59 protein-coding genes, 1 pseudogene and 1 riboswitch (2 of these 61 cut by a window edge) are annotated in these 53607 nt (G+C 67.2%); of the genes and pseudogenes, 26 read left to right on the forward strand and 34 right to left on the reverse strand.

All coding sequences use genetic code 11. From position 1 onward, the window contains the following. Positions 1-31: the 5' portion of a DNA polymerase IV gene (locus QFZ61_RS11080; protein ID WP_307038136.1), read on the reverse strand. The gene continues 1025 nt to the left of window position 1, outside the view; 31 of the gene's 1056 nt are visible here — the first part of the coding sequence; the start codon lies at positions 29-31; the stop codon falls past the left edge of the window. A gap of 121 nt (positions 32-152) precedes the next feature. Here QFZ61_RS11080 and QFZ61_RS11085 point away from each other — a divergent pair, with 121 nt between their 5' ends. Then, positions 153-362, forward strand: coding sequence for a hypothetical protein (locus tag QFZ61_RS11085; RefSeq protein ID WP_307035979.1), 210 nt, complete (start codon positions 153-155; stop codon positions 360-362). A gap of 145 nt (positions 363-507) precedes the next feature. On the opposite strand, the gene QFZ61_RS11090 is transcribed toward QFZ61_RS11085, so the two are convergent. The 6 genes from QFZ61_RS11090 to QFZ61_RS11115 all read right to left on the reverse strand — a co-directional run bounded on the left by QFZ61_RS11090 (position 508) and on the right by QFZ61_RS11115 (position 8110). Then, positions 508-3015 (reverse strand): PEP/pyruvate-binding domain-containing protein, encoded by a 2508-nt coding sequence (locus QFZ61_RS11090; protein ID WP_307035981.1) that lies wholly within the window; start codon positions 3013-3015, stop codon positions 508-510. Between the two features lie 78 nt (positions 3016-3093). Then, on the reverse strand, positions 3094-3432 hold the full coding sequence (locus QFZ61_RS11095; protein ID WP_307035983.1) for a hypothetical protein: 339 nt from the start codon (positions 3430-3432) through the stop codon (positions 3094-3096). A gap of 107 nt (positions 3433-3539) precedes the next feature. Next, the gene (locus QFZ61_RS11100) at positions 3540-4319 is read right to left on the reverse strand and encodes a hypothetical protein (protein WP_307035985.1); all 780 of its coding nucleotides are present in this window, start codon (positions 4317-4319) and stop codon (positions 3540-3542) included. Positions 4320-4457: 138 nt separating this feature from the next. Then, positions 4458-4814 (reverse strand): VOC family protein, encoded by a 357-nt coding sequence (locus QFZ61_RS11105; protein WP_307035987.1) that lies wholly within the window; start codon positions 4812-4814, stop codon positions 4458-4460. Beyond that, entirely contained in the window at positions 4796-5593 is a 798-nt protein-coding gene (locus tag QFZ61_RS11110; RefSeq protein WP_307035988.1) for a hypothetical protein, read from the reverse strand. Before QFZ61_RS11110 ends, QFZ61_RS11105 begins: the two co-directional genes overlap by 19 nt. Positions 5594-5698: 105 nt before the next feature. Further along, positions 5699-8110, reverse strand: a complete 2412-nt coding sequence (locus QFZ61_RS11115) for an alpha/beta fold hydrolase (RefSeq protein WP_307035990.1) — start codon at positions 8108-8110, stop codon at positions 5699-5701. A 69-nt stretch (positions 8111-8179) separates the two neighbouring features. Between QFZ61_RS11115 and QFZ61_RS11120 the strand changes: the two genes are divergently transcribed. Beyond that, positions 8180-8812, forward strand: coding sequence for a TetR/AcrR family transcriptional regulator (locus tag QFZ61_RS11120; RefSeq protein ID WP_307035992.1), 633 nt, complete (start codon positions 8180-8182; stop codon positions 8810-8812). Positions 8813-8840: 28 nt separating this feature from the next. After that, positions 8841-9698, forward strand: coding sequence for a 3-hydroxyacyl-CoA dehydrogenase (locus QFZ61_RS11125; RefSeq protein ID WP_307035994.1), 858 nt, complete (start codon positions 8841-8843; stop codon positions 9696-9698). A gap of 48 nt (positions 9699-9746) precedes the next feature. Here the strand turns inward: QFZ61_RS11125 and QFZ61_RS11130 are convergent, their stop codons facing one another. From QFZ61_RS11130 to QFZ61_RS11140, 3 genes and pseudogenes are all read right to left on the reverse strand, one after another. Beyond that, the gene (locus tag QFZ61_RS11130; RefSeq protein WP_307035996.1) at positions 9747-10145 is read right to left on the reverse strand and encodes a VOC family protein; all 399 of its coding nucleotides are present in this window, start codon (positions 10143-10145) and stop codon (positions 9747-9749) included. A gap of 66 nt (positions 10146-10211) precedes the next feature. Further along, the gene (locus QFZ61_RS11135) at positions 10212-10649 is read right to left on the reverse strand and encodes a universal stress protein (RefSeq protein ID WP_307035998.1); all 438 of its coding nucleotides are present in this window, start codon (positions 10647-10649) and stop codon (positions 10212-10214) included. Between the two features lie 15 nt (positions 10650-10664). After that, positions 10665-12813, reverse strand: a pseudogene (locus tag QFZ61_RS11140) (transglycosylase domain-containing protein). A 208-nt stretch (positions 12814-13021) separates the two neighbouring features. On the opposite strand from QFZ61_RS11140, the gene QFZ61_RS11145 reads away from it, so the two are divergent. Together QFZ61_RS11145 and QFZ61_RS11150 are read left to right on the forward strand one after the other, a co-directional pair. Beyond that, entirely contained in the window at positions 13022-13960 is a 939-nt protein-coding gene (locus QFZ61_RS11145) for a 5'-3' exonuclease (protein ID WP_307036001.1), read from the forward strand. An 87-nt stretch (positions 13961-14047) separates the two neighbouring features. Further along, positions 14048-14488, forward strand: a complete 441-nt coding sequence (locus tag QFZ61_RS11150; RefSeq protein WP_307036003.1) for a hypothetical protein — start codon at positions 14048-14050, stop codon at positions 14486-14488. Between the two features lie 27 nt (positions 14489-14515). Here the strand turns inward: QFZ61_RS11150 and QFZ61_RS11155 are convergent, their stop codons facing one another. Beyond that, positions 14516-15745: an amidohydrolase gene (locus QFZ61_RS11155; protein WP_307036005.1), complete on the reverse strand. Its 1230-nt coding sequence runs from the start codon at positions 15743-15745 to the stop codon at positions 14516-14518. 181 nt (positions 15746-15926) lie between these two features. On the opposite strand from QFZ61_RS11155, the gene QFZ61_RS11160 reads away from it, so the two are divergent. From QFZ61_RS11160 to QFZ61_RS11170, 3 genes are read left to right on the forward strand one after another with little or no spacing between them, the layout of a single operon-like run. Beyond that, positions 15927-16139: a dienelactone hydrolase family protein gene (locus tag QFZ61_RS11160; RefSeq protein WP_307036007.1), complete on the forward strand. Its 213-nt coding sequence runs from the start codon at positions 15927-15929 to the stop codon at positions 16137-16139. Further along, on the forward strand, positions 16121-16639 hold the full coding sequence (locus QFZ61_RS11165; RefSeq protein ID WP_307036009.1) for a dienelactone hydrolase family protein: 519 nt from the start codon (positions 16121-16123) through the stop codon (positions 16637-16639). Before QFZ61_RS11160 ends, QFZ61_RS11165 begins: the two co-directional genes overlap by 19 nt. Beyond that, complete coding sequence (locus tag QFZ61_RS11170; protein WP_307036011.1) at positions 16636-16776, forward strand: hypothetical protein; 141 nt, start codon at positions 16636-16638, stop codon at positions 16774-16776. Before QFZ61_RS11165 ends, QFZ61_RS11170 begins: the two co-directional genes overlap by 4 nt. 102 nt (positions 16777-16878) lie before the next feature. Here QFZ61_RS11170 and QFZ61_RS11175 read toward each other — a convergent pair whose 3' ends face one another. The 3 genes from QFZ61_RS11175 to trxA form a co-directional block, all read right to left on the reverse strand. Next, complete coding sequence (locus QFZ61_RS11175) at positions 16879-18306, reverse strand: ATP-binding protein (RefSeq protein ID WP_307036013.1); 1428 nt, start codon at positions 18304-18306, stop codon at positions 16879-16881. A gap of 51 nt (positions 18307-18357) precedes the next feature. Continuing rightward, complete coding sequence (locus QFZ61_RS11180) at positions 18358-19404, reverse strand: Gfo/Idh/MocA family protein (protein ID WP_307036015.1); 1047 nt, start codon at positions 19402-19404, stop codon at positions 18358-18360. Positions 19405-19697: 293 nt separating this feature from the next. Beyond that, the gene (gene trxA, locus QFZ61_RS11185; protein ID WP_307036017.1) at positions 19698-20063 is read right to left on the reverse strand and encodes a thioredoxin; all 366 of its coding nucleotides are present in this window, start codon (positions 20061-20063) and stop codon (positions 19698-19700) included. A 144-nt stretch (positions 20064-20207) separates the two neighbouring features. Here trxA and QFZ61_RS11190 point away from each other — a divergent pair, with 144 nt between their 5' ends. The 5 genes from QFZ61_RS11190 to QFZ61_RS11210 all read left to right on the forward strand — a co-directional run bounded on the left by QFZ61_RS11190 (position 20208) and on the right by QFZ61_RS11210 (position 23172). Next, positions 20208-20510 (forward strand): rhodanese-like domain-containing protein, encoded by a 303-nt coding sequence (locus tag QFZ61_RS11190; RefSeq protein WP_307036019.1) that lies wholly within the window; start codon positions 20208-20210, stop codon positions 20508-20510. A 157-nt stretch (positions 20511-20667) separates the two neighbouring features. After that, positions 20668-21276, forward strand: a complete 609-nt coding sequence (locus QFZ61_RS11195; protein ID WP_307036021.1) for a rhodanese-like domain-containing protein — start codon at positions 20668-20670, stop codon at positions 21274-21276. Continuing rightward, the gene (locus QFZ61_RS11200) at positions 21273-22037 is read left to right on the forward strand and encodes a sulfite exporter TauE/SafE family protein (protein ID WP_307036024.1); all 765 of its coding nucleotides are present in this window, start codon (positions 21273-21275) and stop codon (positions 22035-22037) included. The genes QFZ61_RS11195 and QFZ61_RS11200 overlap by 4 nt, the downstream gene beginning before the upstream one ends. Positions 22038-22155: 118 nt before the next feature. Beyond that, positions 22156-22566, forward strand: coding sequence for a universal stress protein (locus tag QFZ61_RS11205; protein ID WP_373427149.1), 411 nt, complete (start codon positions 22156-22158; stop codon positions 22564-22566). 144 nt (positions 22567-22710) lie between these two features. Further along, positions 22711-23172 (forward strand): STAS/SEC14 domain-containing protein, encoded by a 462-nt coding sequence (locus QFZ61_RS11210; RefSeq protein ID WP_307036026.1) that lies wholly within the window; start codon positions 22711-22713, stop codon positions 23170-23172. On the opposite strand, the gene QFZ61_RS11215 is transcribed toward QFZ61_RS11210, so the two are convergent. From QFZ61_RS11215 to QFZ61_RS11225, 3 genes are all read right to left on the reverse strand, one after another. Next, positions 23116-24315 (reverse strand): MFS transporter, encoded by a 1200-nt coding sequence (locus QFZ61_RS11215; protein ID WP_307038140.1) that lies wholly within the window; start codon positions 24313-24315, stop codon positions 23116-23118. The genes QFZ61_RS11210 and QFZ61_RS11215 overlap by 57 nt on opposite strands. A gap of 198 nt (positions 24316-24513) precedes the next feature. Continuing rightward, entirely contained in the window at positions 24514-25923 is a 1410-nt protein-coding gene (locus QFZ61_RS11220) for an MBL fold metallo-hydrolase (RefSeq protein WP_307036027.1), read from the reverse strand. A gap of 130 nt (positions 25924-26053) precedes the next feature. Further along, positions 26054-26731, reverse strand: coding sequence for a glycoside hydrolase family 16 protein (locus QFZ61_RS11225; RefSeq protein WP_307036029.1), 678 nt, complete (start codon positions 26729-26731; stop codon positions 26054-26056). Between the two features lie 100 nt (positions 26732-26831). Between QFZ61_RS11225 and QFZ61_RS11230 the strand changes: the two genes are divergently transcribed. The 5 genes from QFZ61_RS11230 to QFZ61_RS11250 all read left to right on the forward strand — a co-directional run bounded on the left by QFZ61_RS11230 (position 26832) and on the right by QFZ61_RS11250 (position 30279). Then, complete coding sequence (locus QFZ61_RS11230) at positions 26832-27014, forward strand: hypothetical protein (RefSeq protein ID WP_307036031.1); 183 nt, start codon at positions 26832-26834, stop codon at positions 27012-27014. Positions 27015-27357: 343 nt separating this feature from the next. Beyond that, complete coding sequence (locus QFZ61_RS11235) at positions 27358-28062, forward strand: DUF4397 domain-containing protein (RefSeq protein WP_373427150.1); 705 nt, start codon at positions 27358-27360, stop codon at positions 28060-28062. A gap of 118 nt (positions 28063-28180) precedes the next feature. Further along, positions 28181-28792 carry an RNA polymerase sigma factor gene (locus tag QFZ61_RS11240; protein ID WP_373427151.1) on the forward strand — a complete coding sequence of 204 codons (612 nt, stop codon included), beginning with the start codon at positions 28181-28183 and terminating at the stop codon, positions 28790-28792. Next, on the forward strand, positions 28779-29564 hold the full coding sequence (locus QFZ61_RS11245; RefSeq protein WP_307036035.1) for an anti-sigma factor: 786 nt from the start codon (positions 28779-28781) through the stop codon (positions 29562-29564). The genes QFZ61_RS11240 and QFZ61_RS11245 overlap by 14 nt, the downstream gene beginning before the upstream one ends. 55 nt (positions 29565-29619) lie before the next feature. Beyond that, positions 29620-30279, forward strand: coding sequence for a DNA alkylation repair protein (locus tag QFZ61_RS11250; protein ID WP_307036038.1), 660 nt, complete (start codon positions 29620-29622; stop codon positions 30277-30279). 46 nt (positions 30280-30325) lie between these two features. On the opposite strand, the gene QFZ61_RS11255 is transcribed toward QFZ61_RS11250, so the two are convergent. Beyond that, complete coding sequence (locus tag QFZ61_RS11255; protein WP_307036040.1) at positions 30326-30574, reverse strand: hypothetical protein; 249 nt, start codon at positions 30572-30574, stop codon at positions 30326-30328. Positions 30575-30763: 189 nt separating this feature from the next. Next, a riboswitch (cyclic di-AMP (ydaO/yuaA leader) is annotated at positions 30764-30957 on the forward strand. Positions 30958-30960: 3 nt separating this feature from the next. Between QFZ61_RS11255 and QFZ61_RS11260 the strand changes: the two genes are divergently transcribed. Beyond that, complete coding sequence (locus QFZ61_RS11260) at positions 30961-31782, forward strand: hypothetical protein (RefSeq protein ID WP_307036041.1); 822 nt, start codon at positions 30961-30963, stop codon at positions 31780-31782. Between the two features lie 44 nt (positions 31783-31826). On the opposite strand, the gene QFZ61_RS11265 is transcribed toward QFZ61_RS11260, so the two are convergent. After that, on the reverse strand, positions 31827-32411 hold the full coding sequence (locus QFZ61_RS11265; RefSeq protein WP_307036043.1) for a dihydrofolate reductase family protein: 585 nt from the start codon (positions 32409-32411) through the stop codon (positions 31827-31829). A gap of 251 nt (positions 32412-32662) precedes the next feature. On the opposite strand from QFZ61_RS11265, the gene QFZ61_RS11270 reads away from it, so the two are divergent. Together QFZ61_RS11270 and QFZ61_RS11275 are read left to right on the forward strand one after the other, a co-directional pair. Next, positions 32663-32860, forward strand: a complete 198-nt coding sequence (locus tag QFZ61_RS11270; protein WP_307036044.1) for a helix-turn-helix transcriptional regulator — start codon at positions 32663-32665, stop codon at positions 32858-32860. After that, complete coding sequence (locus tag QFZ61_RS11275) at positions 32860-34053, forward strand: type II toxin-antitoxin system HipA family toxin (RefSeq protein WP_307036047.1); 1194 nt, start codon at positions 32860-32862, stop codon at positions 34051-34053. Before QFZ61_RS11270 ends, QFZ61_RS11275 begins: the two co-directional genes overlap by 1 nt. Before the next feature lies 1 nt (position 34054). Here the strand turns inward: QFZ61_RS11275 and QFZ61_RS11280 are convergent, their stop codons facing one another. Both QFZ61_RS11280 and QFZ61_RS11285 read right to left on the reverse strand, forming a co-directional pair. Continuing rightward, positions 34055-34432 carry a cupin domain-containing protein gene (locus QFZ61_RS11280; RefSeq protein WP_307036049.1) on the reverse strand — a complete coding sequence of 126 codons (378 nt, stop codon included), beginning with the start codon at positions 34430-34432 and terminating at the stop codon, positions 34055-34057. An 84-nt stretch (positions 34433-34516) separates the two neighbouring features. Beyond that, the gene (locus QFZ61_RS11285) at positions 34517-35986 is read right to left on the reverse strand and encodes a DUF5129 domain-containing protein (RefSeq protein ID WP_307036050.1); all 1470 of its coding nucleotides are present in this window, start codon (positions 35984-35986) and stop codon (positions 34517-34519) included. 111 nt (positions 35987-36097) lie between these two features. Between QFZ61_RS11285 and QFZ61_RS11290 the strand changes: the two genes are divergently transcribed. Then, complete coding sequence (locus QFZ61_RS11290; RefSeq protein ID WP_307036052.1) at positions 36098-36688, forward strand: hypothetical protein; 591 nt, start codon at positions 36098-36100, stop codon at positions 36686-36688. 5 nt (positions 36689-36693) lie between these two features. After that, entirely contained in the window at positions 36694-38436 is a 1743-nt protein-coding gene (locus QFZ61_RS11295) for a DUF5671 domain-containing protein (protein ID WP_307036054.1), read from the forward strand. A gap of 53 nt (positions 38437-38489) precedes the next feature. Here QFZ61_RS11295 and QFZ61_RS11300 read toward each other — a convergent pair whose 3' ends face one another. The 4 genes from QFZ61_RS11300 to QFZ61_RS11315 are packed head-to-tail and all read right to left on the reverse strand — an operon-like array spanning position 38490 to position 41682. Beyond that, positions 38490-39497 (reverse strand): HAMP domain-containing sensor histidine kinase, encoded by a 1008-nt coding sequence (locus tag QFZ61_RS11300; protein ID WP_307036056.1) that lies wholly within the window; start codon positions 39495-39497, stop codon positions 38490-38492. After that, the gene (locus QFZ61_RS11305; protein ID WP_307036058.1) at positions 39490-40164 is read right to left on the reverse strand and encodes a response regulator transcription factor; all 675 of its coding nucleotides are present in this window, start codon (positions 40162-40164) and stop codon (positions 39490-39492) included. The genes QFZ61_RS11300 and QFZ61_RS11305 overlap by 8 nt, the downstream gene beginning before the upstream one ends. A 5-nt stretch (positions 40165-40169) precedes the next feature. Next, positions 40170-40898 (reverse strand): DedA family protein, encoded by a 729-nt coding sequence (locus QFZ61_RS11310; RefSeq protein ID WP_307036060.1) that lies wholly within the window; start codon positions 40896-40898, stop codon positions 40170-40172. A gap of 10 nt (positions 40899-40908) precedes the next feature. After that, positions 40909-41682, reverse strand: coding sequence for a phosphatase PAP2 family protein (locus QFZ61_RS11315; protein WP_307036062.1), 774 nt, complete (start codon positions 41680-41682; stop codon positions 40909-40911). A gap of 413 nt (positions 41683-42095) precedes the next feature. On the opposite strand from QFZ61_RS11315, the gene QFZ61_RS11320 reads away from it, so the two are divergent. Continuing rightward, positions 42096-42500, forward strand: a complete 405-nt coding sequence (locus tag QFZ61_RS11320; protein ID WP_307036064.1) for a hemerythrin domain-containing protein — start codon at positions 42096-42098, stop codon at positions 42498-42500. Here QFZ61_RS11320 and QFZ61_RS11325 read toward each other — a convergent pair. Further along, positions 42497-43189: an endonuclease/exonuclease/phosphatase family protein gene (locus QFZ61_RS11325; protein ID WP_307038146.1), complete on the reverse strand. Its 693-nt coding sequence runs from the start codon at positions 43187-43189 to the stop codon at positions 42497-42499. The two genes, QFZ61_RS11320 and QFZ61_RS11325, sit on opposite strands and share 4 nt — an antisense overlap. Before the next feature lie 158 nt (positions 43190-43347). On the opposite strand from QFZ61_RS11325, the gene QFZ61_RS11330 reads away from it, so the two are divergent. Next, complete coding sequence (locus QFZ61_RS11330) at positions 43348-44151, forward strand: thioesterase family protein (RefSeq protein WP_307036066.1); 804 nt, start codon at positions 43348-43350, stop codon at positions 44149-44151. A 51-nt stretch (positions 44152-44202) separates the two neighbouring features. On the opposite strand, the gene QFZ61_RS11335 is transcribed toward QFZ61_RS11330, so the two are convergent. Continuing rightward, positions 44203-44586: a DUF2177 family protein gene (locus QFZ61_RS11335; RefSeq protein WP_307036068.1), complete on the reverse strand. Its 384-nt coding sequence runs from the start codon at positions 44584-44586 to the stop codon at positions 44203-44205. Between the two features lie 16 nt (positions 44587-44602). Here QFZ61_RS11335 and QFZ61_RS11340 point away from each other — a divergent pair, with 16 nt between their 5' ends. Beyond that, positions 44603-45352 (forward strand): lipoate--protein ligase family protein, encoded by a 750-nt coding sequence (locus QFZ61_RS11340; RefSeq protein ID WP_307036069.1) that lies wholly within the window; start codon positions 44603-44605, stop codon positions 45350-45352. A gap of 21 nt (positions 45353-45373) precedes the next feature. On the opposite strand, the gene QFZ61_RS11345 is transcribed toward QFZ61_RS11340, so the two are convergent. From QFZ61_RS11345 to gcvP, 7 genes are all read right to left on the reverse strand, one after another. Continuing rightward, the gene (locus QFZ61_RS11345; RefSeq protein ID WP_307036072.1) at positions 45374-45880 is read right to left on the reverse strand and encodes a DinB family protein; all 507 of its coding nucleotides are present in this window, start codon (positions 45878-45880) and stop codon (positions 45374-45376) included. A 45-nt stretch (positions 45881-45925) separates the two neighbouring features. Continuing rightward, positions 45926-46930, reverse strand: a complete 1005-nt coding sequence (gene lipA / locus QFZ61_RS11350; RefSeq protein ID WP_307036074.1) for a lipoyl synthase — start codon at positions 46928-46930, stop codon at positions 45926-45928. Between the two features lie 13 nt (positions 46931-46943). Next, positions 46944-48356 carry an L-serine ammonia-lyase gene (locus QFZ61_RS11355; RefSeq protein ID WP_307036076.1) on the reverse strand — a complete coding sequence of 471 codons (1413 nt, stop codon included), beginning with the start codon at positions 48354-48356 and terminating at the stop codon, positions 46944-46946. 87 nt (positions 48357-48443) lie between these two features. Further along, entirely contained in the window at positions 48444-49757 is a 1314-nt protein-coding gene (glyA, locus tag QFZ61_RS11360; RefSeq protein WP_307036077.1) for a serine hydroxymethyltransferase, read from the reverse strand. Next, positions 49754-50137 carry a glycine cleavage system protein GcvH gene (gene gcvH, locus QFZ61_RS11365; RefSeq protein ID WP_307036080.1) on the reverse strand — a complete coding sequence of 128 codons (384 nt, stop codon included), beginning with the start codon at positions 50135-50137 and terminating at the stop codon, positions 49754-49756. The genes glyA and gcvH overlap by 4 nt, the downstream gene beginning before the upstream one ends. Before the next feature lie 152 nt (positions 50138-50289). Further along, positions 50290-51402 (reverse strand): glycine cleavage system aminomethyltransferase GcvT, encoded by a 1113-nt coding sequence (gene gcvT / locus QFZ61_RS11370; RefSeq protein WP_307036081.1) that lies wholly within the window; start codon positions 51400-51402, stop codon positions 50290-50292. Positions 51403-51414: 12 nt separating this feature from the next. Next, positions 51415-53607, reverse strand: partial view of an aminomethyl-transferring glycine dehydrogenase gene (gene gcvP, locus QFZ61_RS11375; RefSeq protein WP_307036083.1) — the 3' portion only. It continues 660 nt past the right edge of the window; the window shows 2193 of its 2853 coding nt (coding positions 661-2853); the start codon falls outside the window, past its right edge — the gene reads right to left on this strand; its stop codon occupies positions 51415-51417.

Below are 53607 nucleotides of genomic sequence, written 5' to 3' on the forward strand. Positions count from 1 at the left end.
CGATGAACTGGTCGAGGTCGACATGCAGCACCCACGGAGTTCCGCTCACGCCCCCAGTCTGCCCTAAACATTCTTGGCAGGCACGGTTCTGGTGTCGACGCCGCGGCGAAATGGGAGGACGATTAAAGGGCAGTCGCCAAAGGAGGTAAGTGATGTGCTACTCATCAAGCAAGGACTTCGGGCGGAGCTACAAGAAGGAATCCGACCGGACGCCTGAACCCCGCAGTGAGACGAAACGGGAGGACCGGGCCGAGCTTCGAACCCGGAAGCAGGGCACGCTGTTCTGGCCCTTCCCGCGCCGTCGCAGCGAGCGCCCTGTCCAGGAGGAACCGGCTGTTGACCGCGTCGAGGAGAAGGTCTGACCAGCGGCTGACCCCGCCGGACGGTGAAAAGAAGGCTCCGCACCGCGGGGCCTTCTGCGCTGCCCGCGGAAGCCGTCCGGTGCGTTCCGCCCGCCGCCTTCTCGCCCGGCGGTTTCTCGCCCGGCGGCTTGCCGGTGCGGCCGTTTCAGGGAGCGGCGGTGACGGCGCCGGTGCTTCCATTGACCGTGACGCGCTGCCCGTTCTTCAACACAGTGGTGGCGTGACCGGTTCCCATCACGGCGGGAACGCCGTACTCCCGCGCCACGATGGCCGCATGCGAGCCGGTTCCGCCGGCGTCGACGACAACCGCTGCGGCGCGTTGGAACAGCGGTGTCCACGACGGGTTCGTGTAGGGGCAGACGAGGATTTCGCCGCTCCGCAGTGCTCCGAATTCGCCGGGTCCGCGGATGAGGCGGACGGTCCCGGTGGCGGTACCGCGGCTGGCCCCCGTCCCGGTGATCAGGGCGCCGGGGACGGCTTTCCGGTTGGCGAAGAGTGCATCCAGGTTCACCACCGCCTGCCCGGTGAGGGCACGCCGTTTGGCGGAGCGGGCGATGACGGTTGAGCGGAGGGAGCCGCGCTCCTGGTCGGCGAGGCTGCCGGGGTCGGTGATGGCGCGGAGTTCCTCGAAGCGGAGGTGCCAGATGTCTCCTGCATCGTCAAGGACTCCCACGGCCCAGAGCCGTTCACCCAGTTCCAGTAGAGCCCGGCGCAAAGGCGGCAGCAGCATGGTGGCGTAGAAGTGGGTATCTTCCCGGAATCCCATCCCCGCTTTGGATCCGGCGACCGCGGCGAAGACCTGCCGGCGCAGCCACGGATTGCGCAGGGCCGGGTGGCTGGCCAGCTCCCGAAGTGCCTGTCCGGTGTGATCGGCGGTGCGGCCTTGTTGGGCCGCGAGGGCTTTCACGATTCCCAGCACGACGTCGGGCCTCTCAGACCAGGTGGGTGAGCTGCTGAGGGCCACGCTGATGCATTCGCGGTGACCGTACTCGGCCAGGAAACCGTCGAGGGCTCTGTTGAACTCAGCGAACTGCGGGACCCCGAGCCGCGGGAGCAGCTCCGGAGCAGGGACGTCGGCGAAGAGCTGCCGGAGGCCTTCACTTGAGCGCACCCTGGCGGCAAGCCGCTCGAGTTGCTCGTTCGCGTCGGTTGTACGTGTGCGGGCGCCGGCAATCAAAGCGGAACCAAGCCGCAGCCTTCCCAGCAGCGCCAGCAGCGGCCAGAGCTTCAGCTGGGCGAGCAGGAGTCCCGGCAGGTAGGACACCCGCAGCGCCGTGATCGGTCCGAGGGCATCGAAGACCCGCTGGACGTGCAGCACGAGGTCCCGCCAGGAAAGCTGCCGCACATCGACGTCGTTGAGGCGGCGGACCTCGGTGAGGAACGCGGCAAGCCGTTTATCGTCCTTCCACCGCGGCAGGGGGAAGCGCCGGGCACGGGCCACGACGGAGGCCGGTGCCGCAAGCATCCTGACCGACGGGCGCGGTACCGGAGGGATAACAGTGAGCACGACCCCGTCTTCCTCAACGAAGATCCGTTCCCGGGCAGGAAACGCGACGCCGACACTGCCGGTCATACCGCGAAGCATGACCAGGAGCGCCTTTTCCAGCCAGCCGGAGACGTCCAGGGGGTAGGGCCGGTCGTTGAACATCTCGGCGAAAAACGGGCCCAGTTTTCGTTGAAAGGCGTTCAGGCGGAGAGGCTCCGGAGGCAGCGCCGTCATGGGCCGCGCCTGGAGCAGGAAAACGTGCCCGCCAGCGACAGCCCACTCCATATCCTGCGGCGTGCCGAAGTGGGCCGCGACCCGGCGGGAGAGACCGGCGAGGGCCGCACGTTGCCGCCTCGTCAGGGAAGGCCGATTTGCGGGCGTGCCCGGCACCTCGACGGTTCCCCCGCCTGGGACCGGCCGGACGAGGGTCTCGTGGCCACCCGGCGTCCATTGCCTCAGGTGGCCCCGGCGGGTGAGCAGGTAGTGTTCCGGCGTGACCCGTCCGGCCACCACCGCTTCACCCAGCCCGGGGCTGGCGTCCACGATGACGGCATCGCGGCGACCGCTGACAGGGTCGGCGCTGAACATCACGCCGGAAACGTCGGCATCAACCATCCTCTGGACAACCACCGCCATGGCAACACCTTCCGGCCCAATGCCCCGCTGGTGCCGATAAGCGATGGCCCTGTCCGTCCAGAGCGACGCCCAGCAGCCCGAGACGGCGTGGAACAGCGCCGCATCGCCCACGATGTTCAGGAACGTGTCCTGCTGGCCCGCGAAAGTGGCGCCTGGAAGGTCCTCAGCGGTGGCACTGGAACGGACAGCCACCGCCCCTTCGCAATGTGAACGGTACGCTTCCCGGACGGCGCCGCGCAGGGGGTCCGGCATCCGCACAGCGGCGATGGCGGCACGGATCGTCGCCCCTGGCGCCCCGGCCGCGAGCAGCCGCGCGAGCGTGGTGTCCAGTCCCGTGTCCTGCAACATGGCGTGATAGGCAGCGGTGGTGATGATGAATCCGGCCGGCACCGGGAACCCGGCCCTGGCCAGTTCACCGAGGTTGGCGCCCTTCCCGCCGGCTGCGGCCGTGTCCGTTGCCCCGAAGTCGCGCAACGGACCGAGGATTGGACCGACGGGGGTTTCCGGGCCCCCGGACGGTCGTCTGCGCATCAACGAGGCACCATCCCCGGCGGGTGGCTGCCGTCCCGCCCGACCGGGAAGGCGTCTGCCATCCCAGGGAACGTCAGCTCAGGAAACGTCGTTCTCGTCCGCCTCGGGGAGGGCCTGGTTGGCAATCAGGTCAACCCGGTCGGCGGCGGTCAGGCGGTCATCGTTCTGGATGGCTGCGATGTCCCCGCCATCCACATTTGTTTCGCCGGCCCTCGGCGTTTCCGACTCGTGCTCGGCCCCCGAATGATGTTCGTGGTCGTGTTCTTTCTTGTGGCGGGCCTCATCAAGGTGATGCTCAAGCTTCTCCTCAGCCGCCCGCCGTCGCTGGCCGACTGTGCGTATCTGTTGCGTTGTTGGCGCTGAATGGGCGTGCAGGCGCCCCTGATCGTGCGCAGGCCCGTCGTTTTTCTCACTCATACAGGCATCGTCTCACTGGACCCGGGGTGCGGGAAGACCCTTTGCGGCGGCCCAGGACAGGCGGTTGGACGGGCGGTCCCCGGAACAGGTGCGGGCTGGCCTGCGGTTCAGAGGTACTTCAGGCTCACCAACAGCGCCTTGAGCTGAACGTATTGCTCGGTTGCCATCCAGGCCTGGGCCGCGTCCTTGTTGGGGAATGCCGGGTCGTTGAAAATGACATGGGTGAACAGTCCGCCGTTGGCCGTGGGGATGAGATTGCACCAGGATGTGACTCCTTCGCCCTGCTTTAGCGACCGGGGATCGGTTAACCCCATGGAGTAGGTGTCGACGTTCCCCACGGATTCGACGGCGAACCCGAAGCTGGGTTTCGTGCCGTCCGGCGCGGTCATCCCGTGAACGGTCATTTGATCGAACACGCGGCGCGACACCGGACCGCCCGCGCAGCCGGCGGTTACGCCGTTGCTGAGGGAGAGCAGGTCGTTGCCCGCACCGTCAGCGACGATCACCTCGACGCCGGGCAGGCCGGCAGGCGGGGGCACGGTCCGCGCCGTCCAGGTCTTCGGATACGCGAAGGAGATGTGGCCATCCGGGAATGTGAAGGTTTTCTGCGAGGAGGTGGCGGGCGATGCCGACGGCTCGGAGGCCTGCGACGCCGGTGCCGCCGTGGACGCCGGTGCCGCCGTGGCAGTGGCAGGGGCCGACGCCGGTGCTGGAGTGGATGCCGGCGGGGCGGTGGGCGCTATCGTGCTGCCGGCGGTGTCTCTCACGGTGATGCTTGGCTGCGCAGCAGGTGCCCCTGGCTGCGGCCCGCAGCCGGCAAGGCCGACACTGACGGCAAAACCCGTAATGGTGATGGCGGTGAAAAATCCGGCACGAGGTGAATTCATGGTGTAACCCCCAAATGTTTGCGACGGCGGGCTGATGTCCCGCTTGTAAGCAAAGTTTCCGGGACCGGGCCAAGAGTTACAGGCCGGCTGGTTTTTTGTTGTGCGCCGGTCGGTTGCTCAGACCATGAATGAGGGACTTCAGTGGCCTTGATGCTGGGCGATGTTCAGCACTGTCCCGTCGGGAGCCCGGACAAAAAACCGGCGGATGCCCCACGGCTCACTGGTCAGTGGATGAACTACCTCGTACCCGCGGCGGCGGGCTTCCGCGTAGGCGTCGTCGACGTCGTCGACTCTGACGGTGAGCAGCGGGTTCTCCGGAGCCGTCGCGTCGCGCGACACGAGCTGAACGTGCTCGCCGGAGCCCGGTACGACGAAACGGGTGACCCAGTTAAGACCCAGGTCTTCCTCGGTGAGCCCGAGGTAGTCCGAGTAGAAGGCTTTGGTCGCCTCGATGTCGGGCACCGCGAGGTCGACCGTTACGCGAATGACGTGCATACTCTTTCCCCGTTGCTGATGTCCGATGCCGGAGAAGCCGTAAGGCGGTCCAGTCTCTCGGCGCGCTGCCGGATTCCGAGAAGCATTTTCCGCTCCATGATGAACCAGCTCGCATCGATCAGCGGCCCCAATAACCAAAGGACCGCCCTCGTGTAGATCCGGATACGTACCCGGCTCACCAACCGGGTGGCGTTCCCGGCCGGATACAGCGCGAAGCACCAGCTGACGCGGCCGTGGACGGGTTCCAGCACCAGGTCCCGTCTGGGGTCGACGAGGGCGACGGGCCAGTCCGGGCCCTTCCCCAGGGGGATGACATCACCTGCCCTGAGCTGCTGGAACTCCGGAAGAACCGTCTCGGCGCTTGGCCCGCTCAGGATGCCGAAGGCACGGTCGAGAAAATCGTAGCTGTAGAGACCGCCGCGCCCGTTCCCCATTTGCACGAGCCAGGGCCAGACGTTGCCGGGTGCAGCCTGCACCGACACAGCCCTCGTCGTCGTCACGAACGGGCACTGCACGAGCTGGTCGCCAGGCATTGAGCGGCCGGCTTCCTCGAGGCTGGCTCCCCAGTGGAGGTGCAGCGGGCGGAGGAAGCGGTGGTAAGCCGCCAGCCCGGCCAGCAGGGCCGCGACCGCGCGGAGCACACTGAGCTGCAAGCCCCGGCCGTCCCGCCTGTGCCCTGAGTTCCCGCCCAGACTCCCGTCCAGGTTCCCGTCCGGGTTCTCGGCCGGGGGTCCGCCCAGGCTCACGCCCGGGCGGACCGCAGCTTCGCCGGCTGCCATGGCTCACCCACTCTTCCGCTGGGACACGTCCTGCTGGCAGGTTCCAACGCCCGGAGGCTCCGCTGCCAGAGGCCAAGGTCCCCGGGCGCCGGCAATGGCTCCGGGCTAAACGCTTGCCGCCCGGCGGTCCGCCAGGGCCCTCGACAGGAAGTCTTCAACCACTGCCGCGAACTCGTCCGGCCGTTCGATCTGCGGCATGTGCCCCGTCTTGTCGAAGGCGTGGGATTCGGCGTGCGGCAGGGCTGCGGCGGCGGCCTCGAGGTGGCTGAAGGGAAGGATGTGGTCGTGATCGCCCCAAAGCACCAGCACCGGAACGTCCGACTGGGCCAGCGCCCCGATGAGGGCCGTCCGCCACTCGGCCCGAACGCCGGAGACCGTTCCGAGGTCGCGCGCCACGTCGAGCAGCGTCCGGCGGTGCGACTCCCGCTGCGACAACGCGAACGCATGGCCGATCCGGGCATCGGTGACCAGGGTCTTGTCGTAGAACAGGGACTGGACGGTCCGGCGCGATGCCTTCTCGTCAGGACGCATCAGCAGGGAAGCGAGCGGGCGGACGGCGAGCAAGCGCAGGACCAGCGCAACTTCCTTGCCGAATCCGGCGCTGTTAGCCAGAACCAGGGCGCAGACGCGGTCCGGGTGGTCCGCGGCAAGCTTCATGGCGACGGCGCCGCCGAGCGAGTTGCCCATCACGGGAAGCGGCGCGGAAACCCCGACAGCGTCGAGGAAGCCGGGCAGGACGGCAGCGAGCTTGCCCAGCGTCGTCGTCCCCGGCAGCCGTTCGGAGTACGCAAAACCGGGCAGGTCCACACTGTAGACGGTGTGCCGTTCAGCGAGCCGTTCGTGCTGTTCGTTCCAGTCCTCCAGGCTCTGGCCGATGCCGTGCAGGAGCAGCACGGGGTCCCCGCTGCCGGTCTTCCGGTAGCGCAGGCGCGTGCCGGCAACAGTAACGTAGGCGGTCCCCGGGAGCTCAAGGGGATCCGGGGCCGCCGTCGGGCTCTGCCGTGCGGGGGCGAGCACCTGCTGCCCGCGCCGGCCGAACCTGACAAGGTCGGTCACCCTGCCAGCCCTGAGCAGGGCGAAGTCGCGGAAATAGTTTTGGTGCAGCCGCCACGGTGAGGCAGCGCCTTGCCGCGGCAGCTGGTCAGCACCGCGGAATATGTAGCCGGCCTGCAGGTCAATCAGTGAGGACAGCGCACCGTTGGCGACGTCCGCCGGCGCCACGGGTGCCACCCATTGCAGGTGCCGGCGGTCGAGCTGCTTCAGCAGCCTGCAAATGTAGCCGGCGACTAGATCCGCTTTGAGCGTCCAGGAGGCATTCGTGTAGCCGATCGTGAGGGCGAAGTTCGGAACGCCTTCAAGCATCATGCCCTTGTAGGTCAGGGTCTTGCCGACATCGACCGGTTCCCCGTCGACGGTGAGCGTCATCCCGCCGATCACCAGCAGGTTCAGTCCCGTCGCGGTGACGATGACGTCGGCCGGGAGCGCGGCGCCGGAGGCCAGCTCAATGCCGTCCGGAGTGATCCGGGCAATCTTGTCGGTCACGATCTCGGCAGTGCCGGCACTGATCGCCCGGTAAAGATCGCCGTTGGGGATCGCACAGACGCGCTGGTCCCAGGGCTGATACGACGGCGCCAGGTGTGTGTCGACCGGGAAGCCCGCCGGCAGCTTCGCGACGGCCGACTTGCGGAGGATCGCCTTCATCGTTTCCGGCCGCCGCCGGCTGAGCTGGTACGTGAACATCGAATAGAGGATGTTTTTCGCCCGGACGACGTCGTACGCCAGTTGCGCGGGCAGCTTGCCGCGGAGCCGGTCGGCCAGGTGGTCCCGGGACGGAACGGGAGCGATGTAAGTGGGGGAGCGCTGCAGCATCGTCACCTTGGCGGCCGATTTCGCCATCGACGGCACCAGCGTCACCGCAGTGGCACCGCTGCCGATGATCACCACCTGCTTGCCTTCGTAGTCCAGATCGGCCGGCCAGTGTTGCGGGTGGACCATCGTCCCTGTGAAGCTGTCGGCCCCTTCGATGGCCGGGGTGAACCCCTCGTCGTAGCGGTAGTACCCGGAGCAGACGGACAGGAACGAGCAGGTGAAGGTGACCGGCTCGGCGGCAGAGGACGCCGGATCGTCGGCCCGGTATTCGCCGTCGGCGGTGCGGACCGCCGTCACCGTCCACAGCGCTGTGTCGCTGGACCACTCGGCGGAGACGACCCGGTGGTTCAGCCGGATTTGGGAGGCGAGACCTTCGTCGGCAACCGTCGCGTCGATGTACTCGCGGATCGAGTCGCCGTCGGCGATCGCCTTGGCACCGGCCCAGGGCCGGAACGAGTAGCCCAAGGTGTACATGTCGCTATCTGAGCGGATGCCGGGGTAGCGGAAAAGATCCCAGGTGCCCCCCACAGCGCTGCGCGACTCCAGAACCGCGAAGGTCTTCCCCGGCAGTTCGCGCTTCAACCGGCTGGCAAAACCAACGCCGCTCAGTCCCGCTCCAACAATTAACACGTCGATGTGCTCGCTCATGAAGCCAAGCTATCGACTCGGTGTTGAGATAGTCAACACTGTGTTGAAAACCCGCGCTAGGATGGGCGCATGGCTGAACGAGGAAGACGCGCCGCGAGGGTCTCAGGCGACGAGCGCCAGGACGCGATCCTGGTCACCGCCGAGGCTCTCCTCACCGAACGGACCTTCGACGACGTGTCCATCGAAGACCTCGCCCGGGGCGCCGGCATCTCCCGGCCCACCTTTTACTTCTACTTCCCGTCCAAAGACGCGGTGCTGCTGGCGCTGTTGGACCGGGTCATCAATGAGGTGGAACACCGCGTGGGGAACCTGCCCCGCGATTTCGCCAGCGACCCCGCGGGGGCGTGGACCCGCTCTATTGGCATGTTCGTCGAGGTCTTCGTGTCCCACCGCGGCGTGTCGACCGCCGCGATCGCTGCGCGGGCCCGAAATGACGAGGTGCGCGCCCTCTGGGCCAAGTCGATGCAGTCGTGGGTCGACTTCTCCAGCGACGTGATCCGGGCCGAGCAGGCCCGGGGGGCGGCGCCGGAGGGTATCGACGCCTCCGACCTGGCCGTAAGCCTGAACCTGATGAACGAACGGGTGATCACCGCGGGCCTCAACAAGGAGAGTCCGGCGATCGCGGAGTCTGACGCCCTGGACGTGCTCTCAACCATCTGGATCCGCAGCATCTACGGATCCACCAACCCGGGCCGGCACTAGCCTGCCGGTCGAAAGGATCAAAACCCACATGGCCCAGATCAAGACGCTCACCGTGCTTGGCACCGGAGTTCTCGGCTCCCAGATCGCATACCAGGCCGCCTTCTCCGGCTTCGAGGTCACGGCGTACGACGTCGACGACCAGGTCCTCGAGCAGGCCAGGGCCCGTTTCGCCCGTCTCGCGGGCATCTACCAGGCGGAAAAGGTATCCGACGCCGCCGAGGGTAAGGCGGAGGCCGCTCTCAAAAACCTGCGCCTCACCGCCGACCTGGCGGACGCAGTTGCGGACGCAGACCTCGTCATCGAAGCCGTTCCCGAACTGCTGGAACTCAAGCGGGACGTCTACCGCAGACTCGGCGAGCTCGCACCCGCCAAGACCGTCTTCGCCACAAACTCCTCGACGCTGCTGCCCAGCGACCTCAAGGACTTCACCGGCCGGCCCGACCGCTTCCTCGCCATCCACTACGCCAACAACATCTGGGTGCAGAACATCGCCGAGGTGATGGGAACAGCCGACACCGATCCTGCCGTGTATGACGCCGTCGTCGAGTTCGCCCGGAACAGCGGGCTGGAGCCGATCGAGATCAAGAAGGAGAAAGCCGGCTACGTGCTGAACTCGCTGCTGGTCCCGCTCCTGAACGCCGCCGCCGGCCTGCTGCTGCAGGGCGTCGCTGATCCGCAGACGATCGACAAGACCTGGCGGATCGCCACCGGAGCGCCCAGCGGCCCCTTCCAGATCTTCGACGTCGTCGGCCTCACAACGGCCTACAACATCGCCTCGGCCTCACCGGACGCCGGGTCCCAGGCGTTCGCCCAGCACTTGAAGGAAAACTACATCGACCAGGGCAAACTCGGCGTCGCGACAGGGGAAGGCTTCTACAAGTACTGAGCCGCGGAAAGCGGGCTGGCCGGCGGCGGGGGTCCCGTTGCCGGCTGCCTACTGCTGCTGCTGGCGGCCCTCTTCCCGCTCGAGGTCCTGGACCGATCGGGACAGCAGGCAAAACTCGTTGCCCTCCGGGTCACCCAGCACCACCCAGCTGACGTCCGGACCTTGACCGACGTCTTTACGCTGCGCGCCGAGCGCGAGCAGCCGCTCCAGCTCCGCGGCGGTGGAAACGCCGTCGGCCCGCAGGTCAAAATGCAGCCGGTTCTTGATGGTTTTGCCCTCGGGTACGGCGATCACATCGATGGACGGCCAGGATGCGTCCGGCGCTGCGATGCTGATGATGCCGGTGTCCTCTTCGACAACCTGCCAGCCGAGGACGGCGCACCAGAAGTCGGCCACTATCCGTGGGTCGATCGCGTCGATGGCAATGGACGCGAGGCGGCTGGACATGGCCCCACGATAGCGCACACGATGCACCGGAGCCCTGCAGTTCCGGGTTCTGCCCGGGGCACGGTTCTACTCGGGGCTGGGTTCGCGGAACACCAGCACCGGGCAGTGCGCATGGTGGACAAGCTGGGCCGACACCGAGCCAAGCAGCATGCCGGTGAATCCGCCGTGCCCCCGCGAACCGACCGCCACCAGATCGGCCTCCCGGGACGCTTCCACGAGCGCCGAGGCTGGGTTGCTCTGCACTGTTCGTCCCGTGACCACTACACCCAGGTTGCCGACGCGGTTGAGCTCGGCCTCCAGGATGGTCTCGGCATCCGACTGGAAGACCCCGTAGTCCCATGCCTGCCCCAGGGCGTCGCTGACATAGGGGAAGTTCCATGCGGCCAGGGCCAGTACGGTGCCTCGGCGTAGCTTCGCTTCCTCGACCGCCCAGTCCAGGGCGGCCTGGGACTGGGGCGAACCGTCCGCGCCCACCAATATCCTGAAGCTCCCGTTGTCAGCCATGAGTTCTCCGTCCGTTCAGGGTTTGGTCATCGACTCGGGCGGGGGAGGGAACGCTGCTGCCGGGTAGAGCCCGGCTACCTGCTGCATATAGTTGGCCCATTGCGGCCCGGCCAGCATGTACCCGTCAATGTTCTTGTAGAACTTGCCGTTGACGGTGATGTTTTGGCCCGGCCGTTTCTGGCCCTCCAGCGTGTCTCCGAAGAAGGAGGCAGTGGCCAGGCCGGTGGGTGTAGCCGACCACCCAGGTGGCGCCGTTGTTGTTGGACGTACCGGTCTTGGCCGCGACCGGGACGCGGTCCTGGACTTTCGGTTGAATGTAAACGCCGGACCCTTTCTTCAGCACGTCCTGGAGCACGGCGTTGACGCCGCGGGCCACCTCGGCCTTGACCGCGCTCCGGCAGTCACTCTTCTGGGCCCGGAGTTCCCGTCCGGCGGCGTCCGTCACGCCGACGACGGCGATCGGGGCGCAGTACTTCCCGTCAGCGGCGAACGTGGCAAACGCGTTGGCCAGATGAAGCGGTGCCACTCCGATGGCGCCCAGCAGGTTCCCGAGCTGGTGCATGTTCACCGGAGCGTTGTCCACGCCGCTGTGGAGGCCCACCGTGTCCACCATCTTTTGGATGCCGCAGAAGTCCAGCTGGGCCGCTTCAGCGAAAGTGGCTGTGTTGATGGAGTTGTAGAGCCCGTAATTGACGGGCATTTTGCGGTAGTAGCCCTCGTCGTTGTTCTGCAGATCGTCGGCGGCGCCGAGTGCCTTCTGCGCCGAATCGTAGGCCCCGAGGACCTTTCCGCAGCTTGACCTCCAGGCGAAGTTCAGCGGGTAGGTACGCCGGGACGCATCCACCTCAGCGACCATGGACTTCCCTTCGTTGAGCCATTCCGCGAAGGTGAAGGGCTTCATCGTCGAGCCGGGCTGGAACCCGCCGGCGCCGTTCAGGTCATGGCCGTTGGCGTCTTTTGCATCGACGTTGAAGTTCAGCTGCGTGTCGAACTTGCCGGGCGCGGGAAGAAACAAGGTGTTCTGGGCCATGGCGAGGATTTCGCCGCTGCCGGGTTTGATGGACACCAGCGACGCACCCCACTTGTCCGGGTTGGGCCCGGCCGTGGCATCGACCTGTGCCTGCGCAGCGGCCTGGAGCCTGCTGTCCAGTGTGGTGGTGATAGTCAGCCCCCCGCGGTAAAGCTTCCTTTCGCGGTCCGTGACGTCGACGCCGTAGGACGGGTCGTTGAGGATCAGGTGGGAGATGTAATCGCAGAAGTACGGTGCCATGTCCGCCGCTGCGCAACCCTGCCTGGCGGGCGCGATCTTCAGCTGAACAGGGCTGGCGACCGCGGCGTCATGGTCCTTCTGGAAAATCTTCCCCTCGCTCAGCATCTTGTCCAGGACCTGGTTGCGCCGCTTGATCGAGTTCTCCGGATGGGTGGCGGGATCGTAAAAGGTGGGACTATTGACCAGCCCTGCGAGCAAGGCGGCCTGAGACAAGGTGAGGTCCTTGGCGGTGGTGCTGAAGAAGTGCCGGGCTGCGGCTTCAATGCCGTACGCGTCCCGGTTGAAGAACACGATGTTGAGGTAGCCCTCAAGGATCTGGTCCTTGGTGTACTTCTTCTCCAGCTCCAGTGCGAGCTTCATCTCACGCACCTTGTCCCCAATGCTCTTCTGGCCGCTAAGAATGACCTGGTCGCTCCGCTCCGCTGACATCAAAGATTCGTTGATCACGTTGGTGACGTACTGCTGGGTCAGGGTCGAGGCGCCCTGCCTGCCGCCGCCGGCCAAGTTGGACGTGAGTGCCCGGAGGATGCCTTGGGGGTCGACGCCGGCGTGCTGGTAAAAGCGGCTGTCCTCGATGTCGACGATCGCTTCCTTGATGTACGGCGACATCTGGTCCAGACCGACCTTCACACGGTTCTCGGCGAAGAAGGTGGCGATCGGCTTTCCGTCGGCGCTCAACACTTTGGTCGACTGCGACGGCGTCTCGACCGCCAGCTGGGAGGGCAGGCCGTTGAAGAATCCGATTGACCTGCTGACCGCAACTCCGGCAGCCGCGACGCCGGGGATCGCCAGGCTGGCAACCAGGACGCCACAAACGGCACTGACTGTAACGAGCCCAAGAACCCTCCAGAGGGCTGCGGCGAGACGGGATCCGATTCGTTTCTCCGGCGTCATCTTCTGTCCAGCTGTCGTGCTCAAAACCTACGCCCAGAATAGGTCGGGACCGTTCCTCCGGGACAGTGCCGGAGGTCCTAGGCTGGCAGCCGGAGCGGTGCAAGGCGGGGCGCTATGAACCGATTTGGCCTGCATATCAACGGTCGGGAGCTCAAAGCGATTTGCCGCGATCTACCCCATGGCCGTGGCCGGGGATAGAGTCGAGGCCATGCCGGACCGTCTCATGCTGCTCGACACTGCATCCTTGTACTTCCGTGCCTACTACGGCATGCCGGACACCATCCGCCGGGCCGACGGAACCCCGGTGAACGCCGTCCGCGGCCTGCTGGACATGATCGCCCGCCTCACGACCGACTTCGGCGCGACGCAGCTCATCGCCTGCTGGGACGATGCCTGGCGGCCGCAATGGCGGGTGGAACGCGTCCCCGGGTACAAGGCACACCGGGTGGCGGAATCGGTGCCGGGAGCCGCCGACGTCGAAGTCGTGCCGGAGGCCCTGACGGCTCAGCTGCCCCTGATCCGGAGGGCGCTCGAACTCGCGGGCATCGCCGTCGTAGGCGCTGCGGACCATGAGGCCGACGACGTCGTCGGCAGTTACGCCAGCCGGGCCGGTATCCCCGTCGACGCGGTCACCGGTGACCGCGACCTCTTCCAGGTCGTGGACGACGCCCGACAGGTGCGGGTGATTTACACGGCACGCGGGATGAAGAACCTGGAAGTGGTAACCGAAGAGGTTCTGACGGGCAAGTACCGGGTGCTGCCGAACCAGTACGCCGATTATGCGACCCTCCGCGGCGATGCCTCGGACGGGTTGCCTGGTGTCACGGGTATCGGCGAGAAAACTGCGGCGTCGTTGCTCGGCGAATACGGCACGCTGGACGGGCTGCTGGCAGCCGCGGCGGATGCCGACAGCGGTCTGTCCGCAGCACTGCGCGCCAAGCTCGGCGCGGCGGCGGACTATCTCGCGGCTGCTCCCGCCGTCGTCAGGGTTGTCCGCGACCTTCCGCTGCCGACGCCGGAGGAGGCGGGCGCGCGCCTGAAGCCTGTCGCCGGCGAGAGGCGCGCCGAACTTGAGGCCCTCGCCACGGAATGGAACCTCGGCGGTTCGGTCCGACGGCTCCTGCAAGCGTTCGACCTGCGGGGCTAAGCGGGCAGGCCAGGGGCTGGCGGGTCGAGGCATTCTGAAACTAGGCTCGTGATAGCTGGGCGCCGACCACTATCTAAGGGGACCGTCATGAGACTGAGTCATATTCCACTTCGTTTAACCACCGGGGCCTTCATCCTGAATTCGGGACTGGGCAAGCGGGGCCTGGATGGGGAAAGTGCCGCCGGAATGCAGGGCATGGCTGCCCGGGTGTTTCCGCCGGTCAGCAAAATGGAGCCCGAGGCGTTCGGGAAGATGCTCAGTTACGCAGAGATGGGCCTGGGTGCGGCACTCCTGGCGCCGTTCGTGCCGAGCCGGTTCGCCGGGCTCTGTCTCGGAGTTTTCTCCGGGTCTCTCCTCACCATGTACCGGAAAACGCCGGGGATGACTATGGAAGACGGTATCCGCCCTACCCAGCAGGGCGTGCCCTTGGCGAAGGACGTTTGGATGCTCGGCATCGCAGCTGCGCTCATCCTGGACCGCAAGCGCGTCCCTGTCCGCGGCGCCAAGACGGCACCGGCGGTTAAGTAGGGCCCGCCGCGTCTGCCGAACCGTGCATTAGCCGTCAGCGAGGTACGACAGGGCGGCGACAACATGGGTCCGGACGCCTACGGACAGCGTCGGGTCCATCAACGGCGCGAAGAACGGGGAGTGGTTCGCCGGGATGTCCTGCGCCACCGTTCCTTGAGCTGCCGCGGCCCGGTACGCGTCGGGGTCCGCCCCGCCGATCAGCCAAAAGGTGTACGGCACGCCGAAGGCGTCCGGAATGCGGCTGAAGTCCTCGGACGCCGTCTGCCGCTTTGCGGCGTGCACCGCGTCCGGACCGAAGTGGGCAGTGAACGCGGCCCGCACACGCGCCGTCACCGACGGATCGTTGCTGGTCAGCGGGAACTGGTCGTAATACTCGAAGTCGGGCTCAAGCGGTGACCCCGCTGCGGCGCACTCGCCCTTGACGATCCGCTCGATCGCGGCGAGCACGCCAAGCCGGATCTGGCTGTCGTAGGTGCGGACATTCAGCAGCAGTGTGGCGCGGTCGGGGATGATGTTCGACGTCGTTCCGGCGTTAAGCGCCCCCACGGTGACGACGGCGAACTCGCCGGGCTTCACCTCCCGCGAAACGACAGTCTGCAGGCGAAGAACGATGGAGGCTGCGAGCACCACCGGGTCCACGGACATGTGCGGCATGGAGCCGTGCGCGCCCTTCCCGTGCACGGTGATTTTGAGTGAATCACCGGCCGAGAGGACCGGCCCTTCCGTCGTGGCCACTGTCCCGGCCGGTAGCGGCATCACGTGCTGGGCGAGGGCGACGTCGGGCCGGGGCACTTTGGTGACCAGGCCGTCGTCGAGCATCGCCTGGGACCCGGCCCCGACCTCCTCGGCCGGTTGGAAGAGCGCGATGTAGGTGCCCGACCAGGCATCGCGTCCGTCCGCCATCAGCTTGGCGGCGCCGAGCAGGGTGGCCACATGCAGGTCGTGTCCGCAGGCATGCATGACGCCGGGAACGGTCGATGCGTAAGGCAGTCCGGTGCCCTCCGTTACAGGAAGCGCGTCCATGTCGGCGCGGGCCAGGACGGTGGGTCCGTCGCCGTTCACGAGCACACCGACGACGCCGGTCCCTCCAATGCGGTGGACCGCACAGCCGAACGCCGCAAGCTTGTCCTGAACGATTTTCGACGTCGCGTGTTCCTGGCGGCTCACTTCAGGGTGCCGGTGCAACTCGGTATAGGCGTCGCGCACCCAGCCGAGTTCTGCGTCGAGGCCGGCGAGAACTGCGTCACTACTGCTCATGCGCTTCTACCTCCCGGAGGTCCACTGCACCCGGCAAAGCGGGCGCTGCTGGCAGACCCAGCTTAGACCCCGGGCCGGGGAGGGTGCCGGGGCCAAGGACTCTTCCTGCCGTTGCTGCGGCACTGGTAGACAGGTTTCCGTCCCAACGGGCCGAACGTCCCGGGAGGCAACCATGACGGACGTGACCATCGAAACCGAACGCGGTCAAATGCCGGCCTACCTGGCGGCGCCGGCCGGAGAGGGGCCCTGGCCCGGCGTCGTCGTCATCCATGACGCGCTCGGCCTGAGCCGCGATACCCGCGCGCAAGCGGACTGGTTGGCAGGCGAGGGCTACCTTGCGGTGGCACCGGACCTGTTCTACTGGGGCAGCAGGCCGTGTGCCTCTGGTCACTGATCCGCGGCTGGCGTCCACTGGGCGACCTGGACCGGTCCCGCGCGTGGCTCGCAGCACGCGGCGAGTGCACCGGCCGGATCGGAGTCATCGGGTTCTGCATGGGCGGCGGCTTCGCCCTGATGCTGGCTCCGGACCATGACTTCGCGGCGGCCAGCGTGAACTACGGCGGACTTGACGACGCGACGGCCCGGGCGATGCCCCGCGCCTGCCCGATCGTCGGGAGTTACGGGGCGGAGGACCGCTGGCCCGGGGTGCGTAAGGTGCCCGGCCGGCTGGAGCCGCTGCTGACCGGTGCAGGGATAGACCACGATCTCAAGGTCTATCCGGGCGCGGGCCACGGTTTCCTCAACCAGCACGGCCCGTCGGATCTGACCTTGGGTGACAAGCTGCTCGCCAAACTCGTGGCCGCGGGGTATCACGAGCCCTCCGCCGCGGACGCCCGACGCCGAATCCTGGCGTTCTTCCGGCAACATCTCAGCCCCGAGGGGGAGCCGCAATGACGCGCAGCGCGCACGTAGTCGGGACCGGTGTTGCCGCAACCGGGTTCGCCAATTTCACCGACTCGCTCTGGGGCTTCGAGCTCAAGGACGCGCCAGGCGGGGGCACCCGCCTGGTCGTCAGCGGGTACTGGGCATGACGGCCAAGCTGGCTTCAGCCCATTCTCAGCGTGCTCATCCTGGAGCCCTCGCACTGGGTCATGCAGTCCCGCCAGTTCTCGAACCTGAAGCGAAGGGCAGAATCAGTAAGCACCTGAGCCGCTGCGGTGGCCCTCAAAGGCCGGTGCGGGTGCGCCGCCGCCGCTTCCGAGCAGGCTGCGGGTCAGCGCCTCGCCGTCGGCCATCAGGTCCGCTACGGCCGACTGCAGATGGCCATCACCGACCGGTGCGTCCGTCAGGGCAGCGGCGACGACGGCGCGGCGGATCAGCTCGCGGGCAAATGACGCTGTCGTTCCTTCGGTTCGGGCTGCCGCCTCCTCAAGCGCGCCAGCGCTGAAACCGATCCCGCGGGAATACAGCTGAAGCAGTGCCACGCGTTCGGTCTGCGCCGGCAGCGGGATCTCCACGGCCAGGTCCACCCGGCCGGGCCGCTGGGCAAGGGCACGTTCCAGCATGTCCACCCGGTTGGTGGTGAGGACGAACGCCACGTCAGCGTCGCTGGCCAGCCCGTCCATCGCGTCGAGCACCTCGAACAGCAACGGCTGCGGTCCGTGCCCGAAGCTGCGGTCCTCGGCGATGAGGTCACAGTCCTCAAGGACGACGATGGAGGGCTGGAGGGCCCGGGCCATCGTTGCTGCCTCGGCGATCCGGGCGAGCGAGCCGCCGGATAACAGAATGGCAGTGGTCCCTTCGCTCCGGCTCAGCAAGTGCCGCACTGTGTGGGTCTTTCCGGTGCCCGGCTGGCCGTACAGCAGGATGCCGCGCTTGAGGTGCTGCCCATACTGGTTGAGGGTGTCCCGGTGTTCGGCGATACCCAGCGCATGGTCGGACACCTTCTGCAGCAGGCCCGCGGGCAGGATGACGTCCGACGCCGCCAGGGCCGGCTTGGCATGGAATGTGACACCGGCCGCGCTCGGGCCGTACTCGCCGATGACCAGGGAGATGATCTGGCCCTTCAGGACGCTGTGGTGCTGCATCCGGCGGCGGAACTCCGCGAGGAAGGCGGCGGCTGTCTCGGTGGTGCCCGCAAGCACTTCCAGGCACGGCGACTGCCGGCCGTACCGGGGGTTGGCGTCCCGTTGCAGCACCGCGACCGGTTTTCCGTCGCGGCGGAACAGCCACAGACCCAGGGCCACCGCCTGCCGCTGTTCCTCAGGTCCGACCGCGAGATTGGCGTAGTCGGGCTGGGCGAGGGGGAACTGCGGAAACAGCTGGGCCTGCTGCAGCATGTCGCTGAGGGATTGGTGGTGGCGCTGGTCGCCGCCGCCGATGCCCACCAGGCGGAACTCGGGATCCTCACCGGCGAGTTCGGCCATCTGGATGTCCGCGTCCACAAACCGGTGCGGCGGGATCTGCTCGATCACCACCGGTACGGATGCTGCCGGCAGGTTGAGGTGCTCGGTGAGCGTCGCCAGCAGTTGGGTGCCCTCCGGCATCCGGTGCTGCGTGCTTTGCGCCAGCTGCACGAGCTGCGCAAAATCGTCGATGAACTTCCCCAGTTTTTCATCCATGCGCAGACCCTACCAGCGCAGCCCCTGCAGGCGTGCCTGAAACGGCAGGAGCTAGCGCTCGTCGCTGGTGTAGCGGAGACCGATCAGGGAGCGTACTGCGTCCAGGGCCTCCATGACCTGGACGCTCTCGCTCGGCGGCAGGATGTCATTCGCGGTTGCGCCGGTCCTCACGAGCCGCTCCAGCTCCCACGCCTGGTACTGCATGCCGCGCCCCGTGACCTGCTGATCGAAGCGCTCGACGACGTTGCCGCCGTCGTCGTAGCGGGTGAAACCTCCGGGGGTGTACCAGACCGGGTCGATCTCGATGCTGCCGCCCGTGCCGATGACCGCAGCCCGGTTGGGCCCGGCCGTGTCCAGCGCGCAGTGCAGCACGGCCTGCTGGCCTTCTGGGTACTCGAAGATCATCGCCGTCTGACGGTCGACGCCGGTGCCGGTCGTGCTTGCCGCCGCCTGGATTCTGGCCGGCGCACCAAAGACGTCGAAGGCGAACGAGACAGGGTAGATTCCCAGGTCCAGGAGGGCCCCGCCACCCAGAGCCGGGTCGTTGACCCGGTGTCCGGGATCCTTGGGCAGGTTCTGGTTGTGGTCTGCGATCACGGTCCGGACCTCGCCGAGTGCACCGGACGCGATCAGCTCCCGGATGCGGACCATGTGCGGGAGATAGCGCGTCCACATGGCCTCCAAGGCGACCAGCCCCTGTGACGCGGCGAGCCCGGTGATTTCCCGGGCCTGCCATGCATTCATGGCGAACGGTTTCTCCACCAGCACGTGCTTGCCGGCATTCAGGGCCAGCAGGGCGTTCTCGTAGTGGAAGGGGTGCGGTGAGGAGATGTAGACAACGTCGACGTCGGGATCCTCCGCCAGCGCTTCGTAGCTGCCGTGGGCCGCGGGCAGGTTGAACCTGGCGGCGAAATCCCGGGCCGTTGCGGGGTTGCGGGAACCGACGGCCAGGACCATAAAGCCGTGCTCCACGAGGTCCGAGGCCTGCAGCCCGGCGATGAAGCCGGTGCCGAGGATGCCCCAACGGAGCCCGCTGCCGGAACTGCCGGGGGAGACCCCTGGGCGTTCGGGGGAGCCGGCGGCGGTGCTGTCGGACATGGCTGGGGGTCCCCTCGGCAGTAGGTCAGGTCGGCGTCGCGCGCCCCAGGGGGCAATGACGCCGTCTGAGCATGCTAGCCCAGGAGGGGGTCCTCAGCGCAGGAGCTTACTTGCAGGTGCAGCGCTGCTCGGCAGGTACGTCGGCCATCACGGACTCGACGTGCTCGCCGCAACCGGCCCAGGTGATTTTTCCACAGCTATTGCAACGGACGGAAGCGCACATAATTATCTCCTTGAGTAGGTACTGCCGGTTGTGGGGTGCCGCAGGTGCGGGGGGTCTCTTACAGTAACGGCTAGGAAGCGGCAGCGGCGGCCAGCTGGGCCCTGACGTCCGTCATGTCGAGTTCCTTGACGGCGGTGATGAGTTCCTCGAGGCCGGTGGCGTTCATGGCGCCCGGCTGGGAGAAGACAAGGATGCCCTCGCGGAAAGCCATCAGGGTGGGGATCGAGGTGATGCGGGCGGCGGCAGAGAGGCCGGGGTCGGCCTCGGTGTCGACCTTGGCGAAGACGACGTCGGGGTGGGCTTCGGATGCCTTGTTGAAGGTGGGGGCAAACATGCGGCACGGACCACACCAGGCGGCCCAGAAGTCCACCAGCACAATGTCGTTGCCGGAGATCGTGTCGTTGAAGGTCTTTTCAGAAATATCGATGGTTGCCATGACTCAACAATATACCCCCCGGGGTATTATCGCAATTGCGGCTATGGCTGGCCGGACGCGGCCGGGCGATTTTTCCTTGAATACCCTAGGGGGTATATTGGACTAGGCATCTGCCCGTGCCGCTACCGATTGAAAGGTGCACCTATGGACATCACCGCCCAGGAACTCAACGAACAACTCAAGAACGGCAGCGACGCGCAGGTTGTGGACGTTCGCGAGGCTGCGGAAGTCGCCGAAGGCATGATCGCCGACGCGCGCCACATCCCGCTCGGGGAACTGCCCGCCCGGCTGGGCGAACTGGACAAGACCCGTGCCGTCGTTGCCGTGTGCCGCAGCGGCCGCCGAAGCGCCGCCGCCGCTGACCAGCTCGCCGCCGCCGGCTTCACGTCCTACACGATGACCGGCGGAATGCTCGACTGGTCAGCTGCGGGACTGCCTGCCGGCTAACGCCTTCTATGACTGCCCGGGCGGCGCTTCCCCAGCGCGCCGTTCCGGGTTCCCGCCTGTCCCGGTCCGGCCCTCACGGGCCGCGGAGCAGGTGGACCGGCGGCCCCTGCCTCTGCGGGCTGCCGCCCGAACTGCCCAAGCTATACCGAAAGAGACTATGACTACCTCAACCACGACCACCACGGTCGAGTCCGCGCCCCAGACCATCGACGCCGCCACGCTCAAGACCTGGCAGGACAACCACGATGACCTGACGGTGATCGACGTACGCAGTGGTGCCGAGTTTGATTCGATGCACATCAAGGGCTCCTACCATGTTCCGCTGCCGATGCTGAGCGAACATACGGAGGAATTCGCCGCCAAGATGGGCACCCGCGTGGTACTGGTGTGCCAGTCCGGAAACCGGGCCGAACAGGCCCGGAAGCATCTGGACGCCGTGGGCCTGGGCAGCGCGAGCGTGCTGACCGGCGGCGTGCCTGCCTATGCTGCTGCCGACGGCGACGTCGTCAAGGGCCGCAACACCTGGGCCCTCGAGCGCCAGGTCCGTATGACGGCTGGCTCCCTGGTGCTGGCCGGTGTGGTGGGCAGCAAGCTCCTGTCCCCGAAGCTGGGGCTCCTGGCCGGGGGCATCGGCGCGGGCCTGACCTTCTCCGCGGCGACGAACAGCTGCGCCATGGGCCAGATGCTCTCCAAGATGCCGTGGAACCGGTCCGCGAACGAGCCCACCGCACACCAGGCCCTGCAGAACCTGGGCGCTAAGGCATGATCTTCGCCGCGGCGGCGTTCGGACTCATCGTCGGCGGCCTGCTCGGCCTGGTCGGGGGCGGCGGGTCCATTCTCGCTGTCCCCGCCCTCGTCTACGGCGTGGGGCTCCCGCTGGCTGCGGCGATCCCGACGTCGCTGGTCGTCGTCGGCGCGTCCTCCGCCGTTGCGGTGCTGCCCCGGCTGCGTGGGGGCGTGAATTGGCGGCTTGCCCTCATCATTGGCGCCGCCGGAACCGCGACCGCGTACCTGGGCGCCTACGTGAACCGGCTGCTGGACCCCAAAGTGCTGCTGCTGGCGTTTGCCGCCATCATGGTCATCGCCGGGATCCGGATGATGCTGCCGTCAAAGGCCGCCGGCGGATCCTGCGCGTTGCCCGGCGGCGGCGTCAACTGGCGCAGCTGCCTGCCCAAGGCCATCGCGACCGGCGCCGTCGTGGGGTTCCTGACAGGCCTGCTGGGCGTTGGCGGCGGTTTCCTGATCGTCCCGGCACTGACCCTGGTCCTGGGCCTTCCGATGGCGGTGACCGTCGGAACCTCGCTGGTCATCATCGTCATCAACTCGATCGCAGGTTTCGCCGCCCACCTCGGTGACCTGCAGATCGACTGGGGCGTCACAGCTGCCTTCGCGGGGACAGCGATGGTCGCCTCCCTCATCGCCGGCCGGCTCGGAACCAAAATCCCGGACAAGGTCTTGAAACGCAGCTTCGGCGTCCTGGTGCTGCTGGTCGCGGTGTATGTAACCGTGCAGGCGCTGCTCTCCTGAGCTAAGCCGTATTGCGAAGCCGGACAAATGAAGCGCCGGAGGACCTGTCCTCCGGCGCTTTCTTGGTGGCGTCGGTCCGAGTCATGGCAACCGCAAACCTTTTCGTATTGTCGTCGGAGTGGACGGGTCGGACTCCTCGCTTGCGGCCCTGGAATGGGCGCTTGAGGAGGGGCGCCTGCGCTCCGGGCAGGTCCACGTCGTAAGCGCCTGGCATTACCCCGCGATCGGGGACGCGGACGGCCGGGCCCCGGACCACGACGCCTTCGGGGATCACACCCGGCAGTCGCACGCCGAGGCGATGGTGCGCTCGGCCGGCGCCGGGGTGGCCGTCACCGGGGAGGTGGCGGAAGGCCGTCCTGCTGACGTGCTGCTCGGCGCCGCCGCCGCGGCTGATCTTCTGGTCGTCGGATCGCGCGGTCACGGCGGTTTCACCGGAATGCTGCTGGGCTCGGTATCGAACCATGCCGTGCACCACGCCCGGTGCCCGATGCTGGTGGTCCGGACCGGCGCGGATTCGGCCCGAGGCTGAAGTCCGGGCGACGGCGACGCGGCGGGCCCGCCGGAGCGCAGGCGGAGCTGCGCCGGACGGACAGTTGACGTGATCCCGCGCCCGGTCTGGAGAGTCAGCGAAGCCAGGCTCGAGTACCGTATGTTGGAGGCCTAGGGGGGGACCGTGGAAAACATTTTGATTGCCGGAGGCAAAGCACGGCTCTGCATCAGCGAGGCCGGGTTTTTCCACCTTCGCTGGATGCCGGGTTCGCAGGTCGATGCCGAGGACGCAGCTGCGTCCATCGAGGCAATGCGGCGACTCGGTGCCGGCCGGGCGCTGCCGTTGCTGGTGGAGATTTCCGCAGTGACCATGAGCGCTGCAGCCCGGGGCGCTTTTGAACGGGCCCAGGCCGTCTCAGCAGTGGCCTTGGTCGGGTCCAGTGTCGTCGACACGGTGGTAGCCGCAGCCCTTGGACGTCACAGCTTCTGCCCGCATGCGTACTTCGTCTCAGGTTCGGAGGCGGCGGAATGGCTGGCCGGGCTCCCGTCGCGGGAGGGAGAACAGCCCCGCCCGGCACCGCCGGGGACGTTAGGCCCCGGGTCGGTGGTCGGTGCCGCGCATCCGGGCGGCCACAAGGACTCCTGAGAGCGCGGTGATGGCGCCCACGACGGCGACAGCGGCCGGGATGCCGTAGGCGTCGGCGAGGATGCCGGCGAGCAGCGCCCCGATGGCGAATCCACCGTCGCGCCAGAGCCGGTAGATTCCCACCGAACGGGCCCGCCAGGCCGGGTGGGCGACGTCGCCGATCGCGGCCAGGAGGGTGGGATAGACCATGGCGGTGCCGGCGCCGAGCAGTACCGCTGCCGCCAGCCACCAGCCGAACCCGGTGCCGAAGGCAACCAGCCAGAGGGCCGCCGCCTGGACGAGCATGCCCCCGACAATCAGCCACTTGCGGCCGTACTTGTCCGACAGTGCCCCGGTGACGAGCTGCCCTGCGCCCCACACGGCAGGATAGACCGCGGCAAGGATTCCAATTCTTTCGACGGTCAGTCCGGCGGCAGCGAAGAGGACCGGGAAAAGCCCCCAGGCAAGGCCGTCGTTGAGGTTGTTGACCATGCCGGCCTGGCTGACGGAGGACAGCGACTTGTCGCGGAAGCTGGTCAGGGTAAAGACCTGCCGGTTGCTGAGGTCGGCGTGGGCGTCGGCGTGGGCGGCAGTGTGGCTGGCCGCTTCGAGCCTGGCATGATGCCGGGTTTCCTTCACCGCGAAGACCGAGAGGCCCAGGCCCACGGCGATGAAGGCCGCGCCGAGCAGGAACGGTCCCGGGCGCAGACCGTAGTTCGCGGCGATGTAGCCGGTGGCCAACGCGGTGCCGGCGACGCCGAGGTAGCCGGCCGCCTCGTTCAGGCCCATGGCCAGGCCGCGGCGGGACGGGCCCACCAGGTCCATCTTCATCATGACGGTGGTTGACCAGGTCAGTCCCTGGCTGATGCCCAGGACCACGTTGGCGGCGACGATCCACCCCCAGGAGGGCCCGAAAATCAGCAGCAACGGGACCGGCAGGGCGATCAACCAGCCCGCGACGAGGACGGGCTTGCGGCCGTAACGGTCCGAGAGGGTGCCGGCGAAGTAGTTGGTGACGGCCTTCGCCATGCCGAAAGCCAGGATGTAGGTCAGCGCGGAGGTGTAGAGGTCCAGATGAAAGACCCGGTCGGCCAGCAGGGGCAGGATGGTGCGTTCCTGGCCGAGGGTTCCGCCGACCAGGGCATTGACCGCGACCAGAAGCAGGAACTGGGCGATGTTCTGACGCAGGCCGAGGGTAACGCCGGCGTGTTGCCGGTCGTCGCGCCGGACCGCGTCGTCGTGCCGGGAGGGTGCCTGGGCGAACGTCACGGGTACTCCACTGTTGTTGGGGGAACGCGTGGGGCGGCGTTCCGGTTGTCCGGTCCGCCGCCCCACGCTGTTACTGCCTGCTGCTGTGCCTAGCTAGCTGGCCGGAACGGTTTCCGGAGCCTGCTGCCGGGCGGTCCAGGCGGCGTAGCTGCCGTCGAGCTCGAGCACGTCGTAGCCGGCGCGGCGCAGGGCGCTCGCGGCGACGGAGTTCCGGACTCCGCTCTGGCAGTAGGAGACGATGGTGCCCTCTGCCGGGAGTTCGTCCAGGTGCCACATGACGCGGCCGCCGCTTAGCTGGTAGGAGCCGGGGATGTGGCCGGCGGCGTGCTCGGTCTTGTTACGGACGTCCAGGACCATGGCGGCGTCGAAACCGTCGAGTTCCTCAGGCTGGATCAGCTTCGGGACGGAGATCGGCAGGCCTTCGAGCCCGGTGACGTAGCCGGCGACCTTGTCGATGCCGACGCGGACCAGGTGGTCCCACATCTCCATCGCGGCGGCCTGGTCAGCGGCGAGCAGGACCAGCGGGGTCTTGTCCTTTTCGGGGTCAACCACCCAGGCGCCGAAGCTGGCGGTGGACTTGCCGGCGGGGATGTTGACCGCGCCGGTGACGGTTCCCTCGTGGACCTGGCCGTTGGGACGGGTGTCAACGAAGATCGCCTTGTTGGCGGCCAGGTCCTTGGCGACGGCGGCGGTGTCCAGTTCGGTCAGCGGCTTGCGTTCGCCCATGACGGCGGGGCCTTCACGGTTTTCGTGCTTCATCCGGGCGAAGTAGGCGTGCGCGTCGGGCTGGCCGTCGAGCAGTTCGTCGATGAAGCCCTGTTCGTCGTTGGCGGCCAGGTACGGGCCCCACCAGGCGTAGAGGCGTTCGTAGCCGACGGTGGAGGACGGGATGGCGCCGAGGGCCTTGCCGCAGGCGCTGCCGGCACCGTGGCCGGGGTGAACCTGGACGTGGTCGGGCAGGGTCAGGAACTTATCCCGCAGGCTGGCGAAGAGCTGCTTGGCGCCTTCGAAGCGGGTGTCGACGCCGCCGGCTGCCTCGTCCAGCAGGTCCGGGCGGCCCAGGTCACCGGAGAACACGAAGTCACCGGAAAGCAGGTAGCCGGGGGCTTCTGCGAAGGCCCCGTCAGTGACCAGGAACGACAGGTGCTCTGGGGTGTGGCCGGGAGTGTGCACAGCCTTCACGGTGATGTTGCCCAGGGTGATGGTGTCACCGTCGTTGAGGCGTTCAGCCTCGAAGCCGTACTGCCAGTCGGCGCCGCCTTCGCCGGAGACGTAGGCGGTAGCGCCGGTGACGGCAGCCAACTCGCGGGTGCCGGACAGGAAGTCCGCGTGGATGTGGGTCTCAGTGACTGCCACAATCTTCATGCCGTTGGCGGCGGCGAGGTTCTCATAGACGGCAATATCGCGGCGGGGATCGACGACGATCGCCTCGCCCTTGCTCTGGCAGCCGATGAAGTAGCTGGCCTGTGCGAGGTCTTCGTCGTAAATGCGTTCGATAAGCATTCGGGAACTCCTTCTTGAGGTGGACGGGGAAGGGATTCCTTCCGCCTCTACGTTCAAGAGTAATACCCCCGGGGGTATCCCGCAAATGCGGCAGACCAAGGGTCGGAGCGCCCGGCGCGACGTTATTGTCCTACTGGTAGACGCGGACCCAGTCGACCTGCATTTGCGACGGGGTGACTGCGGTGCCGTCCGGGAACCAGTCGAGCTGGATCGTCTGGTGCATGCCGACCGTGGGTTGATGCCCAGGGTTGGTATCGGTGAAGGTCCGTACGCCGTCGATATAACCGGTGACCCCTGACGGAGTCCATTCCACCGCGTAGTTGTGCCACTGGGTTGAGTCGACCGGCGTGGCCGCGCTGACCTGGAACTTTCCGCCGCTGCAGGCGTAGTGCAGGTAGAACTTCATGGCCGAAGTCTTCGACTCGCCTTCGGCGAAGTCCACTTCTGCGCAGTTGGCCGAGGGCTTGTTTGGCCACAGCAACAGCACCGGGTGGTATTCGGAGTCGCGGACGCTGGTCTTCATCCGGGTTTCCCAGCGCCCATAGGTCTGCTGGCTGAACTTCGCCGACATTCCGCCGGTGGTGCCGGCCGAGTCGCCCGTGACGGTGACGACGCCGTCGGCAACAGACCAGGCCCGGGGGCTTCGGATGCCCTTGCCGGCGTGGCCTGGACCGTCGTACATACCCCATTTGGCGGGGTCCGGCGCGCCGGTGTAGGAGAACTCGTCACCGGCGAGCACCGGCCCCCAGCCGAAGGCGGCCGCAGCCTGAACGCCGTCACCTGCCGGGGGAGCGGCGGGCGCCGCCACGGGAACAGCCCGCGCAGGAGGCTCGGCCGGGACGGCTGCGGCGGGGACGGGCGCGACGGGAGCGGGCGCGGCTGCCGCGGGCGGAGCGGGCGGAGCGGGCGTGGCTGCGGCAGCGGTGGCTGAGGCGGCGGACGGTGCTGACGACGTCGAGGCGGACGGCGTCGACGACGTCGGAGTCGTTGCGTTCGCGGGCTCAACGCTTCCGGCCAGAGAGGCTGAGCTGCACCCGGTCAGCGACAAAGCGCCCAGTGTAACGGTAACGGCAATTTTCTTAAGCAAGTGACCCTCCGGGACATCGAACTAGCGCAAGCAACAAGCGCGATCGACCCCACACGAGAGTTCCTGAAGCTTCTTCAGCCCCGTCAGAAAGACAGAACGAGCAGGCGCCAGCCGGCGCAACGGCCGCCCGCCAAGCGGACGCCCGGGCCCTGCGTTAGGGCCAGACCCTCAGGTCAGCCGACAACGTTACCCGCTCGTAACGTTGGTCAGCAAACGCCCGCGCAGCGCGGGGCAGCTCCCTGAATAAAAAAAGTTGTGGGTCGGCTGCATCCGGACGGCCCAGCCGGCCGGTAGTAAGGGTGTAAGCCAAACACCGCCCGCATCCGGGCCTCAATGAGGAGCTCTACATGCACATGAAATCACTTTCCGCAGTGGTCGGTACGATGACGCTGCTGGCCGGACTGACCCTTGCCGCACCCGCACAGGCCAGCGACAACTGCCCCGACAAGGACCATGGCACGGCAAAACTCTCCGTTCTCCACGGGGTCCCGGGACTCACCGTGGACGTGTGGGTGGATGGAAAGCTCACGCTGGACAATTTCACCCCGGGAAGCCTGGCCGGTCCGCTTGATGTCAGTGCGGGAGACCACAAGATTGCCATCACCGGCGCGGACGCCACGAGCGCCGACAACCCGGTAATCGGACCTGTCAAAGTTGATCTGCAAGAGGGCCGAGATTACACCGCTGTCGCGCACCTAACGGCAGACGGGGAACCCACGGCCACCTTGTTCCGGAACAGCACCTCAGCCAGCCCGGACGGACAAGGCAAACTGACGGTGCGGCACGTTGCCGCAGCCCCCGCCGTCGACGTTCTTGCCGGCGGAACGGCCGTGATCGAGGGCCTGGAGAACGGCGACCAGAAGAAGCTCACACTGGACGCGGGAACCATCTCCGCCTCGGTGGCGGCGGCGGGCAGTACGGAAGCGCTGATCGGCCCGGCAGATGTCACGGTGAACGCGGGCGAGAACACGATCGTTTACGCCTGGGGCAGCCTGAAGGACAACACCCTTGACCTTGCCGTGCAGGTGGTGAAGTCCTCCAACCACGACTGATCGGATCGGCTCGGTGCCCAATCGGTACCAACTAGGTGGCGGGGCCGCGGCAATCGCGGGCCCGCCCACCGCATTCCCGGGCGCTTCGCCATTGCAGGGCGGAACCTGGGGGGGGATAATGACGATCCACAGGTCTCATTCCTGCTCTAAGGAGCATCAAGTGGAGGCTGCCGATCGTGAATGGGACGTCAGAGTCGACCATGCCTTCGCAGCGGGTGAGGAGTGGGCGCTCGCGGAGGCCTACCGCCTGCTCGGGCCCCTGGTCCATACGCTGGCGTTGAGGGCGCTTCACGAGCACGGCGCCGCCGACGACGTCACCCAGGAGGTCTTTATTCGCGCTTGGAAATCGCGAACCAGATATCGCCCGGGCGCCGCACGGTTGCCCGCCTGGCTGATCGGGATCACTCGCAACGCCATTTCCGATGCCTTCTCCGCCCGCTCCCGACGACGGGATGTTGAAAGAGCCGTTCTACACCTGGCCGATGACCCGGCAAGCGGTAGCCAGAAGCCCAATGCTGACGCGCTCGCGGACCGTCTGACGCTGGAGGACGAACTCGAGCGCCTCGGACATCCCCAGACCGCGATCATGCGGCTAGCCTTTTACGAGGACCTGACGCACGACCAGATTTCGTCCCGGCTCAACCTACCCCTCGGCACGGTCAAGAGCCATATCCGCCGCAGCCTCGCCAGGCTGCGCTCCCGGCTGGAGGTGGAGCATGGATCATCTTGACGAGGAACTCCTCGGCCTGCTCGCTCTGGGGGAGTCTGCCGGGGAGGAAGAATCGCGCCATCTGGAGAGCTGCCAGGAGTGCGGCACTACGCTGGAAGCGTTGCGGCGCACCGTCTTCGCAGCCACCGTCAATCCGGAAGAAGTTCAGCTGGAAAGTCCCGGAAGCCACAACTGGGCCGCGATCCACCAAGCGTTGGGGCTCTCGCCGTCGCTCGCGAAAGACCCGTTGGGCGCCGGTGGTGCGGTAACCCTGCGCACCCCCGGAAGACAGTATTCAGGACAGCAACCCGTTACGCGGCTCCCGCGCCGGGGACTGTGGGTGTTGGGCGTGGCTGCCGGTGTCCTCCTTGGCGCTGCCGGCGCCTGGACTGCACTGAGCATTCTCGGCCCCGCGAAGCCCCCGGAGGCAGCCCCGACGAGCCCCGGACCCACGCCCGCGGTCGTCGCCAGGGCTGCACTCGCTCCGCTGGCGGGACATTCGTCAAGCGGTAGTGCGCTCGTTGAGAAGCTCCCGGACGGAAGCCGGCAAGTGGTCGTCAGCCTTCCCCCGGAGAAGCTTTCGGGCTTCCGCGAGGTCTGGATGGGATCCTCGGACCTGTCCAAGATGGTCAGTCTTGGCGTCCTTGGCCAGGCCCCCCAAGCTTTCGTCGTTCCGGCCGGACTTGACCTGGCCGAATACCCGGTCCTCGACGTTTCGAACGAACCGTATGACGGAGACCCCGCCCACTCCGCCGAAAGCATTGCGCGCGGAAAGCTTGCGTTGCAGGGTTAGGCGGTTTCAATTAGCCGGTTTCAACCAGTGGTCGCCGCTGCGACAGAATGGTGCCATGAGTGAGGCCGGAGACTTCATTGACGCCGGGCTGCAGCGCGAAAGCTCGTGGCAGCGCGCCGACCAGGCCCAGGCCCGGTTCGGCCCCGACGTAGAAGTTTACGGCGCCTCTGTCGGCGCTGTCCGCGGCACCGTGCGGGACGCACTTCGCCGCTATAAGAATCTGGGCCGGGACGAGCTCACGGCTCTCTGTTCGGAACTTTGGGCGGTGCCGGTCCTGGAACGCCGCCTTGCCGCCGTCGTCCTCCTGCAATCCGGTCTGGCTGCGCTCGATAACTCGGACCTGACCCGGATCGAGGGCTTCCTGCGCAGCGCCCGGTTCCCCGAACTGGCGGATCCGCTCGCGGTCGACGTCGTCGGGCCGCTCCTCGCACGTCTCGAGGGTCACAGCAGGTCCAGGGCCGAGGCCGTACTGGAGCGGTGGCTGCAGGATCCGGACCCCTGGCTGCGCCGCGCGGCCCTGCTTGCACCGTTGCGCGAGTTCCGGGCCGGACGCGGGGACTGGGACAGCTTCGTCCGCCAGGCTAGAAAGTCCCTTTCCGCTGCCTCTGGCGGAGGGGAGGACGGCGGCGGTGCGGACACCGGCAGCCTGATCCGGGAAGCCGTGACGCGCGTCGTGGACGACGTGCGGAGAACCCGCCCCGAGCTGGAGTTCTAGATACCCCGGTCTCTGCGTCGAGGATTCGGGCCCGGGCTGCCTGGACTCAGGGCCTGCGCTCCACCACGGCATACGCCTTGCCGTCCAGAAACTGCCAATCCGTTACGACCATGAAACCAAGCGCATCGACGCGGTCGTTGAGAACGTGCAGGTCGAAGCCTCCGTCGCGTGGTTCGGCGTCCCAGGTGGCAACATGGATTTCCTTGCCCTCCAGAACGAGCAGCTCGGTATTGACGTCAAAGTCTTCCTGCGGCTGGTCGCTCAGCTGGCAGATGGCAACACAGGGGCTCTTCATGGGACCTCCGTTGGGGGCGCGCCGGTTGGTTCAATCCTATGCGCGGTGGCTGTCAGTGCCCTAGGCTTTCCAGGCGGGCCGTGCCGGCGTTCTCCCCGCCGACACCCCGACCTCGTTACCTGAACGTGACATTACCGCGCGGTGCCGTTACGGTAGTTCGGTGCCTGTTTGTTTCCGTTACGGGCGCTCCTGAGCCGATTGCCTAACTCTGCCGCGGCCCCGGGATCCGAATGCAACCATCTGGCAGAGACGGGGAAACCAATTTTGGCCCGGCTGTTTCAGCGGGTCTTGGGGTGAAGCCGCGCGTCCGTTTCAGCGGACCGCGGCCGGGTGCCTCCCATCCGAATCCGACAGCTCACCTCGCAGGCATTGGGAGAGGCTACTTCATGTCTTCAAGCACTACTGCTGCGCGCCATAACGCCGGGCGAACCTCAGCATTCTCGGTCAAGTCCACCACCATTGGTCGCCAGGCCGCAGTGATCTTCGCAGCCTCGGGCCTCGTTCTTACCAGCGGCATGGCAGCCAACGCGGCCGTCGGCACGCCGGCCGAACGTGAGTCGACGCCCGTATCGGCCGCCGACATCGCCAGCAAGGTTTCTGCTCCGGTCACGGCTGATTCCGCCGTCAAAATCACTTTCGACCGTCCGGAAGTTGCCACCACGCCGGCTCCCGTCATTGAGCAGCCCGTGGCAGCACCCGTCGAGGCGCCCGCCGCCCCAGCCGTTGCCGCCGCCCCGGCCGTTGCACAGGCTCCCGCTGTGAAGGCTCCCGCCGCTCCGCGGATCACCGTCCAGGCAGCTGCGGCTCCCGCGGCCGTTGCCCCGGTGGCGGCTCCGGCCGCTGCTGCTCCGGTAGCCGCAGCTCCGGCAGCCGCTCCGGCGGCCGGTGGAGTCAATGCCGCCATGCTGTCGGCCGCATACAGCCAGATCGGCATCACGCAGGACTGCACGGCGATGGTGGAGAAGGCCCTCGGCGCAGCAGGCATCCCGGTGGGCGACCTCGGTCCCCAGCAGTTCCTGAACTACGGCAAGGTTGTCGGCGACCCGCAGCCGGGCGACATGATCGTCCAGTCCGGCCACGTTGCCATCTACGCCGGCAACGGCCAGGCGATCAGCGGCGGCATGAACGGAACAAACCAGACGATCTCGCACCCGCTGTCCTGGCTGACGGCCACCGGTGGCGTGACCTTCGTCCGCGCCGGGGCGTAACTCCCGCGCCAACACCGGTTTCGGAAGCCGGCGGCAGGCTGCCTTTATGGCAGCCGGTCGCCGGCTTTCGGGCTGCTGGCGTAGCGCAGCAGGACGACGCCGTTTCCGAAGGTCCGCGTTTCGACGAGCGCGAGCGGGGTCCTGCTGTCCGAGGGCTTGAACAACGGCGTGCCGTTCCCGATCAGGACCGGGTGGATGTAGATCCAGTACTCGTCAATCAGCCCGAGTTTGCGGAAGCTGTCCGCAAGCTTGGCGCCGCCGAGTGCCAGGTCCCCGCCCGGTTGTTCCTTGAGCGCGAGGACGTCGTCGGCGACGACGTCGCGCACCACCGTGGTGTTCCAGCCGGCCCGCTCAAGAGTCGTGGAGTACACGATTTTGGGCATCCGGCGCCAGATGCCGGCGAACTCGGCCATGGCCGGGGTGCTGTCAGGATCCTGGTCCGCGGTCGGCCAGAAATCGGCCATCATCTGGTAGGTCACCCGGCCGTCGAGGAAGGCGCCCATGGTCCGGAGCTGGTCGTTGAAGTGGCCATGCAGTTCTTCATCCACCATGTGCCAGCCAATGTCCCGGTCCGGACCTTCGAAGTACCCGTCGAGGGATACCTGCAAGGCGACGATGATTTTCCGCATGGCCGAAGCCTACGCTCCGGCCGTTCCCCGGGTAAGAGCCCCAAGAGGCGAAGACCGGCACGATATTGCCGCCTGGGCGGTATTGGTTCTCCTGTACAGGCCAGTCATGCCAGTTTCGGCAGGATATTGCCGAACGCCAGCGCGGAAGGCACAATAGGGTAGGTTCCGGGCATGACCGGCAGGATACTGCCGGGCGGTGCCGGTTGTGCGTGCGAAAGGGGCTGCGGTCCGTGGGAATCAGGGGGAGCAGCGTGGATGACGTGGCAGGGATCGCCCAGCAGATCCGGCGCAGCCGCAAGGAAGCCGGTCTGACGCAGGAGGAACTCGCCCACCTGGCCGGAACTTCCGAACGCACCGTCCGTGCGATCGAGACGGGTACCGGCAACCCCTCCCTGCAGGCTGTTGTGGCCGTCGCCAACGTGCTCGGCCTGAACGTCGGCGTGGCCTGATGGCCGCCGGGCTTCAGGAACTCAGGTTTATCCGGGCGGCCGACGTCTATAAGAACGGCGTTCCGGCCGGCCGGCTGGCACGGACCGGCACCGGCGGGGTGCAGTTCTCCTACCGGCCCGACTACCTTTCCGGCGGCCACCCGGCCGTCGCGGTTTCGCTGCCACTCACGGAGGCGCCGGTCGAGGCCCCGGCCGGTGCCCTGCCTGCCTTCTTTGCCGGCCTGCTTCCGGAAGGCCACCGGCTGACGGTGCTGAAAAACGCGGCGAAAACCAGCTTCGACGACGAGCTGACCCTGCTCCTGGCCGTCGGGTCCGATGTACCCGGGGACGTGCAGGTGGTTCCTGCCGGCGACGTCCCCGCCGAGCCGGTTCCGCTGGCCGACACCTCCCGGCCCGAGGAGCTGGACTTCTCCCTCCTCGCCGACGCCGTGGACCTGCACGGCATCCCGGGGGTGCAGCGCAAAACCAGCGCCTCCATGCTGACCACGCCACTGGCGGTGCGCGGGCACCGCTACCTGTTGAAACTCGATCCGCCCGAACACCCGCACCTGGTCCAAAACGAAGCGGCGCACCTTGCCGGGGCCCGGGCACTGAAGATCCCGGTCGCGAAAAGTTCCGTCATCGCAGACCGGAACGGGCTGCCCGGACTCCTCGTGGAACGGTTTGACCGGATCAAAACGGCCGACGGCGCGTGGCAGCGCCTCCCGCTGGAAGACGGCAGCCAGGTGCTGGGACTGCCCCCTGCTTCAAAATACGGCGTCAGCGCCGAGCAGGTGGCTGCCGCCCTTGCCCGGGTGTGCAAGGCGCCGGTCATCGCCAGCCGGAACCTCTATCTGCAGTTCCTCTTCGCCTGGCTGACCGGAAACGGGGACCTGCACGCCAAAAACCTCGCCGTCCTCGGTGCGCCGGCAGGGTTTGTCATCGCTCCCGTGTACGACGTTCCGTGCACGCTGCTGTACGGCGACGAGACCCTGGCGCTTCCCGTCGCCGGCAAAATCAAGAACCTCAAAGCCCGCCACTGGGCGGAATTTGCCGAGACGCTGGGACTGCCGCAGCGCGCCGCAGCGGCCGCCAACCGCACCGCACTGGCGGCCGCGGACACCATAGATCTGGAGTTGCTGCCTTTCGCCGGCTCCCCGCTGCGCGGCGCGCAGCGGGAGCTGCGGTTTCGGCGCCGGGAAATCGCAGCGTGAGCTATTCCGCGGCTTTGCCGTAGGAGGCCGCGCTCAGGAATTCCACGCCGACGAACGGTTCCCCGCCCTCGACCCGGGCGTTATGGCCCGGCGGGATGGTGTAAGAGTCGCCCGCGGCAATATCGATGCGGCCGCCGTCGTTGGTCTCAACGCTCAGCTTGCCGGAGACACAAAAGCCGACATGGCTGTTCTGGCATGAGTCCGTCTGCACGACGGGCTTGATGCAGTCAGCCCAGGTCCAGCCCGGCTGGAAGCTGAACCGGCCGATGGTGTAGTCACCGACGGACACGATGTCGATCGCGCTCTTGTCCGGCCGGCGCTGCTCATCAGGTGAGTCCAGCGACTTCACTTGCAGCTGGGTCACTACGTTTGCGGGCATGGCCCTTCCTCTTTCTATCAGGAATGTGAACTGCTTACGGGGCCAACATTCCTCGCCCGGCCGCCGGTTGTCGACACCTATTGACTAGAAGCCGGAAGAGCTTCCGGATCCCGAGAAGCTGCCGCCGCTGCCTCCGTATCCCGTGGTGCCGCCGCCGCCCCGGGCAGAGCTCACGCTGCTGACTCCGGTGTTGAATCCGCTGCTGAAGGTGGGCACCGAGAAGAAGTAGTACGAGGGGTACACCGTGCCCAGGATGCTCGGCTCGTAGCTGCGCCGCTGCTTCCGGCCGGTACCTTCCTGAGCCTCCTCCATTTCCCTGCGCATGAGCTTCGCCTCGCGTTCGTTGCGGGCAAAGCCGGCAATCACCGTGTCAGCATGACTCTTCAGCAGTTCGGAAAGCTCGGTCCTCGCGTCACGCAGCCGGTCCAGTGCGGTTTCCGGGCTGATGCTGCCGTCGGACAGCTGCGCCGTCCATTTTTCAATGTCGCGCTGACTGCGGTCCCGGAAGGACCGTAGGGAAGCAGCGGTGGCTGAGTCACCCTCCCCGTGGTTCTTGCGGAGGATGCCTTCGATCCCGGCCAGGTCACTGCGGAACGGCGCCAGCTGCCGGTCCCAAGCTGTGGCCCAGATGGAGCCGCGGTTGAGCAGGGCATTGGTGTCGGAGATGACATCGTCCAGGGCGTCGAGTTCGGCGGCCGCATCGGCGTACTTGCGCGCCAGCTGCAGATTCGGCCGCCGGCCCTGCTGACGGCGGGTCAGGCCATGCACCTGGTTGGAGAGCTCGGTCGCGGCGTTGTAGCGGCTCAGAAAGGTGCGGTGTTTCTCCAGCACCGTGCTGCCATAACGTGAAGATTCCGGGATGGTGCTGGCATTGAGCTCGGTGACCTGCAGGTCCATGCTGACGTTGGCGTAGTTCGCGTCGCCCCGGGCCGTCTCCTTGCGGAAGCCCACCCGGGTCCGCCAGCGCACCAGCAACCAGGTTCCCACACCGGCAACCAGTGCCCCGGCCGTGCTCCACGCCGTGACAAGGAACGCCGTCGACCGGTACCAGGGTTGGTTAATCAGCTCCGCACCCCGTTTGATGCCCGCAATGGTCCCGTCTGTCCACTGCGCGTCCCGCAGCAGGTCCTTGGAGGCGTTCTGGATGTCGTCGCGCTGCCCGAGGGACACCTTCCGGTCTTCGCCCATATACGTGCCGACATGCCGGCCCACCGGGTCCAGCGCAAAGATGAACAAACCGTCCGCCCATTTCTGACCATCTGGACTGATCCACTCCGGATGCTGGGCGCGGGCAAAGCGCAGCACCTCCTCGTTGAGGTTGTCCGCCGCGCTGCCGTTGTACGTGTAGACGGCCACCTTCGTGGGCTGGTAGAACTCGATCTTCTGCACGGCAGGCAGCAGGGTGTTGCGGTCCAGGACTCCCGCCCGGTCCTCCACGACGACGTCGGACGGCGGAACGGCGAGCGCAGCCGCGGCGCCGCCGAGCAGCATGCCTGCCGTACCAAGGAGCAGCAACAGGAGAGCCGCCAGTTGCGGGGCAATGGTTTTGCGCATGGTCCACATCGTTTGGGAGAAGTATTTGTGTCAGCGTCCCCGACGCCGGTCGGTGCTGAAAGGGCCGAAAGACACCATGACGCCCTTGGGCCGCCCGTCCATACTGGCGCCATGAGCCTACCGCCGCCGGAACCCTGGCCTCCGTCAGCGGCTTCCAACGACACCCCGGTGGGGCCGGAGGGCGCCTCGGCGGCTTCCAATGACGCCCGGGCACGGCCGGAGGGTAACCCGGCACGGCGGGAACCGGTCCCGGAGCGGCGGCCCGACCGGGTGCTGCTGGGCATCGTGGCGGCGATTGTGGCCCTGGTGGTTCTTGCCCTGGCGGTGGTGTTTCTGCGGGGCGAACCGCAGCAGCTCGATCCCTCTTCCCCCGCCGGAGTCGTGCAGCGCTACAGCAAGGCCGTCATTGACGCTGACCCGGTTGCAGCGGATGCCTATCTGACCGACAACGTCCGGTCCCGCTGCGCCAACTTCTACGGGAACGTGCAGGCCAGCAGGGTGGTCCTGCTCGGCACGACCGAACGTGAGAGCACCGCCACCGTCAGGGTGTCGATTGTGCACGCTGCCCCGGACGGCCCGTTCGGCCCCTCCGAGTACGCGGAGGAGGCGGCCATCGGCCTGGTGAGGGTCGACGGCAAGTGGCTGATCAATGATCTGCCGTACAGTCTGCAGACCTGCGCCGGCGGAGGGCTGAAGAAGTGACGGACATGAGGAGCCGCGCGGTTCCGGTTACCGCCCCGGCCCAGGTTAAGGTCCGCCGCCTGGTGGTTTTCGTTCTCCTGTTCGCTCTGGTGGTCGTCGCCGCCAACGGGCTCAGCGGCCTGCTGGAACGGCTGTTGCGCTCCGGCCAGGTGCTGGCCGGGGAAGGCGTTGCCGGCCTGGCCTTGTCGCTCGCGTTCACCCTGATCGGCGGCCCGCTGGCGGCGTTGCTGTGGTGGTTCGTGTGGCGGCGCCTGGTTGACGGACCCGAGCGGTCGGCCCCTTCCTGGGGTCTCTACGTCGCCGTGGTGTATACCGTTTCCCTGATCCAGGCTGTCACGGCGCTGCTGGCGTTGGCGGGCGGCTTCATCGCGGAGCAGGATCCGGAGTGGCGGTCACCGCTCTCCGTTGGACTGGTCTGGGCCCTGGTTTGGGTGTGGCACCGCTGGATGTGGCTGCACCCCGTGCGGGGTCCGCTCGTGCTCGCCGAGGTGCCCGCCGTGATCGGCACCTACTTCGGGCTGGCCCTCGGCATCGGCGGCGCGGTGCTTGCCCTGGGTGGACTGTTCGACCTTGCCCTGCGTGGTTCCATGGAGCTCACTGCCACGGATAACCCGTGGTGGCGCTCAACGCTCCGGGACCTGGTCTGGGCCGCCGGGGGAGCGGCCGTTTGGTGGTGGCATTGGGGACGGGGCGGGGCGCGCCGGCTGCGGGGCGGTTTCGCGGACGTGGGGCTGATCGTAGTCGGAGTGCTCGCCCCCGGGGTGCTCGCTCTCGGCGGCGCGGGCTCCGTCCTTTTTGTGCTGCTGAGGCTGGCGTTCGACCGGCAGGACACCCTGCTGGCACTGCTGGAACCGCTGGGCTTCGCTACTTCCGCTGCCGCCGTCGGAGCGCTCGTGTGGCGCTATTACCGTACCGCCGCGGTCGGCCGTTCGGAGCGGACCCGCCAGGCCGGGATGCTGGTGACGTCGGGCGTGGCGCTGGCAGCTGCCGCCACCGGCGTCGGGGTCGTCGTGAACGCCGCCCTTTCCATCGCCGTGTCGCCGCTGGCGGGCGGCAACGCCCGGACGTTGCTGCTGGGAGGCATCAGTTCCCTGGTGGTGGGCGGCTGGGTGTGGTGGCTGGCGTGGCGGCCCGGGCCGCAGCACCGCCAGGAAGGGGTTCCGGCGGCGCGCCGCGTCTACCTCGTCGCCGTGTTCGGCCTCAGCGCGGTGGTTGCTGTAGCCGCGCTGCTGGTGATTGGGTACCGGCTGTTTGAGTTCCTCCTCGCCAACAACCTCACGGGCGGCAGCGTGGTGGACCGAATCCGGGCACCGCTGGGCCTGCTGGTGGCCACCGGCCTGGCCGCCGGCTACCATTTCGCGATCTGGCGGCAGGACAGAAGCCGGCTGGCGTCCGCCGACGCCGGCAGGAAGCGCACCATCGGTCACGTGATCCTGGTCGCTGGTCCCGAGCCGGATTCGCTGCGCCGGTCCATTGAGGAACTCACGGGGGCGGGAGTCACGCTCTGGCACCGGGCCGACGTCGGCGTCCCTCCTGACGCGTGGACCGCCGGAGGAACTCCCGGAGGTACTCCGGGTGCGGCTTCCGGAGGGACTGCAGGTGCGGCTGCCGGAGGGACTGCAGGTGAGACTTCCGGGCGGACCGCCGCGGGTGCGGGACTGGCCGAAGCGTTGACCGGCGTGCGCGCCAAACGGGTGCTGGTCATCGCCGGTGCCGACGGCGTTCAGGTCATTCCGCTGCACGGTTAGCGGCGCCGGTCAGCGTCGTTGACACTCAGCCAGGCCGGGATCCCGGCGCGCTTCTAAGGCGCGGGCGGCACCGCCGCGGCGGGCAGGACGATCCGCATGACCGTCCCATCCGCCCCGGTACGGGCCACGTCAACCGTGCCGCCGGCCGCCATGGCAATCTCACGGACCAAGGACAAACCAATCCCAAAGCTGCGCTGCCCGTGTGAGCCGTCGGGGCCGGCGGTCCGGACAAAGCGGTCGAAGATCCGGTCCTGGTCAATACCGATGATCCCGGGGCCGCTGTCCGCGACGGTAATGACTGCTTGTCCCTGAACGGCCGCCACTGAGATCCCCACCCGGCCGCCGGGCGGGGTGTGGGCGAGCGCGTTGTCGGCCAGCGCCAGCACCGCCCGGCGCAGGGCGTGGGGCTCAATCCGGGCCCGGGGCCCGCCCCCGGCCGAGAAGTCGAGCCGGATGTCCTTTTCGGCTGCCAGCAGCTGAAGGCTTTCGGCGACCGACCCTGCGACGTCGGCGAGGTCCGCTGGATGCGCCGCCGGATCCGGAGCGGCTGCGGTCGCGGCCAGCAACAGTTCATTGACGATGCCGGTGAGGGTGGCTGTGTCCTCCCGGATTTTGGCCAGGTGGCGGGTGGACACTGCATCCTCGCCGGCGTCGCGCTGCGCCAGCTGGATCCGCGCGTCCAGGATGGCCAGCGGGGTGCGCAGCTCGTGGCTGGCGTCCTGGACAAACCGGCGTTGCAGGGCCAGGGCCTCGCCCAGCGGCCGGATAGCGCTGCGGGCACTCAGCCACCCGGTCAGGCCGGCCAGGGCGATCCCGGCAGCACCGGCGATGATCATCGCTTCCAGCAGGTCCCGCGAGTCGAGGTAGGCGTACCTGGTCCCGGCAGCCACGGAGGGCGGCAGGTCCGGATCGGCGAGTTTGTTCAGCAGGTAAAGGGCAGCCACCGCCAGCAGGACAAGCACCATCACCGCACACGCGATACTGATCCGCACGGCGACCTTGAGCGAGGCCTTCCGCAAGGTTGATTGGTCGGGGGTTCCGGCCGGCAGGGCCTTAGTCATCGGCGTCGCCGATCTGATATCCGACGCCGTGGACGGTGCGGATTACGGACTTGGTGATCTTCCGGCGCAGGTGGTGCACGTACGTGTCGATGACGCCGGGCTGGTCGCTGGAGTGGAAGAAACGGGCGAGCAGTTCCTCGCGGGGGATGACCCGGCCGGGTTCTGCGGCGAGGGCGGTGAGAAGTTCGGCCTCTTTGGCGGTGAGGGACACCAGCTCGCCGTACAGTGAGCGGACTGACCGTGCCGCCGGGTCAAGCTCCCAGTTCCCGATGCTGACGGAACTGGCCGGCGGCGGAAAGACACGCGTCAGGGCCCGCAGCCGGGCGGCCAGTTCACCGGCGTCGAACGGTTTTGTCATGTAGTCATTCGCGCCGGCGTCGAGACCGCGGACTTTCTCGTCCGGGTCGCCAAGGGCGGTGAGGATCAGGATCGGGGTGGCGATCCCCTTTGAGCGCAGGGCCGCAATCACGGCGATCCCGTCCAGCAGGGGCAGCCCCCGGTCGATGACCATCACGTCCCAGGGCTCCGTCAAACCGCGGTGAAGCCCTTCCTGGCCGTCGGCAGCCAGCCGGACCCGGTAGTCCGGTTCCAGCAGGTCGGCGATGAGCGGGCCCAGGACCGGGTCGTCCTCGACGAGCAGCACGGAGGGTCGATAAGCGGTGGTCATGCTGCCTATTCTTCCGCTGCCAACTCCATGTCCGGTTCCCCGGTCCGGGCTGCATCGGCCGTGTCGTGCTCGACAGCGGCAGTGCGGTTGCCGCGGCGGCGCCTGAGGAACTGGACCGCCCAGGGCACGACCGAGGCGAGGACCATGACAACGGCAATGATGTCGATGTTGTTGGCGATGATCGCGTAATGTCCCAGCCAGGTTCCCAGCAAGGTCACGGAGGCGGCCCAGCTAAACGCTCCGACCAGGTTCCACAACGTGAAGGACCGGTAGCCGTAGCGGCCGATACCGGCAGTCAGCGGCGCAAAGGTCCTGACGACGGGCACAAAGCGGGCCAGGACGACGGCGGCGCCCCCGTGGCGGCGGAAGAACTCTTCCGTGGTGGCCAGGTGGGCGGTCTTGAGCACCTTGGCGTCGTCCTTGAACCAGCGCCGCCCAAAAGTGCGGCCCAGCATGTACCCGACCTGGTCCCCGGCGACGGCAGCTGCCGTGACGACTCCGATCAGTACCGGCAGGGTCAGCTGCAGCTGCTGATGCAGCAGGCCTGCGGTGAAGAGCAGGGAATCGCCGGGCAGGAACGGGAACAGCACGCCGGATTCGATGAAGACCATCACGGCGATCACGCCCAGCGCGGCAGGGCCGAGACCGGCGAGGAGGCTGGCGGGGTCCAGCAGTGAGGGTGAGCCGGCGGCGGTCAGTGCCGGGACCAGGCTGAAGATAGCGGTGCTGTGCACAGAGGTGTCCTTAGGATCGACTTGAGGGAAGGGCCGCGCCGACCGGAAGACGGTCCGCCAACCAGCCCGCCAGCCGGGGCCCGAAGCGGTTCCACACCCCGGTCAGCAGCACCACGGCCGCGCCGGCGGCGAGGAAGGACGCTGCCACATCGGTGGGGTAGTGCACTCCGACGTATAGCCTTGACCACGCGACGGTGAGCGCCACAGCTGCGCCTGCGGCGGCGACGGGCCGGGACCACCGGCTGCCGCGGGCCAGGAAGTAAAGCGCGAAGGCAAGCGCCACGGCAAATGAGACGTGGCCGCTGGGGTAGCTGTTGGACCCGGTCTCCGGCGACAGCGGGTCAAAAAGCAGCGCAGGGTCCGGACGGTGGCGGGCAACGAGGAGTTTGAAGGCCTCGCTGGCGACCCAGCCGGAGCAGGCCACCAAACCAAAACCGACGGCCCTGACCAGATCGCGGCGCACCAGCCACAGGCACAGGGCGCCGAGGCAGACCAGCGCGAGGCCGGCCACCGGCCCGAACACGAGGTTGATGCCCATCGCGACGGCGGTCAGCACGGCAACGTGGTGCAGGCTGAGGCTCTGGTCAACCCTTAGTTCGGCGGCGGTGTCGCCGGGCAGCACCTGCACCAGCAGGCCGAGCACGATTACTGCCGCGCTCAGCAGGACTGCCGCCAGCACCCAGTGCCGGGCCTGGGGGAGCGTCCAGAAGCGCAACCCGGCAGGAGAGCGCAGCTCCGTACCCGGGCGGGACTCAGGGCGATCGGCAGGGGCGGGTCCAGACATGTAATCCTCCGGTTGGCGGCAACGGCGCCTGTTTGCGCCCAGTCCCAGTGTCCGCCCCGCGGGTTAAGAATCACTTAAGAAACCTCGGGCCGGCCGGGCCGGCCGTTCCGGCCGGCCCGCGGGGCGGCGGCCACCCGCCCGCTCCAGGGGCCGGGGGTTGCCGGGCAGCGCCGTGTACTAGCATCGGACGGACAGGCGGCAGGCGCCCGCCACGGCGTTCCGGGAGGGGTGCCGGACGCGTGGGCTTTCCACCGCACAGCCGCACTCTCTTCAGGAGTACCCATGGACATCACCGACGTCATTCTCAACGATCACCACGACCAGCGCAGGATGTTCGCAATCCTGGAAGAAATGGAGGGCGCAGCACCGGCTGACCTCGCGGCGGTGTGGGGGCGGCTGCGGTTTTGCTGGAGGTGCACGCCAAGGCAGAGGAAGACCTCTTCTACCCGCAACTGCTGGCACTCGGAACGGGAGAGGGCGGTAAAGCCTCTCCGGAGGATGAAACCACCGACGCCATCCACGACCACAACGAAATCCGTGACGCGCTGGCCGACGTCGAAGGCCACGCGCCCGGCTCATCCGGGTGGTGGAGTGCGGTCGCCAAGGTCAACGAGGTCAACGGCGACCACATGGCGGAGGAAGAGCGGGAAGGGCTGACGGATTTTCGGCGCCACGCGAGCCTAGACCTCCGCCACAACCTGGCTGTGGCGTTCTACGCCTATGAAGCCGCCCACGCCGGCGGAATCAAGAGCCACGACGTCGACCCGGAAGAGTATGTGAAGCAAAACGAAGACCCGGCAGCGGGGCCCGGCCGCTAGGCCGGAGTTACGGGGGCGTCCTGGCCGTACTCAGCGGAGATGAGGATCGGCAGGTGGTCCGAGGCGCCGCGCGGCAGCGTCTCGACGCCTTCGATCATCAAACCCTGGGAGGTGGCGAAGTCGAAGTGGCCCTTGAAAACCTTGTACCGGGTGTAGGTCCGCCGGTCGCTGAGCGAAAGCTCGTAGCCGGCGTCCTTCATCTGCTCGGTCAGGTACTTGGTGAAGAACGGGTAGTTAAAGTCGCCCACCATCAGCGTCATCAGACCCGCGCCCATGCCCAGCAGTTCACCGTGCGCGGCGTGGATCTGGTTACGGCGCAGCGAGTTCGACGCCGTTAGCGGCGCCGCATGGAAGGACGCGATGACGAGGTCGTGGTTTGTTTCGTTGTCGACCACCCTGGTGCCGATGAGCCGCTCGTGGGCCGGTGCGAGCACCCTGTCATGCAAGGACTTCTTCAGGGAGAAAGTGTTGGTCTCTCCGGCTGTGAAACGGTCTTTGCGGTAATAGATCGCCAGGCCCAGCCGGTTGCCCCTGGTGGCGTTCGCAAGATGCAGGCCGCCGATGCTCTCTGGCAGGTCTTCGGTGTCACACTCCTGCAGGCAGAGCGCATCGATGTCGTAGTCGCGGGCCAGCGCCTCAAGTTCGCCGCTGGCCTTGTGTTTGCGGAGGTTGTAGCTGATGACTCGGATCAGGGGGAGCACCTCTTCGCAGCATAGTCGGGATAAACCTGCATCCGAGTCTACCCAGTGCGGTGGCCGGGGCGGGAATGCCGACGCCGTGAAAAGCCGTGCCGCAGAGGCGATAGGGTGAATGCGATTGTCTAATTGCTGTTGCGAAAGGGTCGACGTTGACTGCTGAACTACCGGTGCTGGCCGAAGGCGATTTCTATTACCAGGCTCTGGGGGACGGGCGGTTCCGCTCCACCATCCACGCCCAGGGCGCCTGGAACGAGCATGAACAGCACATGGCTCCGGCCTCCGGCATCATGGCCGACTGCCTGGCTCGGCACGAGCCCCGGGAGGACATGCGGATGGCGCGGATCAGTTACGAGATCCTGGGCCTAATCCCCGGCGGCGAGTTCGAAGTCACCACCACCACGCTGCGCCCCGGCCGGACCATCGAACTGCTCCAGGCCGAACTCGTGGCCGGCGGCCGGGTCGCCATCCGTGCCACCGCGTGGCGGATGATCACCTCCGACACCACCGCCGTAGCGGCGATCGAAGACCCCCGGATACCCGCGCCGGAGGATTGCAAGCCGTACGACGCCGCCACGGTATGGCCGGGCGGCTACATCGCCTCACTTGAGATGCGGATTGCCGAGGGCCACCGGGCCGGCTCCGGCACCGTCTGGCTGCACACCGACCACCCGCTCACCGACCGGGCCGACAGCAGCGACCTGGCCCGGCTCATCGGCCTGGTGGACACCGCCAACGGAATCGCCGCACGCGTGCCGCCGGGCAAGGACAGCTACGCCTTCCCCAACCTGGACCTGCAGATCCACATGTACCGGCGCCCGGAAGGGGAATGGCTGGGCCTGGACAACGAGGTCTCCTTCGGCACCGACGGCATCGGGCTGACCTCCACGGTGCTGCACGACCTGCAGGGCCCGTTCGGTCGGGCCGAACAGATCCTGACGCTGCGCAAGAGCTGACGGGCGGCCGCTGGGCTTCCGGAGACCAGCGCCGGGCTTCCCCGGAGTGTTCTAGTGGAACACCAACCAGCCGACGACCGTCGCCAGCCCGGTCAGGAAGGCGCCCCACAGAATGTCGGCCACCACGATCGTGAGCGGCCAGTTCCTCAGCGTCGCGGCATTGGTGAGGTCGTAAGTCGCGTACGCGAACCCGCCCAGCGCGGCGCCGTAACCCAGCGCGGTCAGCCAGCTGCCGCCGTCGAGCGCGGGCTTGAGGGCAAAGAAGACAATTCCCGCGATGTACAGCACGTAGAACACGACGGCGTACCCTAGATGGGGCTTGTCCGCCATCAGGTGGCCGAGGTGCCGGCGGTAGAACTTGCTCATCGACTTGAGCCAGACGGCGTCGATGGCGGCGAACGCGGCGGCCACCACGAGGAATTCCAGAAAGACCATAAGGGAGCATAACAACATGCAGCAGGCGCCGGCCGGACCGCGGACCCTGACGGTGTTCCGGCAGGAGCACTCGCTCGGTGCCGCGGAGGATCTGGACTTTGCCCTGGAACTGCTGCGGCGGGTAAAGACCGGTGCCGCCGCGCCTCTGCTCCGGCTCTACCGGCCCGCTCCGACCGTGGCCTTCGGCCAGCGCGACACCCACCTGCCCGGGTTTGACGCCGCGGCGCAGGCCTGCCGTGAGCTGGGCTTCGAACCGTTGGTCCGCAAAGCCGGCGGCCGGGCGGCCGCCTACCACGGAGGCACCCTCGTGATCGACCACCTGGAACCGGACGCGGACGCGATCGCGGGTGCCAAGGGCCGCTTTTCCTTCTTTGGTGAGCTTTTGGCGCAGGCGCTCCGCGATGCCGGGGTGGAGGCCGCCGTCGGCGAGATCCCCGGTGAGTACTGCCCGGGGGAGTTCAGCGTGCACGGCACCAATCCGGAAGACCCGTCGCAGCGGCTCAAGCTGGTCGGCACTGCCCAGCGGGTGGTATCCGGCGGCTGGCTGTTCAGCTCCGTGATCATCGTGGAGAACTCCGGGCCGATCCGGGCCGTGCTCGAGGCGAGCTACGAGGCGCTGGGACTGGACTGGGACCCGGCGACGGCGGGCGCGGCTGACGACCTCGTCCCGCACCTGGACGTGGACGCAGTCGAAGCCGCTGTGCTGGGCGCCTACGGCCGCTACGCCACTCTCAGCGCCGGCGACTTCGGCAGCCTCCAGGCCTAACCGCGGTTCAGCCGGCGCGCTTCAGCCGGCGGTGCGTGCCGCGAGGACTTGCTCGCGCAGAATGTCGGCGTGCCCGCAATGCTGGGCGAGTTCCCGCAGCATATGCAGGTAGACCCACCTCAGCGGCAGCGGACCGCGGCGGTTTCCGGTGACCAGGTCCGCAAGTCCCAACGGCGCAGTCCGACCGCGTGACTCCGTACAGGCCTTCCGGTACGCAGACCGGACGCTTGCGGTGGTGTCCCGGCCGTCCAGGATAAAGGACTCATCCGGGGTTGCCGGAATGCCGATCTCCTGCCGGCTCCGGCCCGTGATGGCTTCGTCAAACCAGACCTGCTCCACGAACGTGGCGTGTTTGACCAGCCCGAGCAGCGTGGTCTGCGAGGGGACCAGCGAAGCCCGGGCCTCCTGCTCGCTCAGTCCCTCAAGGCAGTCGTGCAGGGCAGCCCGGTGCTCGTCGAGGAACGCCTCGAACTGCGCCCGCAATTCTGCCGAAAACAGGGCCGGGTCCATGCTGGGAAATGTGCTCATAGCGCCACAGCCTAGCCGGACCGCCCCATGGGTCCACGGAGGGTGTCAGCGTGCCGCGAGTAGCGAGCTGGCTTCCTGCCGGGTGCTTCCGGAGCTTTCGATGTGCGCCAGCTCGGCCGGGATTTCCCAGCCTTTCTTGCGCATCGCGGTAGCCCACAGCCGGCCCGCGCGGTAGGAAGAACGGACTAGCGGTCCGGACATGACGCCGAGGAAACCGATCTCGTCCGCTTCCTGCTGCAGGTCAACGAATTCCTGCGGCTTGACCCAGCGGTCCACCGGGAGGTGCCGCTCGGAGGGCCGCAGGTACTGGGTGATGGTGATGAGGTCACAGCCGGCCTCGTGCAGGTCGCGCAGCGCCTCGGAGATCTCCTCACGGGTTTCGCCCATGCCGAGGATCAGGTTGGACTTGGTGACCATGCCCAGGTTGCGGCCCTGCGTGATGACGTCCAGGGACCGCTCGTAGCGGAACGCCGGGCGGATCCGCTTGAAGATCCGTGGCACTGTCTCGACGTTGTGGGCGAATACCTCGGGTTTGGAGTCGCAGATCGCGGCGATGTGTTCGGGTTTGCCGGAGAAGTCCGGGATCAGGAGTTCGACGCCGGTGCCCGGGTTCAGTTCGTGGATCTTGCGGACCGTTTCGGCGTAGAGCCAGACACCCTCATCGGCGAGGTCGTCGCGGGCGACGCCGGTGACCGTGGCGTAACGCAGCTGCATGGACTGCACCGAGCGCGCCACCTTGGTGGGTTCGAACATGTCCACCGGGGAGGGCTTGCCGGTGTCAATCTGGCAGAAGTCGCAGCGCCGGGTGCACTCGGAGCCGCCGATCAGGAAGGTCGCTTCCTTGTCTTCCCAGCATTCGAAGATGTTGGGGCAGCCGGCCTCTTCACACACGGTGTGGAGGCCTTCCTTCTTGACCAGGTTCTTGAGCTGGACGAATTCCGGGCCCATCTGGACCTTGGCCTTAATCCACTCAGGTTTGCGTTCCACCGGGACGGCCGCGTTGCGCTGCTCGATCCGCAGCATCTTCCGGCCTTCTGGTGCCAGTGTCATCAGGACTCTTTCCTTAGCATTCGACGACGTTGACGGCGAGGCCGCCCATCGCGGTTTCCTTGTATTTGGAGGACATGTCCTTGCCGGTCTCGCGCATGGTGACAATAACTTCGTCGAGCGATACCCGGTGGGTGCCGTCGCCCCAGAGGGCCATTTTGGCGGCGTTGATGGCTTTGGCGGCGGCGATGGCATTGCGCTCGATGCAGGGGACCTGGACCAGGCCGCCGATCGGGTCGCAGGTGAGACCCAAGTTGTGTTCCATCGCGATTTCGGCGGCGTTCTCGACCTGCTGCGGGGTTCCGCCCATCACTTCGGCCAGGCCTGCGGCGGCCATTGACGACGCCGACCCGACCTCCCCCTGGCAGCCGACCTCGGCTCCGGAAATCGAGGCCTGTTCCTTGTAAAGCACGCCGACGGCGCCGGCCGCCAGCAGGAACTTGACGATCGTGTCGTCGCGGTCGTCCTGGGTGGCCTTGTCCATGCCGGGAGCGAAGTGCAGCGCGTAGTAGAGCACCGCGGGAATGATCCCGGCGGCGCCGTTGGTGGGCGCGGTGACAACGCGGCCGCCAGAGGCATTCTCCTCGTTCACGGCCAGCGCGATGAGGTTGACCCACTCCTGCCAGTACTTGGGGTCCCGGTAGTCGGGGTCCTGGCCGCGGGTTTCCTTCAGCAGGCGCTCGTGCCAGTCCGGCGCCCGACGTCGGACCTTGAGGCCGCCGGGGAGCAGTCCCTCGCGCTTAAGTGAGGTCTCAACGCAATCGGCCATGACCGAGTAGATGTGCAGCAGCCCCTCGCGGATCTCCTCGTCAGTCCGGGCCGCGCGTTCGTTGACCAGCATCACGTCGCCGATGGAGAGGCCCTTGGCCTGGCAGTGCTCCAGCAGTTCCGCGGCGGTGCGGAACGGCAGCGGGAGTTCCTTCTTGGACTCGGCGAGTTCCTGCAGCGCGCTGTCCTCCTCGCCCTCCCGGACGATGAAACCGCCACCGACGGAGAAGAACGTGGCGCTGTGCAGGACGGTGCCGTCGGCGTCGGCGACGGTGAAGGTCATGCCGTTGGTGTGCCGCGGCAGGACGGTCAGCGGCCGCAGTACCATGTCCTTCACCCCGTACGGCAAGGCGACGGATCCGGCCAGCTGGAGAGTTCCGGTCTCGGCGATCGCGGCGAGCCGGTCCTCCACTTCGGCCGGCAGGATCTTTTCCGGGTGGAAACCCTCCAAACCGAGCAGGATCGCCGTCATGGTTCCGTGCCCGTGCCCGGTCGCGGCGAGCGACCCGTACAGATCAACCCGCAGCGAGGCAACGCCGTCCAAGTCACCGGAGGCCTTGAGCTCCTCGGCAAACACGGCGGCAGCCCGCATCGGACCCACGGTATGCGAACTGGATGGACCTATTCCTATCGAGAAGAGATCAAAGACGCCAACAGCCATTGTCGGTTCCTCATTTCGTAATGCTTCAAAGGTCCGTAGTTGAGCCCGTCGCCCCCAATGCCACGACGGGCTCAACCACGGGACGGGCTACAGCCCCGGGTAGAGCGGGTGGGCGGCGGCGAGGGCCTGGACCCGGGCGCGCAGCCCGGACAGGTCCGCGCCCGCGTCGGCGATCAGCGCCTCGGCGATGATGTCCGCGACCTCGGCGAACGCGGCTTCGCCGAAACCGCGGGTGGCCAGCGCAGGGGTGCCAATCCGCAGCCCCGAGGTAACCATCGGCGGCCGCGGGTCGAAGGGAACAGCGTTGCGGTTGACCGTGATGTCGATGGCCGCGAGCCGGTCTTCGGCTTCCTGGCCGTTGAGTTCACAGTTGCGCAGGTCCACCAGGACCAGGTGCACGTCGGTGCCGCCGGAGATTACGTTGATCCCCTTGGCGGTGACGTCCGGCTGGACCAGCCGCTCGGCGAGGATCCGGGCGCCCGCGAGGACACGCTCCTGGCGTTCCTTGAACTCGTCCGAGGCGGCGATTTTGAAGGCCACGGCTTTGCCGGCGATGACATGCTCGAGCGGGCCGCCCTGCTGGCCAGGGAATACGGCCGAGTTGATCTTCTTGGCGATGTCGGCGTCGTTGCTCAAGATGATGCCGCCACGGGGACCGGCTAGGGTCTTGTGCGTCGTCGAGGTGGTCACGTGCGCGTGCGGCACCGGCGAGGGGTGCAGCCCCGCCGCGACGAGACCGGCGAAGTGCGCCATGTCGACCATCAGGTAGGCGCCCACCGAGTCGGCGATGCGGCGGAACTCAGCGAAGTCCAGCTGCCGGGCGTAGGCGGACCAGCCGGCGACGATCAGCTGTGGCTTGTGCTCCTGGGCCAGGCGCTCCACCTCGGCCATGTCGATCCGGTGGTCATCCTCGCGGACCTGGTACGGAATGACGTTGTACAGCCGGCCGGAGAAGTTGATCTTCATGCCGTGGGTGAGGTGCCCGCCGTGCGCCAGGTTCAGGCCCATGATGGTGTCACCCGGACGGATCAGGGCGTGCATCACGGAAGCGTTCGCCTGCGCGCCGGAGTGCGGCTGGACGTTGGCGTACCCGGCGCCGAACAGGGCCTTGACCCGGTCGATCGCGAGCTGTTCGATCACGTCAACGTGCTCACAGCCGCCGTAATAGCGCTTGCCCGGGTAACCTTCGGCGTACTTGTTCGTCAGCACCGAACCCTGCGCCTGCATGACAGCGCGGGCGGTGTGGTTCTCCGAGGCGATCATTTCCAGGCCGTCACGCTGGCGGGTAAGTTCGTCGTCGATCTTGACGGCGATGTCCGGGTCCAGCCTGCTCAGGTCGGCGTTCAGGCTCGGGGAAACTACCTGCTCAAAAGCGACCGTCCCCGCCGCCGCGCCGCTCACAGTTCCCCGCCATTCGTGGACGCGTACTCCTCAGCGGACAACAGCGGCCCCTCTTCGGTCACGGTGACCTTGAACAACCAGCCCGCACCGTACGGATCACTGTTTATTACGGCTGGATCGCTGACGACGCCGTCATTGACTTCCGTGACCTCGCCCGTCACCGGGGAGTAAAGGTCCGAGACGGACTTGGTGGACTCGATCTCGCCACAGGTTTCGCCCGCAGTAACGGTGGTGCCAACCTCGGGCAGATCCACGTAGACGATGTCACCCAACGCCTCGGCGGCAACAGCGGACACACCAATGGTGGACGGGCCTTCGCCGTCGGTGGAGATCCACTCGTGCTCAGCGGAGTACTTCAGTTCAGCGGCAACCTTGGCCATGTTGTGATTCCTTAAGTTTGGAGTTCAAAGAGTGAGTGAGCGTTCGCCCAAACACCACATCAAGTGAGAGAGCGTTCAGTCAGAGCGCCCATTAAGTGAGAGAGCGTTCAGGGGTGTGGGGTTGCCGGTTCCGGACCCAGCCCCAGGAGGGACTACTTTTGGCGCTTGTAGAACGGCAGTGCGACGACTTCGAAGGGCTCAGCCTTGCCGCGCAGGTCGATGTCCAGGGCGGTGCCCGGCTCGGCGTGCTCGACGTCGACGTAGGCCAGTGCAACCGGGTAGCCCAGGGTGGGTGAGGGCTGGCCGGAGGTGACTTCGCCTACCACGTTGCCGTCCTTGAGGACCGGGTAGCCGCCACGGCCGGCCCGGCGGCCGAGGCCCTTCAGACCAACGAGCTTGCGCTTGGAGCCAGCTTCCTTGGCGGCCTCGAGGGCTGAGCGGCCCACGAAGTCGCCTTCCTTGGACTTGAGCGCCACGACGGGCCCCAGCCCGGCATCGAACGGTGATCGCTCCAGGGAGAGTTCGTTGCCGTAGAGCGGCATGCCGGCTTCGAGGCGCAGCGAGTCACGGGAGGCGAGGCCGCACGGAATGATGCCGAACTCTTCTCCTGCCTCGGCGACCTTTGCCCACAGGTCCGCAGCGTCGGCGTTCGGAATGAACAGTTCGAAGCCGTCCTCACCGGTGTAGCCGGTGCGGGCCAGAATGACGTCGTGGCCGGCGATGCTCAGCTCGTTGAACGCGTAGTACTTCAGGTCGGGGATCAGCGCGTGCTGGGCCTCATCGGTCAGCTTGAGCAGGATCGCCTCTGCCTTGGGACCCTGGACGGCGATCAGCGAGGTTGCCGCCGAGGCGTCCTCCACCTTCACGTCGAAGTTCGCTGCGCGTTCCGCCAGGGCGGCCGCGACGGCGGGTGCGTTGCCGGCGTTGGGGACCACGAGGTACTTCTCGTCGCCGAAACGGTAGACGATGAGGTCATCGATGATGCCGCCGTCGGCGTTGCAGATCAGCGAGTACTTGGCCTTGCCGTCCGCGATCGCGGAGAGCTTGCCGGCCAGGGCGTAGTCCAGGAACGCGCCGGCTGCGGGGCCGGTGACCCAGACTTCGCCCATGTGGGAGAGGTCGAACAGGCCTGCTGCCTTGCGGACCGCGTGGTGCTCGGCGAGTTCGGAGCTGTACTTCAGCGGCATCTGCCAGCCACCAAAATCGGTGAAGGAGGCGCCGAGTCTCTTGTGCTCTTCGTAGAGAGCCGTGTAGTTCTCAGTCATGGTCGGAATCCCTTAGTTTTCGAATTCGGAGAGCGGCGGGCAGGAGCAGATCAGGTTGCGGTCTCCGCCGGCACCGTCGATGCGGCCGACGGGCGGGAAGTACTTGTCCTGCTTGAGGTGGTGGACAGGGAAAACGGCCTGCTCACGGCTGTATTCGCGGGTCCAGTCCGTGTTGACGACGGCGGACGCGGTGTGGGGGGCGTTGCGCAGCGGGGAGTTCTCCACCGTGAAGTCGCCATTGGCGACCTGGTCGATCTCCTTGCGGATAGTGATCATCGCGTCGATGAACCGGTCGATCTCGGCCAGGTCCTCCGATTCCGTAGGCTCCACCATCAGGGTTCCCGCGACCGGGAACGCCAGGGTGGGGGCGTGGAAACCGTAGTCAATCAACCGCTTGGCCACGTCCTCCGCGGTCACGCCGGTCTTCGCGGTCAGTTCGCGGAGGTCCAGGATGCACTCGTGCGCCACGAGGCCGCCCGCGCCGGTGTAGAGGACCGGGAAGTATTCGTTCAGCCGCGCCGCAACATAGTTCGCCGCGAGCAGCGCGGACTTGGTGGCTTCCTTCAGGCCCTCACCGCCCATGAGCTTCACGTACGCGAAGGAGATCGGGAGGACACCGGCCGAACCGAAGTTCGACGCCGAGATCGCCACGCCGTGGCCCGCTTCGTGGGCCGCCTTGTTGGCGTCCCCGGGCATGAACGGTGCCAGGTGGGCCTTGGCCGCGACCGGGCCAACACCGGGTCCGCCGCCGCCGTGCGGGATGCAGAAGGTCTTGTGCAGGTTCAGGTGCGAGACGTCGCCGCCGAACTTGCCCGGCTGCGCCAACCCGACCAGAGCGTTAAGGTTCGCCCCGTCGACGTAGACCTGGCCGCCGGCTGCGTGGACGGCCTCGCAGATCTCCGTCACGTCCGCGTCATACACCCCGTGCGTGGAGGGGTAGGTGATCATGATTGCCGAGAGGGCGTCCCTGTTGGCCTCGATCTTCGCGTACAGATCAGTGTGATCAATCGTGCCGTCCGCCGCGGTGGCGACAACAACGACCTTCATGCCGGCGAGGACGGCGGAGGCGGCGTTCGTGCCGTGCGCCGAGGCCGGGATCAGGCAGACGTTCCGCTGGGCGTCCCCGTTGGAGCGGTGGTAGCCGCGGATCGCGAGCAGGCCCGCGAGCTCACCCTGCGAGCCGGCGTTCGGCTGCAGGGAGACCTGATCGTAGCCGGTGATCTCCGCCAGATCGTTTTCGAGGCCGCTGATGAGTTCGCGCCAGCCCACCGTCTGGGACTCCGGGGCGAACGGGTGGATCGAGGCGAACTCCGGCCAGGAAATGGCTTCCATCTCGGCGGTGGCGTTCAGCTTCATGGTGCAGGAACCCAGCGGGATCATGGTGCGGTCCAGTGCGAGGTCCCGGTCGGACAGCTTGCGGATGTAGCGCAGCAGCTGGGTCTCGGAACGGTGCGTGTTGAACACCGGGTGCTGCATGAACTCGGAGACGCGAAGCACCTCTGCGGGCAGGTCGAAGCCCTTCGCTTCGACCACGGGACCGGCGCCGAAGGCGACAACGACGCCCGCCAGCACGTCCGCCGTCGTGGTTTCATCAACGGAGACACCCACGGTGTCCGCGTCGATGTGGCGCAGGTTGATGCCGCGTGCTTCGGCGGCGGCGATGACCTTGTCGGCCTTGCCCGGCACGGAGACCGTGAGGGTGTCGAAGAAGGTTTCGGTGGCCAGTTCGCGGCCGCCGGCCTTCAGCGTGGTGGCCAGGGTGCGGGCGTGGTTGTGGACGCGCTCGGCGATCGCCTTCAGCCCCTCCGGACCGTGGTAGACCGCGTAGAACGAGGAGACGATGGCCAGCAGCGCCTGCGCAGTGCAGATGTTGGAGGTCGCCTTTTCGCGGCGGATGTGCTGCTCACGGGTCTGCAGCGCCAAACGGTAGGCCGGGAGGCCGGCGTCGTCCTTGGACACCCCGACGAGGCGGCCGGGCATGGACCGCTCCAGGCCCTTAGCGACGGCCATGTATGCGGCGTGCGGGCCGCCGAAGAACAGCGGCACACCGAACCGCTGGGTGGAGCCGACGGCGATGTCGGCGCCCTGCTCACCGGGAGGGGTGATCAGGGTCAGTGCGAGCAGGTCCGCGGCGACCGTAACCAGCGCGCCGCGCTCCTTGGCGGCGGAGATGACCTCGGCGTGGTCGAAGACGCGGCCGGACAC

The organism is Arthrobacter sp. B3I4 (assembly GCF_030816855.1).
GTDB lineage: Bacteria > Actinomycetota > Actinomycetes > Actinomycetales > Micrococcaceae > Arthrobacter.

Bases quoted from the DNA above. Each gene is read 5' to 3' on its own strand.
- QFZ61_RS11265 (WP_307036043.1), bottom strand. From the start codon at position 32,411: ATGCGGAAAATCATCGTCGCCTTGCAGGTATCCCTCGACGGGTACTTC.
- QFZ61_RS11220 (WP_307036027.1), bottom strand. From the start codon at position 25,923: ATGCTTATCGAACGCATTTACGACGAAGACCTCGCACAGGCCAGCTAC.
- QFZ61_RS11245 (WP_307036035.1), top strand. From the start codon at position 28,779: ATGGATCATCTTGACGAGGAACTCCTCGGCCTGCTCGCTCTGGGGGAG.
- QFZ61_RS11195 (WP_307036021.1), top strand. From the start codon at position 20,668: ATGACTACCTCAACCACGACCACCACGGTCGAGTCCGCGCCCCAGACC.
- QFZ61_RS11120 (WP_307035992.1), top strand. From the start codon at position 8,180: ATGGCTGAACGAGGAAGACGCGCCGCGAGGGTCTCAGGCGACGAGCGC.
- QFZ61_RS11150 (WP_307036003.1), top strand. From the start codon at position 14,048: ATGAGACTGAGTCATATTCCACTTCGTTTAACCACCGGGGCCTTCATC.
- QFZ61_RS11145 (WP_307036001.1), top strand. From the start codon at position 13,022: ATGCCGGACCGTCTCATGCTGCTCGACACTGCATCCTTGTACTTCCGT.
- QFZ61_RS11235 (WP_373427150.1), top strand. From the start codon at position 27,358: ATGCACATGAAATCACTTTCCGCAGTGGTCGGTACGATGACGCTGCTG.
- gcvH (WP_307036080.1), bottom strand. From the start codon at position 50,137: ATGGCCAAGGTTGCCGCTGAACTGAAGTACTCCGCTGAGCACGAGTGG.
- QFZ61_RS11130 (WP_307035996.1), bottom strand. From the start codon at position 10,145: ATGTCCAGCCGCCTCGCGTCCATTGCCATCGACGCGATCGACCCACGG.
- QFZ61_RS11355 (WP_307036076.1), bottom strand. From the start codon at position 48,356: ATGGCTGTTGGCGTCTTTGATCTCTTCTCGATAGGAATAGGTCCATCC.
- QFZ61_RS11095 (WP_307035983.1), bottom strand. From the start codon at position 3,432: ATGAGTGAGAAAAACGACGGGCCTGCGCACGATCAGGGGCGCCTGCAC.
- gcvT (WP_307036081.1), bottom strand. From the start codon at position 51,402: ATGACTGAGAACTACACGGCTCTCTACGAAGAGCACAAGAGACTCGGC.
- QFZ61_RS11135 (WP_307035998.1), bottom strand. From the start codon at position 10,649: ATGGCTGACAACGGGAGCTTCAGGATATTGGTGGGCGCGGACGGTTCG.
- QFZ61_RS11125 (WP_307035994.1), top strand. From the start codon at position 8,841: ATGGCCCAGATCAAGACGCTCACCGTGCTTGGCACCGGAGTTCTCGGC.
- QFZ61_RS11290 (WP_307036052.1), top strand. From the start codon at position 36,098: ATGAGCCTACCGCCGCCGGAACCCTGGCCTCCGTCAGCGGCTTCCAAC.
- QFZ61_RS11110 (WP_307035988.1), bottom strand. From the start codon at position 5,593: ATGGCAGCCGGCGAAGCTGCGGTCCGCCCGGGCGTGAGCCTGGGCGGA.
- QFZ61_RS11175 (WP_307036013.1), bottom strand. From the start codon at position 18,306: ATGGATGAAAAACTGGGGAAGTTCATCGACGATTTTGCGCAGCTCGTG.
- trxA (WP_307036017.1), bottom strand. From the start codon at position 20,063: ATGGCAACCATCGATATTTCTGAAAAGACCTTCAACGACACGATCTCC.
- QFZ61_RS11100 (WP_307035985.1), bottom strand. From the start codon at position 4,319: ATGAATTCACCTCGTGCCGGATTTTTCACCGCCATCACCATTACGGGT.
- QFZ61_RS11275 (WP_307036047.1), top strand. From the start codon at position 32,860: ATGGCCGCCGGGCTTCAGGAACTCAGGTTTATCCGGGCGGCCGACGTC.
- QFZ61_RS11305 (WP_307036058.1), bottom strand. From the start codon at position 40,164: ATGACCACCGCTTATCGACCCTCCGTGCTGCTCGTCGAGGACGACCCG.
- QFZ61_RS11155 (WP_307036005.1), bottom strand. From the start codon at position 15,745: ATGAGCAGTAGTGACGCAGTTCTCGCCGGCCTCGACGCAGAACTCGGC.
- QFZ61_RS11260 (WP_307036041.1), top strand. From the start codon at position 30,961: ATGTCTTCAAGCACTACTGCTGCGCGCCATAACGCCGGGCGAACCTCA.
- QFZ61_RS11090 (WP_307035981.1), bottom strand. From the start codon at position 3,015: ATGCGCAGACGACCGTCCGGGGGCCCGGAAACCCCCGTCGGTCCAATC.
- QFZ61_RS11250 (WP_307036038.1), top strand. From the start codon at position 29,620: ATGAGTGAGGCCGGAGACTTCATTGACGCCGGGCTGCAGCGCGAAAGC.
- QFZ61_RS11085 (WP_307035979.1), top strand. From the start codon at position 153: ATGTGCTACTCATCAAGCAAGGACTTCGGGCGGAGCTACAAGAAGGAA.
- QFZ61_RS11180 (WP_307036015.1), bottom strand. From the start codon at position 19,404: ATGTCCGACAGCACCGCCGCCGGCTCCCCCGAACGCCCAGGGGTCTCC.
- QFZ61_RS11105 (WP_307035987.1), bottom strand. From the start codon at position 4,814: ATGCACGTCATTCGCGTAACGGTCGACCTCGCGGTGCCCGACATCGAG.
- QFZ61_RS11335 (WP_307036068.1), bottom strand. From the start codon at position 44,586: ATGGTCTTTCTGGAATTCCTCGTGGTGGCCGCCGCGTTCGCCGCCATC.
- QFZ61_RS11340 (WP_307036069.1), top strand. From the start codon at position 44,603: ATGCAGCAGGCGCCGGCCGGACCGCGGACCCTGACGGTGTTCCGGCAG.
- QFZ61_RS11190 (WP_307036019.1), top strand. From the start codon at position 20,208: ATGGACATCACCGCCCAGGAACTCAACGAACAACTCAAGAACGGCAGC.
- lipA (WP_307036074.1), bottom strand. From the start codon at position 46,930: ATGACACTGGCACCAGAAGGCCGGAAGATGCTGCGGATCGAGCAGCGC.
- QFZ61_RS11170 (WP_307036011.1), top strand. From the start codon at position 16,636: ATGACGCGCAGCGCGCACGTAGTCGGGACCGGTGTTGCCGCAACCGGG.
- QFZ61_RS11345 (WP_307036072.1), bottom strand. From the start codon at position 45,880: ATGAGCACATTTCCCAGCATGGACCCGGCCCTGTTTTCGGCAGAATTG.
- QFZ61_RS11200 (WP_307036024.1), top strand. From the start codon at position 21,273: ATGATCTTCGCCGCGGCGGCGTTCGGACTCATCGTCGGCGGCCTGCTC.
- QFZ61_RS11300 (WP_307036056.1), bottom strand. From the start codon at position 39,497: ATGACTAAGGCCCTGCCGGCCGGAACCCCCGACCAATCAACCTTGCGG.
- QFZ61_RS11240 (WP_373427151.1), top strand. From the start codon at position 28,181: ATGACGATCCACAGGTCTCATTCCTGCTCTAAGGAGCATCAAGTGGAG.
- QFZ61_RS11115 (WP_307035990.1), bottom strand. From the start codon at position 8,110: ATGAGCGAGCACATCGACGTGTTAATTGTTGGAGCGGGACTGAGCGGC.
- QFZ61_RS11255 (WP_307036040.1), bottom strand. From the start codon at position 30,574: ATGAAGAGCCCCTGTGTTGCCATCTGCCAGCTGAGCGACCAGCCGCAG.
- QFZ61_RS11295 (WP_307036054.1), top strand. From the start codon at position 36,694: ATGAGGAGCCGCGCGGTTCCGGTTACCGCCCCGGCCCAGGTTAAGGTC.
- QFZ61_RS11315 (WP_307036062.1), bottom strand. From the start codon at position 41,682: ATGTCTGGACCCGCCCCTGCCGATCGCCCTGAGTCCCGCCCGGGTACG.
- QFZ61_RS11285 (WP_307036050.1), bottom strand. From the start codon at position 35,986: ATGCGCAAAACCATTGCCCCGCAACTGGCGGCTCTCCTGTTGCTGCTC.
- QFZ61_RS11280 (WP_307036049.1), bottom strand. From the start codon at position 34,432: ATGCCCGCAAACGTAGTGACCCAGCTGCAAGTGAAGTCGCTGGACTCA.